This is a genomic window from Sphingobium sp. TomTYG72 (assembly GCF_055394715.1).
This window is the reverse complement of sequence record NZ_AP027336.1, coordinates 2,673,585-2,716,717: the sequence shown is the minus strand read 5'-3', so window position 1 is coordinate 2,716,717 and position 43,133 is coordinate 2,673,585. Positions and strand designations below refer to the sequence as shown.

The 43,133-nt window shown below is 62.4% G+C and carries 42 protein-coding genes and 1 riboswitch (1 of these 43 only partly in view); of the genes, 21 read left to right on the top strand and 21 right to left on the bottom strand.

Features of this window, described 5'->3' with window-relative positions:
- Window positions 1–434 precede the first annotated feature (434 nt).
- Both rpsT and mutM read right to left on the bottom strand, forming a co-directional pair.
- Window positions 435–698, bottom strand: a complete 264-nt coding sequence (gene rpsT / locus ACZ5U1_RS13405) for a 30S ribosomal protein S20 (protein WP_196225209.1) — start codon at window positions 696–698, stop codon at window positions 435–437.
- 117 nt (window positions 699–815) lie between these two features.
- Window positions 816–1,628, bottom strand: a complete 813-nt coding sequence (gene mutM / locus ACZ5U1_RS13400) for a bifunctional DNA-formamidopyrimidine glycosylase/DNA-(apurinic or apyrimidinic site) lyase (RefSeq protein ID WP_464778832.1) — start codon at window positions 1,626–1,628, stop codon at window positions 816–818.
- 120 nt (window positions 1,629–1,748) lie between these two features.
- Here mutM and ACZ5U1_RS13395 point away from each other — a divergent pair, with 120 nt between their 5' ends.
- The 6 genes from ACZ5U1_RS13395 to ACZ5U1_RS13370 all read left to right on the top strand — a co-directional run bounded on the left by ACZ5U1_RS13395 (window position 1,749) and on the right by ACZ5U1_RS13370 (window position 6,973).
- Window positions 1,749–2,480: a class I SAM-dependent methyltransferase gene (locus ACZ5U1_RS13395; protein ID WP_464778831.1), complete on the top strand. Its 732-nt coding sequence runs from the start codon at window positions 1,749–1,751 to the stop codon at window positions 2,478–2,480.
- A gap of 151 nt (window positions 2,481–2,631) precedes the next feature.
- Window positions 2,632–4,173, top strand: coding sequence for a 2-polyprenylphenol 6-hydroxylase (gene ubiB, locus ACZ5U1_RS13390; RefSeq protein ID WP_464778830.1), 1,542 nt, complete (start codon window positions 2,632–2,634; stop codon window positions 4,171–4,173).
- Window positions 4,170–5,417 carry a bifunctional phosphopantothenoylcysteine decarboxylase/phosphopantothenate--cysteine ligase CoaBC gene (coaBC, locus tag ACZ5U1_RS13385; protein ID WP_464778829.1) on the top strand — a complete coding sequence of 416 codons (1,248 nt, stop codon included), beginning with the start codon at window positions 4,170–4,172 and terminating at the stop codon, window positions 5,415–5,417. The genes ubiB and coaBC overlap by 4 nt, the downstream gene beginning before the upstream one ends.
- On the top strand, window positions 5,392–5,856 hold the full coding sequence (gene dut / locus ACZ5U1_RS13380; protein WP_464778828.1) for a dUTP diphosphatase: 465 nt from the start codon (window positions 5,392–5,394) through the stop codon (window positions 5,854–5,856). The genes coaBC and dut overlap by 26 nt, the downstream gene beginning before the upstream one ends.
- Window positions 5,853–6,620, top strand: coding sequence for a HesA/MoeB/ThiF family protein (locus ACZ5U1_RS13375; RefSeq protein ID WP_464778827.1), 768 nt, complete (start codon window positions 5,853–5,855; stop codon window positions 6,618–6,620). Before dut ends, ACZ5U1_RS13375 begins: the two co-directional genes overlap by 4 nt.
- The gene (locus ACZ5U1_RS13370; RefSeq protein WP_464778826.1) at window positions 6,608–6,973 is read left to right on the top strand and encodes a DsrE family protein; all 366 of its coding nucleotides are present in this window, start codon (window positions 6,608–6,610) and stop codon (window positions 6,971–6,973) included. Before ACZ5U1_RS13375 ends, ACZ5U1_RS13370 begins: the two co-directional genes overlap by 13 nt.
- Here ACZ5U1_RS13370 and ACZ5U1_RS13365 read toward each other — a convergent pair whose 3' ends face one another.
- The 3 genes from ACZ5U1_RS13365 to ACZ5U1_RS13355 form a co-directional block, all read right to left on the bottom strand.
- Window positions 6,974–7,993 carry a M48 family metallopeptidase gene (locus tag ACZ5U1_RS13365; RefSeq protein WP_464778825.1) on the bottom strand — a complete coding sequence of 340 codons (1,020 nt, stop codon included), beginning with the start codon at window positions 7,991–7,993 and terminating at the stop codon, window positions 6,974–6,976. It lies immediately after the preceding gene.
- Between the two features lie 59 nt (window positions 7,994–8,052).
- A complete protein-coding gene (locus ACZ5U1_RS13360) occupies window positions 8,053–9,138 on the bottom strand; it encodes a YjgN family protein (RefSeq protein ID WP_464778824.1) in 1,086 nt (361 codons plus the stop codon).
- Window positions 9,139–9,219: 81 nt separating this feature from the next.
- The gene (locus ACZ5U1_RS13355; RefSeq protein ID WP_464778823.1) at window positions 9,220–9,657 is read right to left on the bottom strand and encodes an ExbD/TolR family protein; all 438 of its coding nucleotides are present in this window, start codon (window positions 9,655–9,657) and stop codon (window positions 9,220–9,222) included.
- Window positions 9,658–9,819: 162 nt separating this feature from the next.
- On the opposite strand from ACZ5U1_RS13355, the gene thrS reads away from it, so the two are divergent.
- The 3 genes from thrS (at window position 9,820) to ACZ5U1_RS13340 (ending at window position 13,165) form a co-directional block, all read left to right on the top strand.
- Window positions 9,820–11,802: a threonine--tRNA ligase gene (thrS, locus tag ACZ5U1_RS13350; protein ID WP_464780054.1), complete on the top strand. Its 1,983-nt coding sequence runs from the start codon at window positions 9,820–9,822 to the stop codon at window positions 11,800–11,802.
- A 125-nt stretch (window positions 11,803–11,927) separates the two neighbouring features.
- Window positions 11,928–12,461 carry a translation initiation factor IF-3 gene (infC, locus tag ACZ5U1_RS13345; protein ID WP_037464624.1) on the top strand — a complete coding sequence of 178 codons (534 nt, stop codon included), beginning with the start codon at window positions 11,928–11,930 and terminating at the stop codon, window positions 12,459–12,461.
- A gap of 106 nt (window positions 12,462–12,567) precedes the next feature.
- A riboswitch (ZMP/ZTP riboswitch) is annotated at window positions 12,568–12,649 on the top strand.
- A gap of 117 nt (window positions 12,650–12,766) precedes the next feature.
- The gene (locus ACZ5U1_RS13340; RefSeq protein WP_464778822.1) at window positions 12,767–13,165 is read left to right on the top strand and encodes a protein tyrosine phosphatase family protein; all 399 of its coding nucleotides are present in this window, start codon (window positions 12,767–12,769) and stop codon (window positions 13,163–13,165) included.
- Window positions 13,166–13,182: 17 nt separating this feature from the next.
- On the opposite strand, the gene ACZ5U1_RS13335 is transcribed toward ACZ5U1_RS13340, so the two are convergent.
- From ACZ5U1_RS13335 to pabB, 6 genes are all read right to left on the bottom strand, one after another.
- The gene (locus ACZ5U1_RS13335; RefSeq protein WP_464778821.1) at window positions 13,183–14,295 is read right to left on the bottom strand and encodes a zinc-binding dehydrogenase; all 1,113 of its coding nucleotides are present in this window, start codon (window positions 14,293–14,295) and stop codon (window positions 13,183–13,185) included.
- 13 nt (window positions 14,296–14,308) lie between these two features.
- Window positions 14,309–14,980 (bottom strand): peptide-methionine (S)-S-oxide reductase MsrA, encoded by a 672-nt coding sequence (msrA, locus tag ACZ5U1_RS13330; protein ID WP_464778820.1) that lies wholly within the window; start codon window positions 14,978–14,980, stop codon window positions 14,309–14,311.
- The gene (locus ACZ5U1_RS13325; RefSeq protein WP_464778819.1) at window positions 14,967–15,134 is read right to left on the bottom strand and encodes a hypothetical protein; all 168 of its coding nucleotides are present in this window, start codon (window positions 15,132–15,134) and stop codon (window positions 14,967–14,969) included. Before ACZ5U1_RS13325 ends, msrA begins: the two co-directional genes overlap by 14 nt.
- Before the next feature lie 259 nt (window positions 15,135–15,393).
- Window positions 15,394–16,596 (bottom strand): pyridoxal phosphate-dependent aminotransferase, encoded by a 1,203-nt coding sequence (locus ACZ5U1_RS13320; RefSeq protein WP_464778818.1) that lies wholly within the window; start codon window positions 16,594–16,596, stop codon window positions 15,394–15,396.
- 306 nt (window positions 16,597–16,902) lie between these two features.
- Window positions 16,903–17,526, bottom strand: a complete 624-nt coding sequence (locus ACZ5U1_RS13315; RefSeq protein WP_464778817.1) for an aminotransferase class IV — start codon at window positions 17,524–17,526, stop codon at window positions 16,903–16,905.
- An 18-nt stretch (window positions 17,527–17,544) separates the two neighbouring features.
- The gene (gene pabB / locus ACZ5U1_RS13310; RefSeq protein ID WP_464778816.1) at window positions 17,545–18,726 is read right to left on the bottom strand and encodes an aminodeoxychorismate synthase component I; all 1,182 of its coding nucleotides are present in this window, start codon (window positions 18,724–18,726) and stop codon (window positions 17,545–17,547) included.
- A 93-nt stretch (window positions 18,727–18,819) separates the two neighbouring features.
- Between pabB and ACZ5U1_RS13305 the strand changes: the two genes are divergently transcribed.
- On the top strand, window positions 18,820–19,206 hold the full coding sequence (locus ACZ5U1_RS13305) for a DUF983 domain-containing protein (RefSeq protein WP_464778815.1): 387 nt from the start codon (window positions 18,820–18,822) through the stop codon (window positions 19,204–19,206).
- A 226-nt stretch (window positions 19,207–19,432) separates the two neighbouring features.
- Here ACZ5U1_RS13305 and ACZ5U1_RS13300 read toward each other — a convergent pair whose 3' ends face one another.
- Window positions 19,433–19,870 carry an acyl-CoA thioesterase gene (locus ACZ5U1_RS13300; RefSeq protein WP_464778814.1) on the bottom strand — a complete coding sequence of 146 codons (438 nt, stop codon included), beginning with the start codon at window positions 19,868–19,870 and terminating at the stop codon, window positions 19,433–19,435.
- Between the two features lie 180 nt (window positions 19,871–20,050).
- Here ACZ5U1_RS13300 and ACZ5U1_RS13295 point away from each other — a divergent pair, with 180 nt between their 5' ends.
- Entirely contained in the window at window positions 20,051–21,181 is a 1,131-nt protein-coding gene (locus ACZ5U1_RS13295) for an AI-2E family transporter (RefSeq protein ID WP_464778813.1), read from the top strand.
- Window positions 21,182–21,187: 6 nt separating this feature from the next.
- Here the strand turns inward: ACZ5U1_RS13295 and ACZ5U1_RS13290 are convergent, their stop codons facing one another.
- Both ACZ5U1_RS13290 and ACZ5U1_RS13285 read right to left on the bottom strand, forming a co-directional pair.
- Window positions 21,188–22,519, bottom strand: coding sequence for an FkbM family methyltransferase (locus tag ACZ5U1_RS13290; RefSeq protein WP_464778812.1), 1,332 nt, complete (start codon window positions 22,517–22,519; stop codon window positions 21,188–21,190).
- Between the two features lie 266 nt (window positions 22,520–22,785).
- Window positions 22,786–23,649 carry a sulfotransferase family protein gene (locus ACZ5U1_RS13285; protein ID WP_464778811.1) on the bottom strand — a complete coding sequence of 288 codons (864 nt, stop codon included), beginning with the start codon at window positions 23,647–23,649 and terminating at the stop codon, window positions 22,786–22,788.
- A 255-nt stretch (window positions 23,650–23,904) separates the two neighbouring features.
- On the opposite strand from ACZ5U1_RS13285, the gene ACZ5U1_RS13280 reads away from it, so the two are divergent.
- Genes ACZ5U1_RS13280 through ACZ5U1_RS13265 form a run of 4 tightly spaced genes read left to right on the top strand, consistent with a single transcriptional unit; the run spans window position 23,905 to window position 26,357 of the window.
- On the top strand, window positions 23,905–24,180 hold the full coding sequence (locus tag ACZ5U1_RS13280; protein ID WP_464778810.1) for a hypothetical protein: 276 nt from the start codon (window positions 23,905–23,907) through the stop codon (window positions 24,178–24,180).
- Window positions 24,180–24,782: a sugar transferase gene (locus ACZ5U1_RS13275; RefSeq protein ID WP_464778809.1), complete on the top strand. Its 603-nt coding sequence runs from the start codon at window positions 24,180–24,182 to the stop codon at window positions 24,780–24,782. The genes ACZ5U1_RS13280 and ACZ5U1_RS13275 overlap by 1 nt, the downstream gene beginning before the upstream one ends.
- Window positions 24,754–25,677: a methionyl-tRNA formyltransferase gene (locus ACZ5U1_RS13270; protein WP_464778808.1), complete on the top strand. Its 924-nt coding sequence runs from the start codon at window positions 24,754–24,756 to the stop codon at window positions 25,675–25,677. Before ACZ5U1_RS13275 ends, ACZ5U1_RS13270 begins: the two co-directional genes overlap by 29 nt.
- A complete protein-coding gene (locus ACZ5U1_RS13265; RefSeq protein ID WP_464778807.1) occupies window positions 25,674–26,357 on the top strand; it encodes a PIG-L deacetylase family protein in 684 nt (227 codons plus the stop codon). Before ACZ5U1_RS13270 ends, ACZ5U1_RS13265 begins: the two co-directional genes overlap by 4 nt.
- 144 nt (window positions 26,358–26,501) lie before the next feature.
- On the opposite strand, the gene ACZ5U1_RS13260 is transcribed toward ACZ5U1_RS13265, so the two are convergent.
- From ACZ5U1_RS13260 to ACZ5U1_RS13250, 3 genes are all read right to left on the bottom strand, one after another.
- The gene (locus ACZ5U1_RS13260; RefSeq protein WP_464778806.1) at window positions 26,502–27,842 is read right to left on the bottom strand and encodes a lipopolysaccharide biosynthesis protein; all 1,341 of its coding nucleotides are present in this window, start codon (window positions 27,840–27,842) and stop codon (window positions 26,502–26,504) included.
- Between the two features lie 214 nt (window positions 27,843–28,056).
- Complete coding sequence (locus ACZ5U1_RS13255) at window positions 28,057–29,250, bottom strand: calcium-binding protein (RefSeq protein WP_464778805.1); 1,194 nt, start codon at window positions 29,248–29,250, stop codon at window positions 28,057–28,059.
- A gap of 279 nt (window positions 29,251–29,529) precedes the next feature.
- On the bottom strand, window positions 29,530–30,696 hold the full coding sequence (locus ACZ5U1_RS13250) for a glycosyltransferase family 4 protein (protein ID WP_464778804.1): 1,167 nt from the start codon (window positions 30,694–30,696) through the stop codon (window positions 29,530–29,532).
- Between the two features lie 192 nt (window positions 30,697–30,888).
- Between ACZ5U1_RS13250 and ACZ5U1_RS13245 the strand changes: the two genes are divergently transcribed.
- Genes ACZ5U1_RS13245 through ACZ5U1_RS13230 form a run of 4 tightly spaced genes read left to right on the top strand, consistent with a single transcriptional unit; the run spans window position 30,889 to window position 35,613 of the window.
- Window positions 30,889–31,734, top strand: a complete 846-nt coding sequence (locus tag ACZ5U1_RS13245) for a hypothetical protein (RefSeq protein ID WP_464778803.1) — start codon at window positions 30,889–30,891, stop codon at window positions 31,732–31,734.
- Between the two features lie 23 nt (window positions 31,735–31,757).
- Entirely contained in the window at window positions 31,758–32,945 is a 1,188-nt protein-coding gene (locus ACZ5U1_RS13240) for a glycosyltransferase (RefSeq protein WP_464778802.1), read from the top strand.
- 2 nt (window positions 32,946–32,947) lie between these two features.
- Complete coding sequence (locus ACZ5U1_RS13235; RefSeq protein WP_464778801.1) at window positions 32,948–34,210, top strand: glycosyltransferase family 4 protein; 1,263 nt, start codon at window positions 32,948–32,950, stop codon at window positions 34,208–34,210.
- The gene (locus ACZ5U1_RS13230; RefSeq protein WP_464778800.1) at window positions 34,204–35,613 is read left to right on the top strand and encodes a pectate lyase; all 1,410 of its coding nucleotides are present in this window, start codon (window positions 34,204–34,206) and stop codon (window positions 35,611–35,613) included. Before ACZ5U1_RS13235 ends, ACZ5U1_RS13230 begins: the two co-directional genes overlap by 7 nt.
- A 12-nt stretch (window positions 35,614–35,625) precedes the next feature.
- Here the strand turns inward: ACZ5U1_RS13230 and ACZ5U1_RS13225 are convergent, their stop codons facing one another.
- From ACZ5U1_RS13225 to ACZ5U1_RS13210, 4 genes are all read right to left on the bottom strand, one after another.
- On the bottom strand, window positions 35,626–36,858 hold the full coding sequence (locus tag ACZ5U1_RS13225; RefSeq protein ID WP_464778799.1) for an outer membrane beta-barrel protein: 1,233 nt from the start codon (window positions 36,856–36,858) through the stop codon (window positions 35,626–35,628).
- The gene (locus tag ACZ5U1_RS13220; RefSeq protein ID WP_464778798.1) at window positions 36,849–37,415 is read right to left on the bottom strand and encodes a polysaccharide biosynthesis/export family protein; all 567 of its coding nucleotides are present in this window, start codon (window positions 37,413–37,415) and stop codon (window positions 36,849–36,851) included. Before ACZ5U1_RS13220 ends, ACZ5U1_RS13225 begins: the two co-directional genes overlap by 10 nt.
- An 87-nt stretch (window positions 37,416–37,502) precedes the next feature.
- Window positions 37,503–38,750, bottom strand: a complete 1,248-nt coding sequence (locus tag ACZ5U1_RS13215) for a DegT/DnrJ/EryC1/StrS family aminotransferase (protein WP_464778797.1) — start codon at window positions 38,748–38,750, stop codon at window positions 37,503–37,505.
- Window positions 38,751–38,802: 52 nt separating this feature from the next.
- Entirely contained in the window at window positions 38,803–40,884 is a 2,082-nt protein-coding gene (locus ACZ5U1_RS13210) for a polysaccharide biosynthesis protein (protein WP_464778796.1), read from the bottom strand.
- Between the two features lie 641 nt (window positions 40,885–41,525).
- Between ACZ5U1_RS13210 and ACZ5U1_RS13205 the strand changes: the two genes are divergently transcribed.
- Both ACZ5U1_RS13205 and ACZ5U1_RS13200 read left to right on the top strand, forming a co-directional pair.
- A complete protein-coding gene (locus tag ACZ5U1_RS13205; protein WP_464778795.1) occupies window positions 41,526–42,281 on the top strand; it encodes a LuxR C-terminal-related transcriptional regulator in 756 nt (251 codons plus the stop codon).
- Window positions 42,282–42,478: 197 nt separating this feature from the next.
- A protein-coding gene (locus tag ACZ5U1_RS13200; protein WP_464778794.1) for an O-antigen ligase family protein crosses the window boundary here: on the top strand, window positions 42,479–43,133 show its start. It continues 686 nt past the right edge of the window; the window shows 655 of its 1,341 coding nt (coding positions 1–655); it begins with the start codon at window positions 42,479–42,481; its stop codon lies off the right edge, out of view.

Below are 43,133 nucleotides of genomic sequence, written 5' to 3'. Positions count from 1 at the left end.
AAACAGTCGACCCCCATCAACTGTGCCCCTGCCGGGCAGGGACCATCAGACGCAAAAATCCCTTTGGAAAAGCGGGAGCTTCCCCAACAAGTCTGCGCAAAAACAACCTAATGACGATCACCGGAATCGATTCGAGTGGCGATCAGAGAATTGAAAATACACAGGCAATCTTCGCCTGATCAAGGGCGAGGCCCTTCAAAAATATGAAATAAAGACGTTGACGCGGAAAACCGGGGAAAATGGCGAAATGAACATAATATCAAGTAATTTCAGATACTTAGCAAATATACACCTCTGTGCCCTTTTGCTCGAATCGTGAGGGAATCGCGGGAATCTGCGGATGTCCGTTACGGCTACGTGACGGAATCATGAAAAAACCCGCCCCAGAGCGGGACGGGTTTTTCGACTTTTACGTGACGATCGAGTGGAGCGGCTCAGGCGAGCGCGCTAACCCGCTTCGTAAGACGGCCGAACTTGCGAGCCGCAGTATTCTTGTGCAGCACGCCGCGAGCGACGCCACGGGCCAGTTCAGGCTGGACGGACTGAAGCGCCGTGGCCGCAGCCGACTTGTCGCCAGCGGCGAGAGCGGCTTCGACCTTCTTCACCAGGGTACGGATCCGGCTGATGCGGGCGCCGTTGATTTCGGCGCGGCGTGCGTTGCGGCGGATGCGCTTCTTGGCTTGCGGCGTATTGGCCATTTAAAGTCCTCGGTCTCGTCAAATCTCGTGAAAGGGTCAGCCGGAATCGCCAGCCGTCCCCCGTGAAGGTGCGCCCCTTACAGGGGATAAGCCCAAGCGTCAACGGGAAGGCGCGTGCTATTTCTGGCATTTCGGGCAATAGAAGGTCGATCGCCCGCCGTCCACGCGTCGCCGGATCACGCCGCCACAGGCGCAGCTTTCGCCTTCCCTACCATAGACTCGCCACTGTTTGGAGAAATAGCCAAGCTCCCCATCGGGCCGGGCATAATCGCGCAGGGTGGACCCTCCGGCCGCAATCGCGGCTGTCAGCACCTCCCGAATCGCGTCGGCCAAAAGACCGAGCCGCGCCCGACTGATCCGCCCCGCCTCACGCGTTGGGGAGATGCCCGCCATGTTGAGCGCTTCGCAGACATAGATGTTGCCGAGCCCGGCCACGATTCGCTGATCGAGCAGCGCCGCCTTGATCGATGTCGCCTTCCCTTTCAGCACCTGCGCGAGATAGTCGGACGAAAAATCAGGTCCGAGTGGCTCCGGCCCCATGCGGGTAAAGGGACCATAGGCCTGTGAGCCGTCGGTGCGCACGAGGTCGATCGAGCCGAAGCGGCGCGGATCGTTAAGGGAAAGCAGATGGCCGTTTCCGGTCTCGATCAGAAGATGGTCATGCGTCCCGATCTCGGCAGGATCGATTCGCCAACGCCCCGACATGCCGAGATGGAAGATCAGCGTGTCGCCGCGATTGGTTTCGATGAGCCCGTATTTGGCGCGGCGGGACAGCGATGTGACGGTCGCGCCAGTCAGCCGCTGCCGCAGATCGACAGGAATGGGGAAGCGGAGATCCGCGCGGCGTGGTTCGACACGGGTCAGAACCGCGCCCTCCAGAACCGACCGAAGGCCAGCGACAGTGGTTTCGACTTCGGGCAGTTCAGGCATTAAAATCTCTCTTGGATAGCGATCGGATCGTCAGGCCGAATAATGCCGACAAGTCACTGAACATTTTCGCCGATCTGGGGTGTTTCCACCGGACATGCAAATGCTCTAGGAGGCTGGCCCATGAACGACACTGCTTCTTTCGGCTATCGCGATGTGGATGCCTCTGAAAAACCGGGGATGGTGCGCGCGGTCTTTTCCAACGTCGCGTCCAAATATGACCTGATGAACGACGCCATGTCCGTGGGCGCGCACCGGCTGTGGAAGGACCAGTTTGTCGGGCGCGTGAAGCCGCGCAAGGATGAAGCGATCCTGGATATGGCGGGGGGCACGGGCGACATCGCCTTTCGCATGGCTAAGCATGGTGCCAACGTCACCGTATCCGACATCAATCCGGAAATGCTGGCGGTGGGCGTCGAGCGCGCGAAGAAGAAGGGCCTGGAAGGGCTGATCTGGTCGGAGCAGAATGCGGAAGAACTGACGTTCAAGGACCGCAGCTTCGACGCCTATACGATCGCCTTTGGCATCCGCAATGTGACGCATATCGACAAGGCGCTGCGGGAAGCGCATCGCGTGTTGAAATTTGGCGGGCGCTTCTTCTGCCTGGAATTTTCGACGACGACATGGCCGGGCTTTTCCGATGTGTATGACGCCTATTCGCATCGGCTGGTGCCCAAGCTTGGCAAGCTGCTCGCCGATGACGAGGACAGCTATCGGTATCTGATCGAATCGATCCGGCGCTTTCCGCCTATGCCGGAATTTGAGCGGATGATCCGCCAGGCGGGCTTCGTGCAGACGAAGGTCGAGCCGATCCTTGGTGGGTTGGTGGCGATCCATTCGGGGTGGAAGATTTGATGGGGGCGCACTCAAAGCCCTTCCCCTTCAGGGGAGGGTTCGAAGCAGTCACGTGCCTGCTTCGAAGGGTGGGGTCCGTCCACCTGGCACAGCGCTTGGGGCGTTCCCCCACCCCCAGCCCCTCCCCTGAAGGGGAGGGGAGTAAATAGCCATGCCATCCCACATCACGCATATCTGGCGGCTGCTGAAATGGGGCCGGACATTGGCGCGGCATGGGGCGCTGCGGGGGATTGAGCGCGATCCGTTGACGCCTACGCCCGTGCGGCGGCTGGTGCGGTTGGCGCGGGTGGGGGCGCGGGTGCCCAAGCAACCGCGCTATGCCGATGCCTTTCAGGCGATCGGACCTGCGGCGATCAAGCTGGGACAGACTTTGGCGACCCGTCCCGATCTGGTTGGGGAAGAGGCTGCGGACGATCTGCTGCGTTTGCAGGACGCGCTGCCACCCGTTCCCTTCGCTACCATTCGCGCGCAGATCGAACAGAGTTTTGGGCGTCCGCTGGAGAGCATCTATACCAGCTTCGATGAAGCACCGGTGGGTGCTGCGTCGATCGCGCAGGTGCATCGCGCCATCACCACGGACGGCCGCGATGTCGCGGTGAAAGTGATTCGGCCGGGCGTCACGGACCAGTTCAACCGCGACATCCAGACCTATGAATGGGCCGCTGCCCATGTTGAAATGTTGGGCGGCGAGGTCGCGCGATTGCGGCCGCGCCTGGTCATCGCCAATATGAAGCGTTGGACCGCGCGCGAGCTGGACCTGCGCCGCGAAGCCGCTTCGGCGTCCGAACTCGCCGAGGCGATGGAGGCGATGCCGGGCTATCGCGTGCCGATGATCGATTGGGATCGCACGACCGGCAAGGTCATGACGATGGAGTGGATCGACGGGATCAAGATTTCCGATCGAGACGCCCTGATCGCGGCGGGTCATGACGTGAAGGAACTGGGGGCGCGGCTGGTCAACGCTTTCCTGCGGCAGGCGATCGCCGAGGGGTTCTTCCACGCTGACATGCATCAGGGGAACCTGTTCGTCACCGCCAATGGCGACATCGTCGCGATCGACTTCGGCATCATGGGGCGGATCGACCGGCGGGCGCGCATGTGGCTGGCGGAGATCCTCTATGGGTTGATTACCGGCAATTATAAGCGGGTCGCTGAAATCCATTTTGAGGCGCAATATGTGCCCGGCCACCATAATGTGGAGGAGTTCGCCACCGCCCTGCGCGCGGTTGGTGAACCCATGCGTGGCAAGCCGGTGCGCGAGCTTTCGGTCGGGGGCATGCTGGACGGACTGTTCGCCATCACCCGCGATTTCGACATGCAGACCCAGCCCCATTTGCTGCTGCTCCAGAAGACGATGGTGATGGTGGAGGGCGTCGCGACCGCGCTCGATCCCGACATCAACCTGTGGGAGACGAGCGGTCCCTATGTGAAGGAGTGGCTGCGCGGGGAACTCGGGCCGGAAGCCAAGACCGCCGATGCGCTGATCGAAAATTGGCGGACGCTCCAGCGCCTGCCCGGCCTTGTGCGCCGGATCGAGGAAGCCTTCCCCGAGAAGGGCGGTGCGCCGCCGCCGCCGCCGCTGACCGAGGTGAGGCTGATCCGCGTCGGCGGGGGATGGCGCTATGTCGCCGTGGCGGGAATTGCCGCGGTGACTGGAGCGGTCGTTACGGCCCTGCTACATCTGCAGCTATGACTCAGCGTCGCATCCTCCTGATCGTGTCCGGCGGCATCGCGGCCTATAAGTCGCTGGAGCTGGTGCGGCTGCTGAAGAAGCGCGGTATCGCCGTGCGGGCGGTGCTGACCGACAGCGCCACCCATTTCGTGACGCCGCTATCCTTTGGCGTGCTGACCGAGGATCATGTCTATGGCGACATGTTCGACCTGAAAGAAGAGCGGGAGATCGGGCATATCCAGTTGAGCCGACAGGCTGATCTGGTCGTGGTCGCGCCCGCGACGGCGAACATCCTCGCCAAGATGGCGAATGGCATTGCCGATGATCTGGCGACGACGCTGCTGCTGGCGACGGACAAGCCAGTGCTGGCGGTGCCCGCGATGAATGTGCGCATGTGGCATCATGCAGCGACGCAGCGGAACCTTGCGCGCCTGCATGCCGATGGCGTGCACCTGATGGAGCCCGATAGCGGCGAGATGGCTTGTGGCGAGTTCGGCAAGGGGCGTCTGCCTGAACCCGAAGCGATCGTTGCGGAGATTGAGCGGCTACTTGAACATCCGGCTGTGAAAGACCCGCTTGCCGGTCAGCCGGATTTTGAGGGGGCTGAACTGCCGCTTAAGGGGCGGCATATCCTGGTTACCGCTGGGCCGACGCATGAGCCGATCGACCCGGTGCGCTACATCGCCAATCGCTCTTCGGGCAAGCAGGGCTTTGCCATCGCAGCGGCAGCGGCGCGGGCGGGGGCGCGGGTGACGCTGGTCGCCGGGCCGGTACATCTGCCGACGCCTGCGGGCGTGGATCGCGTCGATGTGGAAACCGCGCGGGACATGCTGGCGGCGGTCGAGGGTGCGCTGCCAGCCGATGCGGCGATCATGGTGGCAGCGGTTGCCGACTGGCGCACGGCTGACGCTTGCGAACAGAAGCTGAAGAAGGATGGGTCAGGCAAGCCTGCGCCGCTCTCGCTGGTGGAGAATCCTGATATTCTGGGCACCTTGGGCAAACATGCGGGGCGTCCTGCCCTGCTCATTGGTTTTGCTGCCGAGACCGAGAAGGTTGCCGAACATGCCGAGGCAAAGCTGGCGCGCAAGGGTGCGGACTGGATCATCGCCAATGATGTGTCAGGTGACGTGATGGGCGGCGACAGCAACAGCGTGCATATCGTCACGGCGAACGGCATCGAAAGTTGGGAGCATTTGCCCAAGGATGCCGTCGCCACCCGAATCATCGAAAAGGTTGCTTATGCCCTCGCCGCTCTCTCCGATTGAAATCCGTCTGAAGCGCTTGCCCCATGGTGAGGGGCTGCCGGTGCCTGCCTATGCGACCGAGCATGCGGCTGGCATGGATGTCGTGTCGGCCGAGGATGTGATCATCGTGCCGGGCGGGCGGCATGCTGTGGCGACGGGCTTTGCGATGGCAATACCCGATGGCTATGAGGTGCAGGTGCGGCCAAGGTCGGGGCTGGCGCTGAAGCACGGCATCAGCCTGCCCAATACGCCGGGCACGATCGACGCGGATTATCGCGGGGAACTGAAGGTCATCCTCATCAACCTGGGTAGTGAGCCTTTCGTCATTTCACGCGGTGACCGCATCGCGCAGCTGGTGGCGGCGCCGGTGCAGGTGGCGCGCTTTGCCGAGGTTGAGGAACTGGACGAGACGGTCAGGGGTTCGGGTGGTTTCGGATCGACGGGAGTGAGTAGCTCATGACCCTTTCCGACGAGCAGCTGGAACGCTACGCCCGCCATATCGTCCTCAAGGAGATTGGCGGCGCGGGTCAGGCGCGGCTGCTGTCGGCCGATGTCGCGGTGATCGGCGCGGGCGGGATTGGCAGCCCGGCGATCCTCTATCTCGCGGCGGCGGGCGTCGGCACGATCCGGGTGATCGACGATGATCATGTCGCGCTTTCCAATTTGCAGCGGCAGGTGCTGTTCGGCACCGGCGACATCGGTGTCGCCAAGGCCGAGGGCGCGATGGCGGCGGTGGCGCGGCTTAATCCCGATGTGAAGCTGATCCCCATCAATGCGCGGATCGATGCGGATAATGCCGCGCTCATGCTGCGGGACGCGGATGTCGTTCTGGACGGGTGCGACAGCTTCGCGACGCGGCTGGCGGTGGCGGACTGCGCGCAGCGGCTGCGCATTCCACTCGTGTCGGCGGCGGTCGGGCCGTTCGAGGGGCAGCTCGCTACCTATCGCGGCTGGGAAGTCGATCAGCCCTGCTATCGCTGCCTTGTCGGCGATCCACAGGACGCGCCGGAACGGAACTGCGCCGAAACAGGGGTGATTGGCGCTCTGACCGGCGTGATGGGAAGCCTGGCCGCGCTGGAAGTCATCCGTGCACTGGTGCCCTTCGGCGCCGACATGGCGGGCAAGCTGCTGCTCGCCGACCTGCTCTCCATGCGGTTCCGCACGGTGAGCGTCGCCAAGGACCCCGGCTGCAAGGCGTGCGCCGCCGAACTATGCGCGAACTGAGGATTGTCGTCGCCACGGCTGACGCAGAGCGGCTGCGCGGCGCGCTGGTGCTGGCAAGCGCGCAGGCGGCGTTAGGCGGAACAGCGAGCGTCTTCCTGCAACTGGATGCAGTGGCGCTGCTGCGGCAAACCGCCCAAGCGCCAGAGGATGCCGCGCATCTGGCGGCGGGCCTGCCTTCCCTCAGCCAATTGATCGCCGAGGCATTGGCGCTGGATGTCCGCATCCTGGCCTGCCAGAGCGGCATGGCGCTGCATGAGGTCGCCGCTAGTGCATTGCCGGAAGGCATTTCCATCAGCGGCCCCATCGCCTTTCTGCAGCAGACCGGGGATCAGGCGCGCCTGATCTTCGCCTGATCAGAAGGGCTTTCCCCAGAATTTCGCAACCTTGGGGTCGGCCGCGCAGGAGGAGCGCAGCGCCTGCCATGAACCGCGATCGAGGGCCGGGCGATAGGCAGAGCCCAGCTTGACCGCATCGACGAAACGGCGGCGGCGATCGGCGGAGAGCGGGTGCGAGGAGAGCCATGTCATGGCCCTTTCTCCGCTACCGGCCTCCTTGCCGCCGAGCTTTTCGAAGAAGGCCGCGGTGGCGGCGGGGGAGATGTTGGCGGCGCGCATCTGATCGATGGCGACGCCGTCGGCTGCCGCTTCCGCATCCCGCCCATAGCTGAGCGCCAGCACACCGTTGAGGTAGCTGCCTGCACCGCCCCCCGCTCCGCCCAGCACAGCGCTAAGGCCAAGTTGGCGGACAAGGCCGGTCAAGGTGTCGCGGTGACGAACATGGCCAAGTTCATGACCCAGTACGCCCGCGACCTCGTCGGGCGAGCCGGCCTGCTGAATGAGGCCGTCGAACAGGATAATACGACCGCCGGGCAGCGTTACCGCATTGACCATCGGGATGTTGGCAAGCGTGATTTCGCGCGCTTCATGGTGGGGGTCGATCCTCTCCGCCAACGTCCGCAACGCGGCATCCCCGGCGGGCGTGTGGCAGAAGCGGCCGCCGAAATCCCCGACCATGGTATCGCCCATCCGGTTTTCCCAGGATTGGGGGATCAACGGCGCAATGGCACCGGGGGCTTCGAGCGCACCCCAGACAACCAGTCCCGCCACAATCGTGAATAGCCCCGCCGCGCGCCAGAAGCCGAAGCGGTCGATCCAGCGGCCATAGCGTTCGCCCCGGGGCAGATAAGCGGACAGACCCGCTGGTGGCTCTCCTGAAAAACCCATTCGCCATCCGGGAATGGCGCTGTGCCCATAGGTAGAACGCCCGCTGTCCGCACCGATCACGGTCAGGTCGGACCAGATGGCTGGCGCACCGGCCCAGCCGCTTTCCGGCTCCTCCAGCACGAAGCCGTCCCCGACCGGGCGGAGAAGCACGCTCCGCCGGGTCGCGTTGACGCCGTCATAATGCCAGAGCCGGAAATCGGACAGGCTGGTCAGAAAGCACCTACGTCGAGCGCGTCGAGCAGGCCTTCACCATGGCGGCTGGTCTTCGTCTGCGACTGGGTAAGTTCGTCGGTATAGATCTCGCCGGTCGCATTCATGTGGGTGATGAAGAATTTCCAGTGGCGATATTGGAGGAAGATCGACCCGATGCCGAGGGTGCAGACGACCAGTGCGATGTCGCCGAAGAACAAGGCAAGCCAATCGTCCGTACTGGCCTCAAAGGAAAATTCCAGGCCCGCGAGGGTCAGATTGCCGATCGTTTCGCGCAGGAAGGCCGCATAATAAGCGAGCGCGATGAGGCCAAGCAAAGCATAGACGCCCACGAAGATGACGATGAACGACAGGATGCGCAGCAGCGGCGGGAAGCTGGATGTCACCCAAACGCCGCCAATGGCCCCTCCGAAAGTGCCCGCCATCGCGACGCCGAGCAGGACGAAAAGCAGCGGAGCAAGATAGAAGAGCAGGAACCTCTTCATGAGCGGCCTCGCGCGACCGACCGCAACGAATGGATGCGAGCCGAAGCTCATAGCGTTCATGCGCCGGTTCCAGAGCGAAACCATCGACCATGGGATAAGGAGGCCCAAGGGTATGTAGGACACTATGGTGCGCCACATATATTGCAGGCCGAAACCGAAGCCGCTGTCGTCGGCGCCACCTCTGATGCCGTGCCACCAGGTGCGGCTGAACCGATAACGCAGCGCGCGGAAGCGGGCGACGCCCGTTAAGTAGAAGATAGTGAAGGCCGCCGCCATGGTGAGCACGGCCGCGAGGCCTGCATGCCCCCGAAGGACCAGCGCCTGCGCGCCGAACTGAAGAAACATGAAGGGCACGCCCATGAGCAGCAGCACCATCAGGAATCCCAGCAACAACTCCTTGCCGGTGCCCGTCCATTCGAGCCGATCGTCGATGAAGCGCGTATTCGCCCAGAGATAGCGCCGCGTCCGCGTCGTCGCCCAGAAACGATAGATGCCCAGTGTGACGATCGTCAGCAGCAGGTTGGTAAAAGCGATGGGCGCATATTCGCGCCAGCTTCCTTCAAAGGCGAAGCTCTCGCCGTAAAAGCGTTCCTGGTCCATGATCCCCCCGTAGTCCCCGGCAGCAAAAGACTATGCGCCGGGCGACTGGTCAAGGGGGATCATGTTGGCGGGCGGTTTCTGTCAGAAGGTGGCGTAGCGCTCGTTGCCAACAAAGCCCATATTCTTGACGCCCGCTCGGCGAATGTCGGCGAGCACTTCGTCCACCACGACATAGCGGGCGTCAGCGGCGGGCTGGAACTGCAACTCCGGTTCGACAGGCTTCGCAAGGGACGCGGCGAGATATTGGCGCAGAGTGAGCCTATCGATTGCCGCCCCGTTCCAGCGCAGCACCCCCTCCCCATCGATCGTCAGCCTGTTCTTGACTGAATTTATCGGCGGCTGCGTCACCGTGTCAGGCGTTTGGGGAAGGTCGACGCTGACACTGTGCGTCTGGATCGGGATCGTGATGATGAACATGATCAGCAGCACCAGCATCACGTCGATCAATGGGGTGGTATTCATTTCGCCCATCGGTTGTTCGGGCTGAGACGTGTTGGATTGCGCAAAGCTTGAAGCCATGAACCCCTCCTGTTGAATGATATATCAACACATTCAACATGCCTGTATCAGCGTCCCTTGGCAAGGGTCCCTTCTATTGACAGACGGGGCCGCCCATTTATGGGGAAAGCGCGGCATTTTGCGCTGCCATCCAATCACAGAAAGACCTGTCCCTTGTCCGCGATGCTCAAGATCACCCTGCCCGACGGTTCCGTGCGTGAAGTCGCGCCCGGCACTACTCCGGCGGATATTGCAGCGGCGATCGGGCCGGGTCTGGCCAAGGCGGCTATCGCGGCGCGTGTGGACGGCGAACTGCGCGACATCATGCGGCCTTTGGAAGGCGACGCGCAACTCGCGCTGGTGACGAGCAGGGATGAGGCCGACGCGCTGGAACTGGCACGGCACGACTTTGCGCATCTGCTGGCAGAAGCTGTGCAGGCGTTGTTTCCGGGAACGCAGATTACCTTTGGCCCGGCGACCGACGACGGCTTTTACTATGACTTTGCGCCGAAGGACCGGCCCTTCACGGAAGAGGACCTGCCGGCGATCGAAGCGAAGATGCGGGAGCTGATCGCCGCCGACAAGCCTCTGCGCCGTGAGGTGTGGACGCGTGAGGACCTGATCGCGCGCTGGAAGGCGGAAGGCGAGACGTTCAAGGCGGAATGGGCGGCCGAACTTCTCGAGGGCGAGGAACTGACGGTTTACTGGTCAGGCGGCGAGTGGCTCGACATGTGCCGGGGGCCGCATCTGGCGTCGACCGGCAAACTCGACCCCAACGCCTTCAAGCTGACCCGCGTATCGGGGGCTTATTGGCGCGGCGATCAGAAGAATGCGATGCTAAGCCGCATTTACGGCACCGGCTGGCTTAACAAGAAGCAGTTGGACGCGCACCTCACGCGCCTCGAAGAAGCGGCCAAGCGTGACCATCGCAAGCTGGGCGCGGAGATGGATTTGTTCCACCTTCAGCAGGAAGCGCATGGCTCGGTCTTCTGGCATCCCAAGGGCTATCTGATCTGGCGCGAGCTGGAAGCCTATATGCGCCGCGCCATCGACGATGCGGGCTATCGCGAGGTCAAGACGCCGCAGGTGATGGATGCGCGCCAGTGGGAGCAGTCAGGCCACTGGGGCAAATATCGCGAGAATATGTTCGTCATCCCCGACGAGGTGCCCAACGTCGCTGACGAAGGGCCGCTGGTGTCGGATGATGCCGACTGGATGGCGTTGAAGCCGATGAACTGCCCGGCGCATGTCCTGATCTTCCGTCAGGGGATCAAAAGCTATCGCGACTTGCCGCTGCGCTTCTATGAGAATGGCTGCTGTCACCGGAACGAGCCCCATGGGGCGCTGCACGGGTTGATGCGGGTGCGCCAGTTCACGCAGGATGACGCGCATATCTTCTGCCGCGAGGACCAGATCGTCGCCGAAGTGCAGGCTTTCTGCGAACTGGCGGATCGGATCTACAAGGATTTCGGCTTTACTTACTCGATCAAGCTGGCGCTGCGCCCGGAGAAGCGCTTCGGCACCGAGGAGATGTGGGACAAGGCCGAGGAAGAGCTGCGCAACGCTGTCGCCGCTGCGGGGCTGAACACGCCCGAATATGGTTGGGAAGAGCTGCCGGGCGAAGGCGCCTTCTATGCGCCGAAGCTGGAATGGCATCTGACCGATGCGATCGGGCGGACCTGGCAGGTGGGCACGATCCAGTCCGACCGCGTGCTGCCGGAGCGACTCGACGCGTCTTATGTCGGCGAGGATGGCGAACGGCACCGTCCGGTGATGCTCCACCGGGCGATTTTCGGGTCCTATGAGCGCTTCATCGGCATCCTGATCGAACATTATGCGGGCAAATTCCCGCTTTGGCTCGCGCCGGTGCAGGCGGTTGTCGCGACTATCGTTTCGGACGCGGATGACTATGCGAACGCGGTGGTGGAGAAGCTCCGCGCCGCCGGAATCCGGGCCGAAGTCGATGTTCGTAACGAGAAGATCAACTACAAGGTGCGCGAGCATAGCCTTGCCAAAGTGCCGAATTTGCTGGTTGTCGGCCGTCGCGAGGCGGACGAGGGAACGGTGGCGCTGCGTGAGTTGGGTAAGGAAGGGCAAAGCGTCCTTGCCGTCGATGATGTCATCCAGCGTCTTGCAAAAGAGGCGCTCGCCCCCGATATGCGGTGAGGCAGCGATGCCACATGGGGCCGGTGAATCCGTAACTGCGGACTTGCCGCCCCTTTCGGCTTTGCGCTAAAGGCCGCCAGAGCCGTTTTGGAACAACCATAGGAGAAGCCGCTATACGTCCCCCAATGATGCGCCGCCCGATGGCGCCGCCGCCTAAGTCCGGTCCCCGTTACAATGAGTTCATCACCGTGCCCAAGGTGCGCGTGATCGACGACGAAGGCGAAAATCTGGGCGTGATGTTTACGCAGGAGGCCATGGAGCGCGCGTACGAGATCGGGCTGGACCTGGTCGAAGTGTCGCCGACGGCCGATCCGCCGGTCTGCAAGTTCCTGGACATCGGCAAGTTCAAATACGAAGCCCAGAAAAAGGCGAATATCGCCCGCAAGACCCAGAAGACGCAGGAACTCAAAGAGATCAAAATGCGTCCGAACATCGACGATCATGACTATGATACGAAGATGAAGAAGGTCCATGATTTCATCGGCGACGGGGACAAGGTGAAGATCACCCTGCGTTTCCGTGGCCGTGAACTGTCTCACCAGCAGCTCGGCATGCAGCTGCTCCAGCGCGTTGCCGAGAATGTCGGCGAGATCGCGAAGGTCGAAGCCTATCCGCGCATGGAAGGCCGCCAGATGCTGATGGTGCTGGCGCCGAAATAAGGCTTGCCGGTTTTGGTAGATGCATTTCGGGCGGGGTCTGGGGTCAGACTCCGCCCGATGTGTTTTGGGCAGAGCTTTACGAACCGCTGACTTTAGCCCATTATGTCGGCGTTCGCGCGACTGGCGAGAAGAGGTGGATGACCACCGGGGAACGCGAACTTGATACGCCGCTCGCCTGGGCACCCCTTCCTACGCGGAGCAGTGTCATTGCCCAAGATAACAGAGAGAGCGACCCCAGCGGCATTTTCAACTGGCAGCGGATAGATGATCGGCTGACGACTTCCGGGCAACCGAGCGAGGAGCAATTGACTGCTCTGGCAAACCTCGCTGTCACGCACATCGTGAATCTTGGCCTGCATAGCCATGAGAAGGCGCTGCCTGACGAAGAAATGAGCGTCCATGCGCTGGGCATGAACTACATCCATATTCCCGTCCCATTCGACAACCCTGCCGAGAATGACTTCGAGCGGTTTAAAAACGTGATGGAAGCTTTCTCCACCAAGACGATCCATATCCACTGCATCGCCAATCTGCGGGTTTCAGCCTTTTTCTACCGATATCGGCGAGACATGCTGGGTTGGGAGGAAGCGAAAGCGCGCGACGAAATGGAGCGGATCTGGCGGCCCGGCGGCGTATGGGCAGAGTTCATCGGCGACGCCGCGAGCGCTGGATTGCCTCACAGCTATGCCGGGCGGGATTATTGAGTGCCCCCGGCAACAACTCAGTTCGGAACGATCAGATATTTCTCGCCGGTGCGCCGGGCATTGTAGGTGAGCACAGCTTCACGGCTGAGCGCTTCGGACAGCGAGATGTGGCCCTTATAGTGGCTGGCGAAGGTAGTGGTGATATTGTCCATCACGCGCCGCTTCATCCGTTCGATCGTTTCCGGTCCCGCCTTTTGCAGGAAGGGGAAGAGCAGCCAGCCGCCAACAGACCAGCCGAAGCCGAAGCTGCGCGTCAGGATGGTGGGGGACAGGTCGAGGGCGCCGTAAATATAGGCTTGCTTGGGACTGTCGGAGCCATAGCGGCTGTAGGGCGCGTCCTTGCTCGCGACCTGTTCCATGGCATGCAGTATCTGGCTGACGAGATCGCCGCCGCCGATCGCGTCGAAGGCGATGGTCGCGCCGGTGGCTGCGATGGCGGCTTCAAGCTGAGCGGGGAAATCCTCTGCCGAACTGTTAAGCACATGGTCCGCGCCGATGTCCTTGAGGATGGCCACCTGCGCGTAGTTGCGCACGATGTTCACCAGCGGAATGCCGTCTTCCTGCGCGATGCGCACGAGCATCTGGCCAAGGTTGGAGGCGGCGGCGGTGTGGACGATGGCCTTGTGCCCTTCCCGCTTCATGGTTTCTACAAAGCCAAGGGCCGTCATGGGGTTCACGAATGCGGAAGCGCCCTGCTCCGCCGTCACCTCATCGGGCAGGACCATACAGGCGCGGGCGCTGACGACGCGATATTGCGCGAACATGCCGCCGCTGATCAAGGCGACGCGCTTGCCCAGCAGGGCCTGAGCTTCCGGGGATTCGCCCGCGTCGAGGACGGTGCCAGCCCCTTCATTACCGATCGTCATGGGCTGACCCACTCGCCCCGCTAACGCGCGACGGGCTGCGTCGGGCATGCGGGCGACGATCCGGCCTTCGCTGTAATCTGCATTTTCAAGGTCGGCGGAGGCAAAAAGCAGGGCGAGGTCTGACGGGTTGATGGGTGCCGCTTCTACGCGGACCAGCACCTCGTCCGCCCGAGGCGGCGGTAGCGTCTCGTCCGCCAGTTCCACGGTCAGCCGACCATCCGCATCCAAGGTCGATAGAAGCTTCAATCCTTGGGTCGGGGTCATGGCTATGTCCTTTTCAGGCTGAGGGGCGGGCGCTGTAGAGGTTGGGAAACATGGCCTTGAAGGCGGCGAGTTTGGGCACGTCCCAGCGCCTGATATAGGGATGGCGCGGGTTGCGGATCATGAAATCCTGATGATAGGCGTCAGCGGCCTGGAAGCCGGTGAAGCGCTCGACCTTCGTCACGATCGGGTCGCGCCATAGACCTGCCTTGCCCAATTGCGCCAGATAGGCGCGGGCGGCCTTGTCCTGCCCCGGAGTAAGGGGGAAGAGCGCGCTGCGATAATGGGTGCCGCGATCGGGGCCTTGATAATTGAGCGTGGTGGGGTCGGCGATCACTGAAAAGAAGACCCGCAGCAAGGTAGCGTAGCTGACCTGCCGGGGATCGTAGGTTACGCGGACGGCTTCGGCGAAACCTGTGTCGCCCTGGCTGACGCGCTCATAATCGACCTTGAGTTTGGCAGGGCCGCCAGAAAAACCGGAGGTGACGAGGCGGACCCCCTTGATGTGGGAAAAGACGCCCTCGACTCCCCAGAAGCAGCCGCCCGCGAAGACTGCGGTCTCGAGCTTTCGGGTTGCTGGAGCATCTATCGCGGGTGCTGGCGCGAGGACGGGACGCTCGGCGCGCAGGGGAGAGGCGACGGCGGCGGCCGCAGAGAGGGCGATGAGGAAGGCGTTAAAGGGCCGCATTTGCATTCGCCTCGGGGGCGCTGTCGGACGCGGCCATGGCCGGGGTCGTCAGGGCCGGAGGATCGGCGAGATGAAGGGCGAAGACGCCAGCGGACCCGATCGCAAACCCGCCGAGAAAGCGCAGGAACAGGTCGGATCTCAGGAATGCCAGCATGGCCTTCTTCCTTTCTATCATTTCCCGGAAGGGCGGGGTTAGCAGTGAGCGGCTTAGCCCCCGGTTAACAGGGACCCCCTAATAAGTTTCGAATTGAAACGCGATATAGGCGGCCTTGTTCTGGCTGCAAGACGGTGTGCCGGACGGGAGTCCGTTTTTTTTTTGGAGAGGATGAGGGGAACGGCGATGTTGCGCGCTTTTCCCCTCCACCAGCTTCGCTGGTCCCCCTCCCCATCTTTCGATGGGGAGGATATTCAGGTCACTTCAGGGCGGCGCAGGCTTCCTGGATGCGCTTGCACGCCTTGGCCAGCACCTCTTCCGAAGTTGCATAGCTGATGCGGAAGGCGGGCGAGAGGCCGAAGGCAGCGCCGTGGACGGCGGCGACGCGGGCTTCGTCGAGGAAATAGCCGATCAGCTTTTCGTCGCTGTCGATCAGCTGGCCCTTGGGCGTGGTCTTGCCCATCAGGCCGCTGGCGTCGGGATAGACGTAGAAGGCGCCTTCAGGCGTCGGGCAGTCGAGGCCGGGCGCGTCGTTCAACATCGAGACGACCATGTCGCGACGCTTCTTGAAGGCGGCGTTGCGCTCTTCAAGGAAGTCCTGCTCGCCGGTCAGCGCGGCGACGGCGGCCGCCTGGCTGATCGAGCAGGGGTTGGACGTGGACTGCGACTGGAGCTTGCCCATCGCCTTGATGATCCATTCCGGACCACCGGCGAAACCGATGCGCCAGCCGGTCATCGAGAAAGCCTTGGAGCAGCCGTTGACCGTCAGGGTGCGCTCATAAAGGTCGGGGCACACCTGCGCGATGGTGGCGAAGGGGGTCGGCGCGTACCAGACATGCTCATACATGTCGTCGGTCATGATGAGGACGTGCGGGTGGCGGCGCAACACTTCGCCCAGATCCTTCAGTTCGCTGGCCGAATAGGCTGCGCCCGAAGGGTTGGAAGGCGAGTTCAGGATCAGCCACTTGGTGCGCGGTGTGATCGCGGCGTCGATCTGCGCGGCGGTGATCTTGTAGCCCTGGCTCGCCGGGCCTTCGACAAAAACAGGCGTGCCGCCCGCGAAATTCACGATGTCGGGATAGCTGACCCAATAGGGTGCAGGGATGATGACTTCATCGCCCGCATCGACGGTCGCGACCAGCGCGTTGAACAGCGTGTGCTTGCCGCCCGAGTTCACGCTGATCTGGCTGCGCTTGTAGGTCAGGCCATTGTCGCGGTTGAACTTGAAGGCGACCGCGTCCTTGAGGTCGGCGGTGCCGTCCACATCGGTGTAGCGGGTCAGGTTCTTGCGGATCGCGGCAATGCCCGCTTCCTTGACGAAGTCGGGGGTGTCGAAATCAGGTTCGCCCGCCGAGAGACCAATGACATCGACGCCTTCGGCTTTGAGGGCATTCACACGCGCGCTCATCGCCAGGGTGGCGGAGGGCTGGATGCGACCGAGGGCAGCGGAAGTCTGGCTCATCGTGACACTCTTTCTGATGGATAGTGAGTCCGCGCGGGCGGACGCGAGGCTCCTTAATGCGCTATCGCGCAGGGGGCAACCGCCAGTTGGGGTGGGTTGGCTTGTATAGCGCAACAGTCGTCATTCCAGCGACCCGAAGGGCGGCGAAGCCAACGCTGGAATCTTGAGAGGCTTGGCGCGAGCTGGCCTGAGATCCCAGCGTTGGCTTCGCCGCCCTTCGGGTCGCTGGGATGACGGGATGTGGGGCATTTCCCCTCCACCACTCGCTTTGCGAGCGGTCCCCCTCCCCATCTGCGATGGGGAGGATTATTTGACTAGGGAGGCCGCGACCATGCCTCGGGCGGCGTTGCCGATGAAGAAGCCGTGCGCGAGATCGCGGGGTTTGAGGTCGGCTTCGACCGCTTCGCCCATTTCGATGAGGCTGCGGCGCAAGACGCCGGGCAGGATGCCGCGCGACAGGGGGGGAGTCACCAGCTTGTCACCGCGCTCCACGAAAATGGAGGAGAAGCAGCCTTCGGTGAGGAAGCCTTCCTCATCGGTCATCAGCACCTCAAAGGTGCCGCCGCGTTTCAGCGCGTCGCGGTAGATGGCCCGGTCGGTCGTCTTGTGCGCGAGGCGGAGGTCGGCGGCGGAGCTTTGACGAGGCACGATCGCCACCTGCATGATCGCCTGCGGCCAGGTGCGATGTTCGCGCACTTCGATAGCGATCGAACCGCGCCGCGAGACCAGAAGGCGCAGGCGGCTGCGTTCACGCAGGCGGAAGGTCGCGGCTTGCAGTTCGTTGCGGACTTCATGGCGGTCGAAGCTGAAGTCGAGTGCCGCAGCGCTCGCCTTCAACCGTTCGAGATGCAGTTCGAGCAGCCTGATACCGTCGACCGGATCGAAAGCCATGGTTTCGAGCAGGTCGAACCGTCCGTCAGCCAATGACATCGAAACTATTCAAGCCCCCTACTGTCCTGCGGTCGTTAGGAAGCGCCCCTTGGCCAGGCATTCCGCCCACTCGGATGCCGCATCCGAGTCCGCGACAATGGCCGAACCCAATCCCAGGCGCCCCTCCCTGCTGCCTTCTTCAACCCAAATCGTGCGAATGGCAACATTGAAGGCGGCGTCTCCGTTCGGATCGATCCAGCCCATGGTGCCGGTATAGATATCGCGCGGATGTACCTCCACCGCTTCGATAATTTCCATCGCCCGCACCTTTGGCGCGCCGGTGATCGATCCGCAGGGGAAGAGAACGCGCAAAATATCGACAGGCGACAGGCCCGGCAGCAGCCGCGCGCGGATGGTCGATACCATCTGGTGCACCGTCGGATAGGTTTCGACATGGAAGAGGTCGGGGACGATCACCGTTCCCGCGCGCGACACGCGTGACAGGTCGTTACGCAGCAGGTCGACGATCATCAGATTTTCGGCGCGCTGCTTGATGTCCTCCTCCAGTTCGCGCGCCAGTGCCGCGTCGCGCATCGGGTCGGTGGAGCGGAGGGCGGTGCCCTTCATCGGACGGGCGGTCAGTTGCCCGCGCACATTGGTGAAGAAGAGTTCGGGCGAGAAGGAGAGGATATTGTGCGCGCCGGTACGGATGATGCCGCCATAGCCCGCGCGCTGGCGGGGACGGATCGCGGCATAGAGCGCCATGAGGTCGCCATCGAAGCGCGCGGCGCAAGGGAAAGTCAGATTGACCTGATAGATGTCGCCTGCCCGGATATATTCCTGCACCTGAGTGAAAGCAGCGCGATAAGCCTGCTCGTCCAGCAGCGGTTGCGGCGCTTCTATGCTGGTGGTGGCGGGATCGGGCAGCAGGTCCGGGATCAGCGCGGGATCAATCAGACGATGCCCTTCAAACAGGCCGAACCACAGGAGCGGCATGGCAGGCCCGCGATCACCCTGTCGCAGGGCGATCGGCTGGAGGCGATCCTCCAGCATCAGTCCAGCCTCGTAGCTCATGTAACCGGCCGCATGCAGGCCCATCTCGCCTGCTTCGGCGATGCGATCGAGGGCGGGCTGCACATCCTCAAGGCAATTGGCGCAGATGATCTCCACCGGGTCGCGATAAAGGCGCGCGGGCGCGGGATTGCGCTCTCGCGCATCGTCGAACAGGACAAAGGCTTCGGAAGGACCCGGCAGTCGCATGGGGGCCGTCTTAACAGCCTTTTGGCCGGACGAAAGGGAGGCGGCGTTTAAACCTTTGTTGCACGACCCGCCGCGTGGCCATAGGGACGGCGCATGAGCAGTCATCCTTCCGCAGATGCCGTGGCGCGTCCGCTTCGCCCGGCCTTGACTTCAGGACTGCGCGGCCGGTGCCCCGCCTGTGGTGAGGGCGCGATGTTCGCAGGCTTCCTGAAGCCCAGTCCGGCCTGCGATGCGTGCGGCCAGCCATGGGACGTGTCGCGGGCGGACGATTTCCCCGCCTATATCGTGATCCTGCTGCTGGGGCACATATTGGTGCCCTTGATGATCGAGGTGAACCATGCGTTTGCCATTCCACTAGGGATGCAGGCAGCGCTTTGGCCCGGACTAGCCGTGGTACTGGCAGCGGTTATGATCCAGCCGGTGAAGGGTGCGGTGATCGCCTTTCAGTGGGCGCGGCGGATGGATGGGTTTGCGGGCTGATCTAGCTCCACCCGTTCATCACTCCCCCTTCCCTTCTCTTCAAGAAAGGAAAGCCGTTGGCTTCGCCGGCCTTCGGCTCGACAAGCTCAGGGCGAACGGAGGTGAGGGTCGTGGTTTCGCCCGAACGGGGGTGAGGGACGGTGGTCCGGGCAGACGGCGCGGGCCAGGCTCACGAGACCCCAGCTTCGCTGGGGTGACGATTTAAACTGAGGGTGACGCTAGCGGTTCAGGTCGGCTGGCGGAGGAAGTTGCTCTCCATGGCTTCGCGCAGGCTGGCGTCGATGATGCGGCGACCTTCCGCGCCGTGTGTGACGACGGTGGTGTCGCAGGTGGCGACGCAGACGCCCTTCTGGAAGGCGGCAGAGCTGACGGTCCAGCTGGTACGGCCGATATGCCCGATGCCGCAATGCACTTCAAACGGATAGGGGAAGTGCGATTCCTCGACGAAGTTGAGCGAAACGGCGGCGACGAGCCAGCGCACGCCCTGTTCCTGCGGGTGGCGGCCGAGATGATGGTGGAAGCGGATGCGGGCGGTTTCGAAGATGCCCGAGATGGCCACATTGTTGATGTGACCCATCGTGTCGATATCCTGGAAGCGCGTATCGATGCTGGTGATGAAGCTGTAGGCTTCCGGGCTCAGCCGCCAGGATTCGGGTTTTGCCATGTCGTGCTTTCCGATGGTTATCCCTGAAGCTCTTACCCTTCGCGGGCGGGGATTCAATCGCTCACGGAAAATTGGCGCAACTGCGACCTTTTTGACACAGCGGATGTTGGTCGGGGCGCAAAAGCGCGGCCATCGCGCGGGAGATGGACTTTTGCCCCCGATTTCTGCCAAAGCGCAAACATGACCGGCAAGCCACAGAATGTCCGCATTGAAGATGGCGTCTTTCTGGGCTTCGTCCTGTTGGTCTCGGTGGCCTTTGCGCTGGTGATCGAGCCGTTTTTCGCGGCCATATTGTGGGGCGTGATCGCCGCCATATTGTTTGGCCCCATCAACCAGAACCTGCTGCGGCAGATGCCGGGCCGCCCCAATAGCGCGGCGGGGCTGACGCTCTTGCTGATCGTGGCCGTCGTCATCCTGCCTGCGATCGTCCTGGCCATCGCGCTGGTGCAGGAGGCAACGCTTTTCTACGGCAAGCTGCAATCGGGCGAAATCAATATCGCTCGGATGTTTGCCCAGTTCCAGGCGAACTTGCCGGACTGGGCATCGGCCTTGCTCCGCCGCGTTGGCATCACCAATTTCGCGACAGTCCGCGAGATGCTGGGCCAGGGCATTGCCAACAGCTTCCGGTCGGTCGCAGCACAGCTATTCCAGATCGGACAGAGCGCGTTCAGCTTCTTCGTCGCGCTCAGTGTGACGCTCTACCTTACTTTCTTCCTGCTGCGGGATGGACCGGCGCTGGCGGCGCGGCTGGACCGCGCGGCGCCGCTGCGTTCCACCCACCGCCGGGCACTGATGCAGCAGTTCGTTGTTGTCACCCGCGCCACGATCAAGGGCAGCGTGGTCGTAGCCATCGTCCAGGGCATGATCGGCGGCACCGTTTTCTGGGCGCTGGGGATCACCGGAGCGCTGCTCTGGGGTGTGCTGATGGGATGCTTTTCGCTGATCCCGGCAGTGGGCACGGGCCTCGTCTGGGTGCCGGTGGCGATTTACCTGCTGGCGACGGGCGCGGTGGTCAAGGGGATCATCCTGATCGTCTGCGGCCTGTTCGTCATCGGGCTGGTCGACAATCTGCTGCGGCCCATACTGGTCGGGCGGGACACGCGGATTCCCGATTATGTGGTGCTGATCACGACGCTGGGCGGCATCGACATGTTCGGCTTCAACGGCATCGTCATAGGGCCGGTGATCGCCGCGCTGTTCATCGCGACGTGGAACATCGTCACGCGGATGCGGACGGGCAACGGGCTGGAAGGGCCGTTGACGCAGGAAGACACGCAGTCCGCTGAGGTGGATCGCGAAGGGTTGGACTAGCCGCTCTTAGGAAGAGACGTTGTCGGCGATATCCTCGGCAAGGCGATCGAGTTCGGCGGGCTGCTTCCTCTTGCTGATCAGGGCGTAGGCCAGTTCGCCCTCCTGCCAATAAGCGACGGTCTTGCCATCGCGGGTGAGCACGGCCGGTTTGGCGGGCGCCACCCGATCGTCGCGGACGGCGAACAGGGATACCGGGCGGCTGACATCGTTGGTGATGGTCATCTGAAGGCTAGGGCCGCTGTCGGAAGGGAAAAGCTGCACGTCAGTGATGCGCCAACCCTGCGGCAGGACGGGAAGCGCAATGCGGGCGAAGGAGCCGACTTCGCCGATGTTGAACACCGTGGGCGGGGAACGGCGCAGCGCGTTCCGCATTTCCGCGACTTTGTGCGACTGCAAGGCTTCCTTGATGAAATATTCCTCCGCCTGTCCACGATCGACCGACACGCCCTTGCCCATGGCGAACCAGCCGCCTGCCAACACCAGCAGGGCCGCAGCGACGCGCGCGAGGCGGGATGTTGATCGGGTGGGCGAGAGCGAGACGGGGGCAGCATGAGAAGGCCGCCGACGAAACGGCGTGACGTTAGCACAGGCCGCGAAGGTTACTGCAGTGTCAGTCCGGCGGTGGAAAACCGCATCGAAATGATCGCCTGCGCCGTCAGGATCGACGCGGGTGAAGCCATGGCGCTCTAGCAGGGTGAAGACTTCGCCTGCATCAGCACCATAGCGGTGAAGGTTCCGGTGATCGATTTCGACGACCGCTGCCCGCGTTTGCGGGAGGGCGAGGATCGGCGCCAGCCCCTGAAGGACAGCATGTTCAAATCCCTCCACATCGATCTTCACCGTGATGGATCGCTCGCCGATCAGCTTGAGGAGGCCGGGAAAGTCGCCGATCGACAATGTCATGACCCGTTCCCCATCCTCCACAGGCTCGCTGGCGATGGAGAAGCGCCCGGAATGCCCTGTCGCGCGATTGTCGAGCAGGTCGGGACGGGTCAGGGCCGCAAGGGCCATGTTGAAGGGCAGGACATTGCCGAAGGCGTTCAGGCTGATGTTCCTGACGAGCTTTGCAAAGGTGGAAAAGCAAGGTTCGAAGGCGACCACCAGACCGTCCGGCCCCACACGCTCCGCCGCAAGCAGGGTGAAGATGCCGCAATTGGCGCCGACATCGATGAAGCAGTCGCCGGGATTGAGGCATTCCACCTCATCGGAGACTCGCGCGCCATATTCCCCGGTCAGCCCAAGCACATGAGTCCGGTCACGCACGTCGAAGGCGAGGCGGACATTGCCATAGCTTGACCGAATCGGCGTGCCATCCAGCACCCCGGCGAAAGGCGACAACAGCCGCCACTTCCCGCGGAAGCGAGGCAATCGGTGGACATAGAGGTTCAACAGCCAAGGTCGAACCACCCTGGAACCCGGCATCAGCGCACCTCACTTCCCTTATGGTCGGCAATTTACGTCATGCATGATCGTCAGTGTCCGACTTTTCTGGAGTACCCCCGCAGTTGCCCGTCCCGCAGTTAGCGGAGATGCATGCGGGTCGGGCCGATGCTCCATACGGCGTCAGATAAGTCGCCGCCGTTACTGGAGAATGACGGCGCGCCTCACTTCGCGGCCATGGCTTGAGCGTCGATCGAGGCAGGATCACCGGTAATCCAGTGGCGCAAATCCATCTGGAGGATGTCTTGCAGGATCAACAGGTCCTCGCAGTAAAAATCGCGCAGCATCTGCTGCAATTCATCAGTGAGGGGCGGGTAGCGGATCGGCGCCGCCAGCGATGCGCGCAATTTTGCCAGATGGGGGTTGGAGCGTAGCGGGTCGAGCACCGGGCGCATCGGTTGCAGCATACGGCGCAGGGGCAGCGGCAACATCGGGCTGGCGCTGTCATTTTTCCGGCTGGCGACCTCTTCCGGCGCGATATGCACGGGCACGCCGATATGGGTGCAGACGTCCGCGATGACCTGTTCGGGCTGCTCCCGAAGCGATTCGTACAGGATCACGTGAATCTGATCGCGCGGATAATGGCGCAGGAAGCGGCGCAGATGTGCACCGTAGAGCCCGCCCGACAGGAATCGCGACTGTTCAGGCTGCGCGCTTTCCAGATATTTGCGCGGGTTGCCGCCGACCTGTCCGCGTCGGAAGAGCATGCAATAATCGGAATAGGCGCGCTGAACCGGGTCGCGCAGTTGAACGATGAGCCGGGCGTCGGGAAGCATGGCCCCCATACGCTCCGGAGCTTGCGGATGCGCCAGATAGTCCGCCGACTTTTCCCCGATGATGCGGCCGGGCGGAGCGGGATCGAAGAGGGAGGCGTACCAGGCCGGGCCGCGATCATATTCCGAACTGAAATAATGCGGTTCGGCGTCAGGGAGCCACAGCCCCGGATGATTGCGGAGTTGATGAGCGATCCATGTGGTCGCGCCCTTCATGGCGCCGATAACGACGAAGCTTGGCTGGCGATCAATCATGTTCTTGAGATAGGGCGGATGTGGGCGCCGGGCAGTTGGGCATAGGTACGATCCGAAGAGGGGTAGCGGTCTTATCCCTTTGAGCAGAAATCAAATCCCGATCCCCATTCCTCATCCGAAAGTATGGGCAGCGCAGGGGTCAGCTGGCCTCAAGTATAGGTGCGGAATGGTGCGGCCTTTTCCGGCTGCTTTGTCCTATGCTTGCCCGTGCCGCCCCCTCTAGCGCGGCGATCCGGGGAGCAGTCACGGGACCGCATGAAGATCATCGTCATCGCCAGCCTCGCCTATTCGGTGATCAATTTTCGCGGGCGGCTGATCGCGGCAATGATCGGCAACGGGCATGAGGTCATGGCCTGCGCGCCCGGCCGCGATCCCGAAATCGAGGCAAAGTTGGCGCGGGCGGGGATGAACCCCTTTGCCGATATGGGCACGCTGAGCTGGCTGATCGGTTGTTTCCGGAAAAATCGGCCGGACGCGGCAATGGCCTATATGCAGAAGCCGATCATCTACGGCGGCACCGGAGAATCCTGATGGGCGTGAGGCGGCTGATCGACATGTTGTTCGCGGCTACCGCCCTGCCGCTGGCGCTGCCGGTCATGGCGGTGATTGCCGGCGCCATCAGGCTGACCGATGGCGCGCCGGTGTTGTACCGGCAGGTCCGCGTGACGAAGGGAGCGCGACGCTTTTCCGTCATCAAGTTTCGCACCATGACCGACGCCCGCGACCGGGATGGTCGGTTGCTACCCGACGCCATGCGGACGACACGGATCGGCGGGTTCCTCAGGCGTTCGCGATTGGACGAACTTCCGCAGCTGTGGAACATCCTGACCGGCACCATGAGCCTGATCGGCCCCCGCCCCCTGCTGCCCGCGACCATAGAGGAAGCCGGAGAGCGGGGACGGCAGCGGTGCACGGTCAGGCCCGGCCTGACGGGTTGGGCACAGGTCAACGGCAACACGCTGCTGGATGAGCGAGACAAGATCGCGCTCGACCTCTGGTACATCGCAAACCGCTCCTTGTGGCTCGACCTCACCATCCTTGCCCGGACGATCAGCGTGGCGGTGCGCGGCGAACGGTCCAACCAGTCATCGATCAGGAGGGCGCATGAAGGCCATAGTCGTTGGCGCGGTTGAAAGCACGCGGGTCGCGGTGACGGCCCTTGGCGCATCCCCCCAATGGGATGTGGCGGCGGTATTCACCCTGCCGCCGGACCTTGCTCATCGCCATTCCGATTTCGTCGATCTTTCGGGCGAGGCAGAAAAAGCGGGGGCGCGGACAATGCGAACCGCCAATATCAATTCCGATGTGGCGTTGCAGGCGATCCGCGATCTGGCGCCCGATTATATCTTCGTGATCGGCTGGTCGCAGATTTGCGGGGAGGAGTTCCGCGCCACCGCGAGGCGGGGAGTCGTGGGCTATCATCCCGCGCCACTGCCACGCCTGCGTGGCCGCGCTGTCATTCCATGGACCATCTTGCTGGATGAGCCCATTTCCGCCTCCTCCCTGTTCCTGATCGACGCGGGGGTGGATAGCGGGCCGCTGCTTGGCCAGCATTATTTCCATCTGGCGCCGGATGAGACGGCAGCGACGCTCTATGCCAAACATATGGCCGCGCTGGAAGCGATGCTGCCGGACGTGCTTGAGGATATTGCGGGCGGATCGCCGACGCTCACGATACAGGATGAGCGGTGTGCCACCTATGCCGCGCGCAGGCGGCCGGAAGATGCACTGATCGACTGGTCGGCGCCAGGATCGGCGATCTGGCGCTGTGTCAGGGCCTGCGGTCATCCTTATCCCGGCGCCTGGACGAGCTATGCGGGCGAGAAGATCGTCATCGAACAGGCAGCCTTGGTGCCCCTGCACCATCATGCCGCCGCCATGCCGGGGCAGATTGTCGAGCGTATGGCGGAAGGCTTCGTCGTGCGCTGCGGCGACGATCAGGGATTGCATGTGTTGCGGTGGCAAACGACACGGGAGGCGCCCCTGCCCAACCACGCCATATTGGGACGGGCCAAGGCTGCGGCATGACGATGATCGATAGCATAGAGCGCGCATTGGTGATCGCGCCCCATCCCGACGATGAAGTGCTGGGCTGCGGGGGAACGATCGCGCGCCTCACTGCCATGGGCCGCCATGTCGAGGTCGTCATCGCGACGCAGGGAAAGCTGCCGCGCTTCACTGCGGCACAGGTGGAACGGGTGCAGGCCGAAGCGCGCCAGGCGCATGAGCTGCTGGGCGTTGGGCGGACGCATATCCTGGAGTTTGAAGCGGCTGCGCTGGATTGCGTGCCGCGCGCGGAGTTGAATGAGGGCATCGCCGCTGTGGTTGCCGAGAGCCGTCCCGACACATTGTTCCTGCCCTTCCCCGGCGACCTGCATTTCGACCATGGCCTGATCTTTGAAGCCGCGATGGTGGCGGCGCGGCCGGTTGGGGCGCATTATCCAAGGCGCATCCTCGCCTATGAGACAGTATCGGAAACCAATTGGGCGGCGCCTTATCTGACGCCTCCGTTTCAGCCGCACGTCTTCATCGACATCAGCGAACATCTGGATCGGAAGATCGAGGCCTTTGGCTGTTTTGAATCGCAGGCTCGTCCTTTTCCCAATGAACGATCCTTCGAAACACTGCGCGCGCTGGCGCAGGTGCGGGGCAGTTGCGTCAGCCGAAGGGCGGCGGAAGCCTTTGTGCTGATAAGAGAGGTAGCCTGACATTAACGCACCCGCGACCCGGACTGGATGAGCATCGGCGCGTCGAGGGATTTCACGGCGCCCCGATCACGCGGCTGGCAGACGGTGCAGATTGCTCGACCCGACCGTATCATCGAGACGCTGGAAGAGTTCTGACGATCGCGGTTATGTCCGCGCGTCTTCCACCGTCCACGGGGCGGCGTTGATCGCCCGACGCAGACACAGCGTCAAGCCGCCCAGCCAAATCACGCCGAACAACAGATGGGCGATGTTCGCGCCCATTGCTCCGACCAGCGGAACCAGCGGAAACACCGCGCAATAAAATGCCAGCGTGCATGCCATCACCGTGCGAAGAAGCGCACGCTGGTCACCCAGGGCCAGCAGCCCAGCGCGGCTGGCAGACCCGCTGATCGCGAAGGTGACGGCCAGGACCTGGACAGTGAGCAAGGGGACAGCTCCAGCAAAATGCGGCCCGACCGCAAGGCGCATCAACGGCCCGCCCACTAACAGCATGGCAACGAAGCAGAAGGCGCCAAAGGCCCCCAGCAGCAATTCGGTCTGGACCAGCACGCGGACGAAGGCGTGGCGCTTACCCGCCGCCACCAACCGGCTGAGATCGGGATAGACCACGGCCTGCACCTGCGCCCCGATCTGCAAAATGATGCGACTGATGCGTTTGGCGATGTGGAATAAGCCCGCGCTTGCCGGGTCGGTGAGCCACCCGACGATCAGCGTGTCCACCACCTGCACGCTCGACCACAGGGTGAGCGAGAGGTTCGACCCGAGCGCAAAACGCCAGATGTCGGGGAAGCGGCCCGTGATCCCCTTCGCCCTTGCTCGTAGCAGTTGGCGAAATCCAGGCTGGGGCAAGAGACGCAGGGCAAAGACGAAATTGACGAGCGAGCCCAGTATCTGGGTGATCGTCCATATGAGGATGATCTGGAACATGCCCGCGCCCGCCAGATAAGCACCCGCCACGCAGAGGAGGCGGACGAACGCGTTCGCGACCTGAATCTGCGCCACGGCCCGATATTGGCCCGCAAGCCTGAATATGGCGGTTGAGACACCGTTGAAGTTGAACAGTAGCGAGGCGGCGAAGAGGAGCGTGTAGCCGACATGCTGGAAGGAGAAGCCGAACAGATAATGTCCGGCGATCGTCAGCACGCTCGCTATCGTCCAGGCCGCGATGCTGCCGCCGATGTCGAGCAGCCAGCCGAATTTGAGCAACGCGAAATAAGTGGCCGGGTCCGCATCGGGATCGACGGTCGCCCCATTGCGGATCAGCGGCTGCCACGACTGAAAGCTGACGAGCCGCTCGCACGCCTGACCCAGCGTCAGGATCATGGCAAAGATGCCATAGGCGGCAGGCCCCAGAAGCCGTGCGACCAAAGCAATGGACAGAAGCGTCAGCGCCAGTGTCGCGGCGGTGCCGGATAGAAGATGGAAGACGGCCCGCGCCCGCCGATGAGTCAGCGCATCGCGCAACCGAATCGCGGAAAAGGTCATCTTCAATCGAAATCCCACCGCATGCATCGGCAAGCCACCTTCAGTCCTGTTTTTTGAGACTTATGATGGGGCCGAAGCAGGAAAGACGCAGCTTCTCTGTCGTCTTAACTCCGAATAGCCAGTGCGGAGGAAGAATTGCGAAACGGGGCCGCGCACTCACTGATAGGCGAGCGGCGCCCCGTTCGGTTCAGAAACAGGGGTTCAAAAGCCCCGGTCAGGCGAAGATGAAATCCGACGCCGTGATGTTGCTGGCAGTCAACGTCCCCAAGGGATCGGCAATGTCGATGCTGAACTTCACCCCCGAAGAGGTCACGACATCCAGCAAGACGTTGCCCGAAGCTCCATCATGGGCGAACACCGTACCCGGCGCCCCGCCCGCAGCATATTGAGTGACTCCCAGCTTTTCCAGCACGATGCGGTCGGTGCCGTCCTGGAAATCCTCTATCCGGTCGCCGCCGTCCAGCGCGCCCGCACTCTTGAACACGAACCAGTCCGCGCCCTCGCCACCCCATAGCCTATCGGCGCCCAGATCGCCGGTCAGCTTGTCGATCCCGGCATCGCCGTGCAGTTCGTCGGCACCGGCGCCGCCCAAGAGCAGGTCATCGCCATCGCCGCCAAAGAGGATATCGTTTCCAGCCTCGCCATTCAGGGAATCCGCGTCCTTGCCGCCGTCGAGGAAGTCGTTGCCGCCGCCTGATTCCATCTTGTCCCGGCCATCGCCACCGTAGAGCTGATCCATGCCGATCTCGGAATCGAGAATATCGTCGCCGATGCCGCCCGACAGATAGTTGTTGCCGTCGCCGCCATCGACCCGGTCATTACCGCTTCCGCCGTAGACATGGTCGTCGCCCGACTGCCCCTTCAGCTTGTCGTTGCCGTCTTCACCATAGATCCAGTCATTGCCAGCCCCGCCCGCCACGGCCTGTGTCGTCAGCTTGCCAGTGGCCGGATTGATTTCGTTCAGGAACCCGTCATCGCCAGCGCCAGCGTAGATGATGTCATCTCCCGCGCCCCCATCGATATAGTCGCGGCCGCCGCCTGCAAGGATGGTGTCATTCCCGGCGTCTCCCAATATCTGGTCATGTCCGCTCAGGGTTTCGATACGATCATTGCCGTCGCCGCCCGTGACGATGTTGTTGCCCAGGCCGCCATAAATACGGTCGTGCCCCGCGCCGCCGTCGAGCGAGTCGTTGCCGTCCTCGCCCCAAAGCTGGTCATCGCCCAATCCGCCCTTGAGCAAGTCGGCGCCCGCTTCCCCATGAAGCACGTCGTTGCCATCATTCCCCTCAATATAATCGTCGCCTAACCCGCCCCACAGCTGATCATTGCCTGCCCCACCGAATATAGTGTCGATTAAGGATGTTCCCTTGATGACGTCGTTTCCGACAGTCCCGTAAAACTTCGCCATTTCACCCACTCCCGTAGAGGCCCCATACGCATGAAAATGGCGCGGGGCCGACGTGACTGTCGCATGCTAATATAAATGATAGGTTGATTGAAATTGTCGGGCGGGCGCGGATTCCGGCGGGTCGGGGGCGCGAGAAAGCCCATCTGGAGCCGCGCTTCCGGCATTATGCGTTTTAGCGCAGTGACTTCTCCGGACGGGAATCCGGTTCGCAGGCGTCAGGGGGCGCGCGCCGACACGAATTCAGCATCGTTTAGAAGTGTCAAAAACAGGCTGCACCGTTCAGATAGCGACAGGCCTGATCGAGCTTGCCCCGGACTGGCGCGGGGCGATCGCCTCCGTCGCTGCGCGCTCCCATTGGACGAGGACGCGGTCGACGGTGAAACGCTGAGACGCGGCCCGCGCCCCTTCGGACAGGCGGCGTCGCTGATCGGGGTCGGCGCACAATGCGGCGATGGCCGCGCCAAGAGCGGACACGTCGCCATCCGGAACCAGCAGGCCGCTGATCCCGTCGGCGATCATTTCGCCGGGGCCGAAGCGGCAATCAAAGGAAATCACGGGGACGCCCGCCGCCAGGGCCTCGCCCACGACGATCCCCCACCCTTCAAAGCGAGAGGAGAGGACGAAGATGTCGGCTTCACGCAGCCAGCCGCCATGGTCCTTCGTAACGCCCGGCATCGACACCCGGTCTTGCAGGCCTAGCGCGTCCCGCTGCGCTTCGAGCTTCGCGCGCTCCGGCCCCTCCCCCCAGATGGTGAGCGACCAGTCGGGGATGAGAGGGGCCGCGCGGGCGAAGGCGTCGAGCAGCAGGTCGAAGCCCTTTTGCGGCACCAGCCGCCCGACGGCGACGACCTGCCTGCCGCATGGGCGCGCCTCATCGAGTGTGACAGGCGCATAGGTGGGATTGGGAATGACCCACTGGCGGGGACGCATGACCTTGGGGAAATATTGCATCGCGCCTTGCGTCATCGTCACCAGCCCGTGCGCGCGCGCATAAGTGTAGCGACGCAGAGCCGACCAGAAAGCGCCGGGTCGTTGCTGGGCGGGATTGTTGCGTTCCGACACGATCACCGGGATGCCGAGCGGCTTTGCGGCAAGAACGGTGACGACGTTGGTGCGTGTCAGGAAACTGATGATCAGGTCCGGGCGCGTGCTTGCCAGTGCCTTGCGGAGCGCGCCGATGCGATTGAAGACCGCGAGGGCGGATCGCAGCACCGGCAAGCGCCCGACGGGAAAGCCCAGCTGCGTGATGCTGACCGCCGGATCATGCGCATAATAGGGGCGCGCTCCGGGTTCTTCGAAGGCGAACAGGCTGACCGTCCAGCCCGACCGGCTGAAATGATTGCACAGAAGGCTGACGATATGTTCCGATCCTCCAGCGCGCAGGCCGGGCAGAATGAAGGCGATGTGCGGCTTGCCTCTGGCTGAGGCATCCGTCCGGATCGGCATTGTCATCCGCGCACAGTGAGGCCTTGGCCGCGTCAAATCCATGGGACTTGCGGATTATCGCCAGTTGGTCGCGGCGGCCAAGCGGCTTAGCCAGAACCGCAGGCCGCTCGCATTTGGGCTAATCCCTATTGGCCTGCGTCATAGCCAAGCGCCCACTTCATGACGCCGCCACACATTGTAGGCTCAACGGCTATGATAGTAGCAGCAACAGAATTTTTCTCGCACCCGGCAGAAGCCCTTCCGCAACAGGTGGAAGACGCCTTCTTCAGTTCCATCAAGAACCCGAACAACACGTTCAAATGCACGTGGGGCGGGCGATTCGGCGCGCTTGACGGCCGTCTGGTGGAAGCGGTCAAGGCGCGCGGGCTGGAGGCAGGGGAAGTACTGGACGTCGGCGTATCGTCGGGGACGACCACGCTGGACCTGTGCGACGCCTTTGCACGCGAGGGATATCGGCCGCGCATCACCGGCACCGATTATGCCATCCATGCCTGGATCGTCCCGCTGGGCAAAAGATGCGCGGCGCTGCTGAATCCGGAAGGTCAGCTGTTGCAGGTCGATCTGTTCGGCCGGTCGATACAGCCATGGCGCCGTCGCCTGGATTATCTGACCGGCATGTGGCTGGTGCGGCCGATCCTGTCCCGCATCGTCGGCGGTCTGGCGGCACGCAGGCTGCGCGAAGGTGTGGGCGTCAGGAAGGTCGAACTGGTCAGCCCGCGCGTCCGCAACCATGGCCTCATCACGATTGTCGAGGATGATGTGCTGGCCCCGCGTGACGGTTTCGGCCGCCGTTTCGATCTGGTGCGAGCCGCCAACGTCCTCAATGAAAATTACTTCGCCGAAACTGACCTTAGAAAGGCGGTCGATAATCTTCGGTCCTATCTCAAAGGTCCAGGATCGCTGCTGTTAATCGTGCGCACGCGAGTGTCCGGGGATCATCATGGGACGCTGTTCGCCATGAACGACAGTGGCGCCCTGGAGGTGGTGGAACGGATCGGTGCCGGATCGGAAATAGAAAAGTTGCTGACCGCAATGTGATCGGCAAGGCTTCAGGAGTCCCCATGAAGATTCTCCACGTCATAACCGCTTTGAATGTCGGGGGCGCGGAAACCATGCTCGCCAAGCTGGTGGATCATGAACGCAAACAGGGCGGCGCGATGCAACCGTCGGTCGTGTCGCTGATGCCGCCGGGTGTCGCTGGAGACCGCATCCGTGCGAGTGGCGTGCCGCTTCATCATTGCGGCATGAGAAGGGCCATCGACCTGCTGCCGGGGCTTGCCCGCCTTCGCGCTGTCATTCGGCAGGAACAGCCAGCGGTCATCATGGCGTGGATGTATCACGCCCATCTTGCCACCCGGCTGGCGACCTTGGGAAGCGCGGACACTGTGCCGGTGATCTGGAATGTGCGCCACAGCATCGATGAACTGTCGCAGGAAAAGCCTCTGATGCGGGTCATCGTGCGGCTGGCCGCCGCATGTTCATCCTGGCCGCGCACGATCATCTATAACTCCCATGCGGCGGCGGCACAGCATCAGCGGCTGGGTTTTCACGCGGACGATATGGCGGTCATCCCCAATGGGTTCGATTGTGAACTCTTCCGCCCGCGCGAAGAGGCTCGCGATGCGCTTGTCCGCGATCTGGGGATTGCACCGAGCGCCCTGATCGTCGGGATGGCGGCGCGCAATCATCCGATGAAGGATGCGGCCGCTCTCATCGAAGCGGTCCTGCGCGCGCGCGAGCGGGGCACGGATGTTCACCTGCTGCTGACGGGTCAAGGCATGGACGAACCCACCGGAGCGCTTGCGCGTCTGCTGGCGTCCATGCCCGTCGATCGCCTGACCCTGCGGAGCCATGACCGGAAGCTTGAGACGTTGCTGCCCGGCCTCGACATAATCGCGCTGCCTTCGGCCTGGGGTGAAGGTTTCCCCAATATCCTGGGCGAGGCGATGGCATGCGGCGTGCCCTGCATCGCGACCGATGTCGGGGACAGCGGCTGGATCGTTGGCAAAAGCGGGATGGTCGTTCCACCACGCGACCCGGCTGCACTTGCCGAAGCGATCATGGCCATGGACCGGCTGGGTCCCGATGGCCGCCGCCAATTGGGCGAGATCGCTCGCGCAAGGGTGCAGGAGCAGTTTTCGATGAACCAGATCGCGGCGCGTTACCACCAGCTTTACCGGGATGTATCCGGTTCCTCCTTTCAGGAACGGGGAGCCACCGCCTCACCACGCCGCGCACAGGTGATGTGAACATGTTGCAGGTCTTGCCCGCCTCCCCATCTCTGTCCGGAACCGCTGCGGCGCTGGACCGCGAAGCCGGGAGCGCTGCCCCGGCGCGCATCTGCTTCCCTTTTGCCGGGGGCGCGATGGGGGGGAGCCATATCTCCGCGACCAAGCTCATCCATCAGCTGGATCGGAGCCGCTTCTCGCCCCTCATCGTTCTGCATTATGGGTCGGGGCAGTTCGGCGATTTCCTGCGATCCGAGGGGCTGGAGTTCGTCACTCTGCCCGACACCCGATTCTTCGGCGAATCGCCTGGCGTTCCCAAGGCGGGAGGCAAGGCGGAGACGGTGAGCGCCTTGATCGATCAGTGGCGCATGGCCCGCTTTCTGAGGCTGAACGATGTCCGGATCGTCCACACCAATGATGGGCCGATGCATATATCCTGGGCATTGCCCGCGCGTCTGGCAGGGGCGAAGATGCTGTGGCACCATAGGGGCAGTCATGATGCCCGGGGCGTCCGCTTCGTCGCCCCCTTCGCGGCGGATCGCATCGTCGGCGTATCAGCCTATGCCTTGTCCGAAGTGCGCCGTCGAAAGCGCACGGCGCGCAAAACTTCCGTCATCTACAGCCCCTTCGACGCGGATGCCGAGCCGATCGACCGGGCGCAGGCGCATCTGGCGCTGACATCGGAGCTGGGCGTCGATCCCGACACCCGCCTTCTTGGCTTTTTCGGCCATTTCATCGACCGCAAAAGGCCGCTGATGTTCGTGGAAACGCTGGCACATATTGCCCGGACGCGGCCCGATCTTCCAGTGACGGGATTGATGTTCGGATTGCCGCTGATGGACGGGATAGAGGAACAGATCAACGAAAAAGCCAAGGCGCTGGGCGTAAGCGATCGCCTGCGCCTCATGGGCTTTCGCTATCCCTCCGCCGCGTTGATGGCGGGCTGCGACATCCATGTGGTGACGGCCGTCAACGAGCCTTTTGGCCGGTCGCTGATCGAAGCCATGCTGCTCGGCACGCCCGTGATTGCTGCCGCATCGGGCGGTAATATCGAAGCGATCGACCATGGCGTGACGGGCATGCTGGTCGAACCCGATGATCCCACCGCCATGGGGCGAGCCATCGTCGAGTTGCTCGATTGCCCCGATCGCCTGACGGCGATCGCCGCGCAGGCCCAGATCCTGGCGAACCGCCGCTACGGCGTGGAGCAGCATGCGTCGCAAGTGTCCGCAATCTATCAGTCGCTCCTCGGGACAGGGCCGCGCCGGAACCGGAGGCGATGGTGAGTTCGAATGCGGTGGCCGCCCTGGGTGTGGGGATCGCCGCGCTACTGGTGGCTCCGTTTGTCACGCCTTCCGATATCGTGCGGCAATTGACGGGCACCGGCAATTCCGACGGAACTTCAGTATTGCCCGAAGTACCCGGTGCCGAAGCGTTCCCCGGAGCCGAAGGCTTTGGCAGGCGGACCCGTGGCGGACGTGGCGGCGTGATCATCCCTGTCACCACGCTGGCGGACCACGGCCCCGGTTCCCTGCGCGCATGCATAGAGGCCAAAAAGCCGCGTGTGTGCATCTTCCGCGTCGCTGGCGTCATCCGTTTCACGACGGATCGGCCCGTGATCAACCACCCCTATATCACCATCGCCGGCCAGACCGCGCCTGGCGGCGGAATATTGATCACTCATGCGGGAGGCGAAGGCAGCAACACCCCTATCGTTGCCAAGAATACGCATGACGTGATCGTTCGCCATATCCGCGTACGAACCGATCTCAACGGCAATGCCGCCGCCAGTAACGGGTCATTTCTTTTTGAGAACAGCCACAACGTTATTTTCGATCATGTCAGCGGTGCCTGGGCATTAGGTCAGATCATCAGCGGCTTTGGCGTGAACGACAATATCACAATGTCCAACTCCATCTTTACAGAGGGCATTTCCCGGCGGAGCAAATGCGCGATGCTCGCTTTCGACCCGCGGGAGCCGCAGAAGGTCAGCTTCATCCGCAATCTGTGCGCTCATAATGGAAGCAGAAGTCCGGACGTGAATTTCACGCCCAAGTCATGCGTGGAGATCGTCAACAATGTTCTTTATAATGCCAGGTCCCAATTCACCCGCGTGCAGGAAATCTATGGCGGAACGCCCGTCAACATCGTCGGCAACTATTACAAAAACGGTCCGGACGGTACGGACAAGATTGCCGCAATAGATCGTGATGTGGGCGCCAGTACCGGCCAATCGGAAATATTCATGGCCGATAACAGGCTGGATCAGGTCAAGGTCATGACAACCCGCGCCGCAGCCGCTGCACGTGTGGGGCGGCCCGTCTGTCCCCTCAGCATGAAAGTCGCCTCACCCGAAAAGGCCTATTCCCAGGTGCTGGACGGCGCTGGAGCATTTCCGCGAGATGCGCTCGACCTGCGTACCGTCAGCGACGTGCGCAACCGGACAGGGAATATCCTGCGTGATGCAAGAATGCGAGCCGGACCACGCCCGCTACCCCGGATCGCGCCCGGAACGCCCTATGTCGATCTGGATGAGGACGGGATGGCCGACAGCTGGGAGCGGGCCAATGGCATGGACACCCGGCGTAACGATGCCTGGCAGGATGCCGACCATGACAATTGGCTCAATCTGGACGAATTTCTGGATTTCGCCCATCGCGAAGTCATGGCCGGGCGGCAGATACGCTGATCCTCTACCCAATCAATATTGCAGGCGGATTTCCGCGCCGACGATCGTGCGATCGAAATCGTCGAACGCTCTTGTGCTGTCGCGATTGGCGATGCGTCCTGTGAGCGCGAAGGAAATATTGCGGTTCACCAGATATTCGACTTCGGCCACACCGGCGATCGTCCGTTCGTGCTGGCCCGAACCGATGAAACTGCTGCGGCGGTACAGCACGGAAGCCTGCCAGCGCAGATTGTGGTAAATCTCATTCTGCACACCCAGACGAAACCTCGTGTCAGTACGCGACTGCGCGCCGGTGCGGACGGTGGCAACATCACCCCGGAACCCGTCGAGCGTGACCGCCCATCTGGGCGAAGGCGTGTAGGTAAGCCCCGCTGAAACCGACAGGCCGGTCCTGCTGTCAAATCGCGCGTCGTCGGGGTTAAAACGGAACACGCCGACCGACGCTTCGCCACGGATCAGGCCGCCGGGTTCAAAGGCGACCCCTGCCCGTGCGCCATAGGTTTTGGAATCGCGGTCTACACCCGACGCGTCCACCGGCAACCTGAACTCGCGCCGGTTCACAAAACCCTCGCCGAACACATTCATCATGCCGCTGACCCGGTATCCCAGCCGTGCGGAGCCGGAATATTGGTCGAAGTCGCGTTCGGCATCGACGGCGGCCAAGGCGTTGTTCTTCAGCCAGGTGCCCTTCACGCCGACATTGAAGCGGGCGCCCTGATGCGTGTAGCCAAGGTCGCTCTGCCACTGGTCATATCTGCGCGGCGACGTGCCGACGCCCGTGCGGGATTCAGGTTCGCCACGATCCTCGATCAGCCGCATCCATCCCGCGCTGGCGGTGATATTATCGGCGCCCGACAGGTGATACACACCGCCGATACTGGTATTTATGCCTTCGGAATTTTCACTGTCATTCTTGAAATAGCGCCGCACTACGCCGCGCGCCTGCGCCGCCAGCTCGAACTTGTTATCGCTCAGCCGCAGGTTGAGCCAGGGCGAGATGGTCAGGCGTTCGTCGTCGACTTCATTCGATGACAGGGCGTAGATGTTGGAATCATATTCAAGCCGGGCATCCGCGCCGAGATAGGCCGATATTCTGCCCAACTGCACCGCTCTCGCCTCATATTCCTCCGGCGTTTCCAGCAGCGGCGTGGCTCGATCCAGCTGCTGTGCGGCAGCTGGAAAGGCCATGCCCGTCAAAATGACGCATGAGCAGAAGGGGATGAGGCGCTTTGCTGTCAAAACCATTTCTCCACGACTTTGATGGTGTCACCCGGCTGGATCGGCGTATTTTCGGAAGCCTTGGCGGTGGACGCCTGGCCATTCACCTGACGGATGATGGCAACCGTGTTGCGATTGGCGCGGAATGTGTACCCGCCCGCCACCGATACAGCGGTGACGACAGTCATGCCGGGACGATAGGGATATTCGCCGGGGCTACGCACTTCGCCAAGGATGTAGATGGGCCGCAGCTTCACTGGCTGAACACTGACGGCAGGCGATACCATCAGCCGTTTTTCCACCAGCAGGGCGGCGATGCGCTGTTCCAGTTCGGGGATGGTCGATCCCCTGACCGGAATCCCGCCCATCAGCGGCAACGTCAGTTCGCCGCGATCATTGACGACGAAGGCCGTGCCAGTGTCGATTTCGGTAAAGCCGGGAACGATGATGCGGAGTTCATCACCCGGGCCGAGCCGATATTGATCGGCGTTGGCGGTGGAAACGGCAGGCAGACCGGACACAGAGCCGGTACAGGCCGAAAGCGCGAGCATCAGGGAAATGCCGATAGAGTGAACTAGCCGCATGACCACCTCCCATTTCCTGGCCACTTCTGGCCATTTTTGTTACAGTTTCAGAACAGAAATAAATTAATGTCAATTGCTGCTGGATAGTTATTTGTTCGCAAAGGATAAACTCTGGTCGCCTTCACGAGCATCTTCGAGCGCCTCCAGCAGCGCATCGACGATGATTTGCATATCATTGTCGCCCAGCAAATGATCGACCGGCAGCATCAGGCTGCGTTCGCCTATTGCGGCGGCGACCGGCAGGGGGCGGAGATTGGGGTGGGCACTGTTCCGGACTGCCAGTTCCCGGGACATGTCCGGGCATGATCCTGTCCCGGCGGGTATGCCATGACGGGCGAGCGCGGCGATGACGGCAGGCCGTTCGACCGCCGCATCCAGCATGAGGTAGAATTTGTAGAAGGCGTGATCCACCCCCTGCGGCACCTGTGGCACATGGATCAGCGGATGATCGCCCAGCCCTTCGCGCAGGATGGCGGCATTGGCGCGCCGCCGCGCCAGCCAGGACGGCAGCTTGCGCAATTGCGCCCGCCCGATCGCGGCCTGCATTTCCGTCAGCCGCCAGTTGGTGCCGAAACCTTCATGCAGGTAGCGAAACGCGTTACCTGCCGAAGGCGCCGAGAGCATCGCGGGGTTCTTGCCATGGTCCTTATAGGCCCACGCGCGTTCCCAATGCGCTTCGTCCTTCAGCAGCAACATGCCCCCTTCCCCGCCCGTCGACATGATCTTGTCAGTGCAGAAGGAGAAGGCGGCGGCGTGGCCGAAGGAACCGACCTTCTTTCCATCGATGGCGGCGCCATGCGCCTGCGCGCAGTCCTCCACCAGCCACAGGCCATGCCGATCCGCGACGGTGGACAGCGCGTCCATGTCACAGGGCCAGCCAGCCAGATGGACGCACAATATGGCCCGCGTCCTGCCGTTGATCAGCGGAATGACGGCGGCGGGGTCGATCGTGTGGCTGTTCGCGTCGATGTCCGCGAATATCGGCACCGCACCGACTGCGGCGACGGCAGAGGCGCTAGCGAAGAAGCTGCGTGCCGGAACAATCACCTCATCGCCCGGCCCGACGCCCAAGGCGCGAAACGCCAACTCCAGTGCCAGCGTGCCGTTGGCGAGGGAAATGGCATGGGGCATGCCGCAATACAGCGCGAACTCGCGTTCGAAGGCGCGGCACTCATCACCATGCACCAGCGAGTTGACGCGGCCGCTTTCCAGCACCCGGACCACGGCATCGATCTCGTCCGGATCATATTGGGGCCAGCGCCGGTCTGGCGGCGGGAAAGGCGGGATGGCGACGGCCGCAGCACCTAGTTCACGCGTCTGGGCTATGCGATTCATATCCTCATCCCCAGGGTCATGGGCATCGACCGCCGCAAACGATGGCACCCGGTCATTCATTCGCAGCCTTGCCGACAAGGTCGATCTCCCGGGTCAATTCTCGCAGCGTCTTTGCCCAGTTCGATTGGGCGGGCGCGCGCAGCAATTCCTTCATCAGGTCGCGCACCCCATCCTCGTCATGGGTATGGATGAGGTTTGCCAATTCGGTGAAGGCATTCACCAGCTTTTCGAGCGGGACCGGGCAAGGGCTTGCTTCGATCACGCCGGGGATGGTGGAGCGAAGCTGTTCCTCGGTGGTGTCGAACAATTCCTCGTAAAGCTTCTCGCCGGGACGAAGGCCGACGAACTTGATCGGTACATCGATGTCCGGACGCAGTCCCGCCAGACGGATCATTCGCCGGGCGATGTCGACGATCTTGATCGGCTCGCCCATGTCGAGGACGAAGATGGTGCCGCGATCAATGTTGGTTTCCATCGCGCGGGCGCTGCTTTGCAAGATGAGCTGCACCGCTTCGCCCACGGTCATGAAATAGCGCTTGATGTCCGGGTGCGTGATGGTGAGCGGTTTTCCAGCGGCCATCTGCTGCTGGAGCAGAGGCACGAGCGATCCGCTGGAACCCAGCACATTGCCGAACCGCACCGTCATGAAACGCGGGCTGTCGGGGTCGCACTGGCCGATCAGGTCAAGCGCCTGGCAGTAGAGTTCGCCGAGGCGCTTGGTGGCGCCCATGACGCCCACCGGATTGACCGCCTTGTCCGTCGATACCTGAATCATCGCGAGCGAGCCATAAGCACAGACCGCGTCCGCGACATTTCGCGTGCCAAGCACATTGGTATGGGCGCCCTCGCACGGATTGGCCTCGACAATGGGCACATGCTTCAGCGCGGCGGCATGGAAGACGACCTCCGGCTGGTGGCGCTGAAAAACGTCGTTGAGCGCGGCACGGTCGCGGATCGAGCAGAGTTCGGGCCGACAGATGACATCCGGGAACTTGTCCCGCGCCTGCATCTCGATGGTGTAGAGATTGAACTCGCAATGATCGAGGAGAACGATCTCCGCCGGGCGGAAGGTGGCGATCTGGCGCACCAGTTCGCCGCCGATCGTGCCGCCCGCGCCCGTCACCAATATCCGGCGGCCGCGGATCAGCCGATCCACGATGCTGCGCTGGAGGGAGACCTCGGGTCGGCCGAGCAGATCGGCCAGCTCGAACTGCTTGATTTCCAGGCGGGCCGTCCCATCCTTCGCCTTTTGCAGGTCATTGGCGTGCGCAACTGTCAGGTCGCACTGATCGGCCAACTTCACAAGATGGGAGAAGGACCGGCGCGGCATCGTCCTGTCGCCGCGTATGACGAGGCTTTCGGGCTTTAGCCCTCGCGTCGCCAGCATCTCAACGATCTGCGGCAATTTGTCGGGCGAACCCAGCACAGGTACACCGGCGACCTGCAACCGCGTCTCGCGTCCGTCAAAGGTCAGCGCGCCGACGACATTGAAACGATTGGTCCGTTCGGCGCGGAGCATGTCCATCAGCGACCGTATCCAGTCCAGCTCACCCAGCAGCAATATGTTGTGACCGCCGCCGGGAGGGACGATATGCGCCAAGGCGAATTCGCGCAGGCCCCGGCGCACCGTTCGCACGCCGATCATCGCCACCAGCAGCAATGCCGAATGCAGCAGCGCGAAGCCGACCGCCTCCAGCGGCACGGCCCGTATCTTTGCGGAGATGATCAGGCACATGCTCCATGCCGCCGTCGCTCCGCCCGCGACACCCGTAGAAAGCGCGATGCAGTCGCCGAAGGAGAGGAAGCGCCAGCTTCGCCAGTAAAGTCCCGTCAGGCAGAGAGCGAACACCGCCACCAGGGTGAAGAAGATCATGAGGCTGGGACGATCATAGAAGGCCGCCGAAACGCTCCCCGGTATGGCCATGACGACCAGAAGCAGGGTAGTCAGGATCAACGAAGCGTCGATCAGCATCAGCGCCGCGAAACGGGCCGGGCCGGGAAAGCCGGTCGGCCGCGTCAGCAGATCATGCAGCAGTATCGCCCAGCCAGGCCCACCAGCGGAAACCTCCGCCCGCGGGTCTGCGAGATCGTCGAGAAGCGGGTCAGATCCAGCGGGCGGCGCGCTCGCATCCATAGCAAAACCCTTGCGGTTCAAGAAAAAGATCTTCGACGAGCAAACCCCGCATGCTGCCAAAGAGGGCCTGTCGCAGCATGCGGAGCGCGATCGTCCAGATCACGAGTAAAACGGTAACAACTTGGCCCCGGGCCGCAATGAACCAGACAGCTATCATCCCTTGTGGCAGGAATCGGTGCGGGTGTTGGCCGAACGAGCAGAATATCCGCAAGCCTTCGCCCCGAATGATTTGCGGGAGGAAGCTGGATTAAGTCTTTTGGCTAATTGACATGTGAGGCGGGCCGTCGTTGCCCCCGGCATCGACTGATTGGCTGAATCCAAGCCGCTGCCAGAAGATCTTTTCCACAATAGGTTACGCGCGAATCGCACATGCTGTTCAACACATGTGATCAGGCCACCCTAAAGGACAGCGCTTCCTCGCTATTTGGGATGGTTCAGACAAATTCATGAATAGACAAGCGGTTAGCAAAATCGCGCCAACGCCCGATCTTCACGTAAGTTAAGTTTTCCCAGAATGTTACGCCTATTGTTCAACGCTGCATTTGTGATACTCTCCGGCCCGATAAGACAGGGGTCGCCTTCAGCAAGTGCTTTGCATTCAATCCATCACAGCCTTTCTGTGATGTTGAGGGAGGCGGACGATGACAATGGATTCAGATGTTGTGCTTGTGGGCGGAAGCTCCATCGTCAGAGAGGGTCTCCGGCGGCTTCTTTCGTCACAACAGCGTCAGATCCTCTATACCGGGGCCAGACTGGACGAGCCTTGCCCCGCTGGCGTCGCCGATTCCGACTGCCTTTTGCTGCTGATCGAAGATCAGGACATGGAATGGAACGGCGCGGCGCTTGCCCAAGTGCGCGAATATTATCCCAGCGCGCGGATCGCGATACTCGCCAACAAGTTCGATTTCGACGCAATGCTGGATGCTTTTCGATCGGGCGCCGAAGGTTATCTGATCAATGACCTGTCATGCGAACGATTGGGAGGGTATCTCGACCTGATCGCGCTGGGAGAAAAGATCTTTCCTTCGCAACTGGCCCAGAAGCTGATCGACCAATCCGCCGTCTGCGAGGAAACGCCCAACGCCGTGTCTATCGACTGCGCCAATCTGTCGGCCCGGGAAATGGAGATATTACGGCGCCTGATCGCAGGGTTGCCCAACAAGGTCATCTCGCGCGAGCTTTCGATCAGCGAAGCCACCGTCAAGGTTCATGTAAAAGCGGTCCTGCGCAAGCTGCGGGTGTCCAACCGTACCCAGGCAGCCATATGGGCGGCAGGACAGGGACTGCATGGTCAGGCTGCTGACAGCGCAACGCCCTCGCCACCCAGGGCCAGCCCTGCCGCTTTCCCGCCGAGAGGCGCCACGCGCGGCACCGCCGATTGTTCGGCAAGCGTGTGACGACCGCCGGAGGACAGAGGCAGCATTTTCACGGGCGGCGCTAACCATCCGTTTTCATTGCCTGACCCCCTACCCAATCGGATATCGTCCCCTGCCCTTTTGAACGCCGGGCAGGCATTATGTGCAATGGACTAAGTCCGGCCAGATTTGCATCCTAGTCGCGGAACAAGGCAGAAAAAATAGCCGGAGCGCCAGGCGTGCAAACCAGTCAGTATCAGGCAAGCCATTATCCATTGCCCGGCGGCCGTCGTGCCAGCCCTGCCCAGGAACGAACGCAATTCTGGACGGACGAACTCCACAGATGGGAATTCGTCCTGCTGCAGGGCGCGGTGTTTTTCGCGCCTTATAATGCCTTCCGCCATCCCAGCCTGTACATAACCATAAGCGATGTGATGTTCGCAGGCGCCTTTTTCCTGCGTGTATCGACAGGGAGGGTGGCGTCGCCCTTTGCCAGCCTGACCTGGCTCTGGGTGCTGGGGCTGCTGATGCTCAGTGGCGGCCTTTTCATAGGCAGCGTTTTCAAGGGCGATATGACCCGATGCCTGGTGTTGGTCACGCAATATTCCTTCGCCTATCTGCTCGTGCCGCTCGTCCTGCTGCGCCGGTCGGAAGAGGAAGTCGTCCGCCTCATCAAATGCGGGATCTGGGGCATGGTGGTCATGTGCGCGCTGGGGGCGATGGTCTACTCGGCCGGCTATTACAGCACCGACAGGGAACAGATGGCCCTCGTCACCGGCAACAAGCGGCTACAGGGCTTTGCGGGCAATCCCAATGGCATGGGCGTGCTGACGGTCATGGCGATGACGCTCGTCTGGCTGATGCTCCTGTCCAAACAGATGCGGCCGATGATTG

Excerpts from the sequence above, each read along its gene's own strand:
- ACZ5U1_RS13240 (WP_464778802.1), top strand. The coding sequence starts at position 31,758 with ATGAAGATTCTCCACGTCATAACCGCTTTGAATGTCGGGGGCGCGGAA.
- pabB (WP_464778816.1), bottom strand. The coding sequence starts at position 18,726 with ATGCGACTGCCGGGTCCTTCCGAAGCCTTTGTCCTGTTCGACGATGCG.
- ACZ5U1_RS13360 (WP_464778824.1), bottom strand. The coding sequence starts at position 9,138 with ATGGACCAGGAACGCTTTTACGGCGAGAGCTTCGCCTTTGAAGGAAGC.
- ACZ5U1_RS13205 (WP_464778795.1), top strand. The coding sequence starts at position 41,526 with ATGACAATGGATTCAGATGTTGTGCTTGTGGGCGGAAGCTCCATCGTC.
- ACZ5U1_RS13280 (WP_464778810.1), top strand. The coding sequence starts at position 23,905 with ATGAAGATCATCGTCATCGCCAGCCTCGCCTATTCGGTGATCAATTTT.
- ACZ5U1_RS13220 (WP_464778798.1), bottom strand. The coding sequence starts at position 37,415 with ATGCGGCTAGTTCACTCTATCGGCATTTCCCTGATGCTCGCGCTTTCG.
- ACZ5U1_RS13215 (WP_464778797.1), bottom strand. The coding sequence starts at position 38,750 with ATGAATCGCATAGCCCAGACGCGTGAACTAGGTGCTGCGGCCGTCGCC.
- thrS (WP_464780054.1), top strand. The coding sequence starts at position 9,820 with ATGCTCAAGATCACCCTGCCCGACGGTTCCGTGCGTGAAGTCGCGCCC.
- dut (WP_464778828.1), top strand. The coding sequence starts at position 5,392 with ATGCCCTCGCCGCTCTCTCCGATTGAAATCCGTCTGAAGCGCTTGCCC.
- ACZ5U1_RS13255 (WP_464778805.1), bottom strand. The coding sequence starts at position 29,250 with ATGGCGAAGTTTTACGGGACTGTCGGAAACGACGTCATCAAGGGAACA.
- ACZ5U1_RS13325 (WP_464778819.1), bottom strand. The coding sequence starts at position 15,134 with ATGCTGGCATTCCTGAGATCCGACCTGTTCCTGCGCTTTCTCGGCGGG.
- ubiB (WP_464778830.1), top strand. The coding sequence starts at position 2,632 with ATGCCATCCCACATCACGCATATCTGGCGGCTGCTGAAATGGGGCCGG.
- ACZ5U1_RS13225 (WP_464778799.1), bottom strand. The coding sequence starts at position 36,858 with ATGGTTTTGACAGCAAAGCGCCTCATCCCCTTCTGCTCATGCGTCATT.
- ACZ5U1_RS13370 (WP_464778826.1), top strand. The coding sequence starts at position 6,608 with ATGCGCGAACTGAGGATTGTCGTCGCCACGGCTGACGCAGAGCGGCTG.
- ACZ5U1_RS13305 (WP_464778815.1), top strand. The coding sequence starts at position 18,820 with ATGAGCAGTCATCCTTCCGCAGATGCCGTGGCGCGTCCGCTTCGCCCG.
- infC (WP_037464624.1), top strand. The coding sequence starts at position 11,928 with ATGATGCGCCGCCCGATGGCGCCGCCGCCTAAGTCCGGTCCCCGTTAC.
- ACZ5U1_RS13300 (WP_464778814.1), bottom strand. The coding sequence starts at position 19,870 with ATGGCAAAACCCGAATCCTGGCGGCTGAGCCCGGAAGCCTACAGCTTC.
- ACZ5U1_RS13375 (WP_464778827.1), top strand. The coding sequence starts at position 5,853 with ATGACCCTTTCCGACGAGCAGCTGGAACGCTACGCCCGCCATATCGTC.
- ACZ5U1_RS13250 (WP_464778804.1), bottom strand. The coding sequence starts at position 30,696 with ATGCCGATCCGGACGGATGCCTCAGCCAGAGGCAAGCCGCACATCGCC.
- ACZ5U1_RS13265 (WP_464778807.1), top strand. The coding sequence starts at position 25,674 with ATGACGATGATCGATAGCATAGAGCGCGCATTGGTGATCGCGCCCCAT.
- ACZ5U1_RS13395 (WP_464778831.1), top strand. The coding sequence starts at position 1,749 with ATGAACGACACTGCTTCTTTCGGCTATCGCGATGTGGATGCCTCTGAA.
- ACZ5U1_RS13295 (WP_464778813.1), top strand. The coding sequence starts at position 20,051 with ATGACCGGCAAGCCACAGAATGTCCGCATTGAAGATGGCGTCTTTCTG.
- rpsT (WP_196225209.1), bottom strand. The coding sequence starts at position 698 with ATGGCCAATACGCCGCAAGCCAAGAAGCGCATCCGCCGCAACGCACGC.
- ACZ5U1_RS13355 (WP_464778823.1), bottom strand. The coding sequence starts at position 9,657 with ATGGCTTCAAGCTTTGCGCAATCCAACACGTCTCAGCCCGAACAACCG.
- ACZ5U1_RS13285 (WP_464778811.1), bottom strand. The coding sequence starts at position 23,649 with ATGATTGATCGCCAGCCAAGCTTCGTCGTTATCGGCGCCATGAAGGGC.
- ACZ5U1_RS13235 (WP_464778801.1), top strand. The coding sequence starts at position 32,948 with ATGTTGCAGGTCTTGCCCGCCTCCCCATCTCTGTCCGGAACCGCTGCG.
- mutM (WP_464778832.1), bottom strand. The coding sequence starts at position 1,628 with ATGCCTGAACTGCCCGAAGTCGAAACCACTGTCGCTGGCCTTCGGTCG.
- ACZ5U1_RS13315 (WP_464778817.1), bottom strand. The coding sequence starts at position 17,526 with ATGTCATTGGCTGACGGACGGTTCGACCTGCTCGAAACCATGGCTTTC.
- ACZ5U1_RS13230 (WP_464778800.1), top strand. The coding sequence starts at position 34,204 with ATGGTGAGTTCGAATGCGGTGGCCGCCCTGGGTGTGGGGATCGCCGCG.
- msrA (WP_464778820.1), bottom strand. The coding sequence starts at position 14,980 with ATGCGGCCCTTTAACGCCTTCCTCATCGCCCTCTCTGCGGCCGCCGCC.
- ACZ5U1_RS13275 (WP_464778809.1), top strand. The coding sequence starts at position 24,180 with ATGGGCGTGAGGCGGCTGATCGACATGTTGTTCGCGGCTACCGCCCTG.
- coaBC (WP_464778829.1), top strand. The coding sequence starts at position 4,170 with ATGACTCAGCGTCGCATCCTCCTGATCGTGTCCGGCGGCATCGCGGCC.
- ACZ5U1_RS13320 (WP_464778818.1), bottom strand. The coding sequence starts at position 16,596 with ATGAGCCAGACTTCCGCTGCCCTCGGTCGCATCCAGCCCTCCGCCACC.
- ACZ5U1_RS13245 (WP_464778803.1), top strand. The coding sequence starts at position 30,889 with ATGATAGTAGCAGCAACAGAATTTTTCTCGCACCCGGCAGAAGCCCTT.
- ACZ5U1_RS13335 (WP_464778821.1), bottom strand. The coding sequence starts at position 14,295 with ATGACCCCGACCCAAGGATTGAAGCTTCTATCGACCTTGGATGCGGAT.
- ACZ5U1_RS13270 (WP_464778808.1), top strand. The coding sequence starts at position 24,754 with ATGAAGGCCATAGTCGTTGGCGCGGTTGAAAGCACGCGGGTCGCGGTG.
- ACZ5U1_RS13260 (WP_464778806.1), bottom strand. The coding sequence starts at position 27,842 with ATGACCTTTTCCGCGATTCGGTTGCGCGATGCGCTGACTCATCGGCGG.
- ACZ5U1_RS13210 (WP_464778796.1), bottom strand. The coding sequence starts at position 40,884 with ATGGATGCGAGCGCGCCGCCCGCTGGATCTGACCCGCTTCTCGACGAT.